The sequence below is a fragment of the Streptomyces rubiginosohelvolus genome (genome assembly GCF_014649875.1).
Taxonomy (GTDB): domain Bacteria; phylum Actinomycetota; class Actinomycetes; order Streptomycetales; family Streptomycetaceae; genus Streptomyces; species Streptomyces rubiginosohelvolus.
In genome coordinates, this window is record NZ_BMTW01000009.1 from 268,822 (window position 1) to 326,492 (window position 57,671).

47 protein-coding genes (1 of these 47 running past the window's edge) are annotated in these 57,671 nt (G+C 73.3%); 24 read left to right on the forward strand and 23 right to left on the reverse strand.

Annotation, left to right across the window (positions count from 1 at the left end; translation table 11 throughout):
- Window positions 1-1,042, reverse strand: a 1,042-nt coding sequence (locus tag IE134_RS21580; RefSeq protein ID WP_189431408.1) for a bile acid:sodium symporter family protein, incomplete at its 3' end; no start/stop codon positions are given.
- A 168-nt stretch (window positions 1,043-1,210) separates the two neighbouring features.
- Here IE134_RS21580 and IE134_RS21585 point away from each other — a divergent pair.
- The 4 genes from IE134_RS21585 to IE134_RS21600 all read left to right on the forward strand — a co-directional run bounded on the left by IE134_RS21585 (window position 1,211) and on the right by IE134_RS21600 (window position 5,759).
- Window positions 1,211-2,104, forward strand: a complete 894-nt coding sequence (locus IE134_RS21585) for a LysR family transcriptional regulator (RefSeq protein WP_189431452.1) — start codon at window positions 1,211-1,213, stop codon at window positions 2,102-2,104.
- Between the two features lie 362 nt (window positions 2,105-2,466).
- A complete protein-coding gene (locus IE134_RS21590) occupies window positions 2,467-4,266 on the forward strand; it encodes an AMP-dependent synthetase/ligase (protein WP_098019845.1) in 1,800 nt (599 codons plus the stop codon).
- 81 nt (window positions 4,267-4,347) lie between these two features.
- Window positions 4,348-5,184 carry an aldo/keto reductase gene (locus IE134_RS21595; protein WP_030711989.1) on the forward strand — a complete coding sequence of 279 codons (837 nt, stop codon included), beginning with the start codon at window positions 4,348-4,350 and terminating at the stop codon, window positions 5,182-5,184.
- Window positions 5,185-5,291: 107 nt separating this feature from the next.
- On the forward strand, window positions 5,292-5,759 hold the full coding sequence (locus IE134_RS21600) for an RICIN domain-containing protein (protein WP_098895784.1): 468 nt from the start codon (window positions 5,292-5,294) through the stop codon (window positions 5,757-5,759).
- Window positions 5,760-5,816: 57 nt separating this feature from the next.
- Here the strand turns inward: IE134_RS21600 and IE134_RS21605 are convergent, their stop codons facing one another.
- Window positions 5,817-6,701 (reverse strand): class I SAM-dependent methyltransferase, encoded by an 885-nt coding sequence (locus IE134_RS21605; protein WP_030711992.1) that lies wholly within the window; start codon window positions 6,699-6,701, stop codon window positions 5,817-5,819.
- Between the two features lie 66 nt (window positions 6,702-6,767).
- Window positions 6,768-7,748 carry an AraC family transcriptional regulator gene (locus IE134_RS21610; RefSeq protein WP_189431410.1) on the reverse strand — a complete coding sequence of 327 codons (981 nt, stop codon included), beginning with the start codon at window positions 7,746-7,748 and terminating at the stop codon, window positions 6,768-6,770.
- Between the two features lie 90 nt (window positions 7,749-7,838).
- Here IE134_RS21610 and IE134_RS21615 point away from each other — a divergent pair, with 90 nt between their 5' ends.
- Together IE134_RS21615 and IE134_RS21620 are read left to right on the forward strand one after the other, a co-directional pair.
- Window positions 7,839-8,747: a Rossmann-fold NAD(P)-binding domain-containing protein gene (locus IE134_RS21615; RefSeq protein ID WP_098895785.1), complete on the forward strand. Its 909-nt coding sequence runs from the start codon at window positions 7,839-7,841 to the stop codon at window positions 8,745-8,747.
- A 117-nt stretch (window positions 8,748-8,864) separates the two neighbouring features.
- On the forward strand, window positions 8,865-9,827 hold the full coding sequence (locus IE134_RS21620; RefSeq protein WP_030712000.1) for a LysR family transcriptional regulator: 963 nt from the start codon (window positions 8,865-8,867) through the stop codon (window positions 9,825-9,827).
- 103 nt (window positions 9,828-9,930) lie between these two features.
- Here the strand turns inward: IE134_RS21620 and IE134_RS21625 are convergent, their stop codons facing one another.
- Window positions 9,931-10,236: a 4a-hydroxytetrahydrobiopterin dehydratase gene (locus IE134_RS21625; RefSeq protein ID WP_030712003.1), complete on the reverse strand. Its 306-nt coding sequence runs from the start codon at window positions 10,234-10,236 to the stop codon at window positions 9,931-9,933.
- Between the two features lie 104 nt (window positions 10,237-10,340).
- Between IE134_RS21625 and IE134_RS21630 the strand changes: the two genes are divergently transcribed.
- On the forward strand, window positions 10,341-11,207 hold the full coding sequence (locus tag IE134_RS21630; protein WP_098019849.1) for a helix-turn-helix domain-containing protein: 867 nt from the start codon (window positions 10,341-10,343) through the stop codon (window positions 11,205-11,207).
- 19 nt (window positions 11,208-11,226) lie between these two features.
- Here the strand turns inward: IE134_RS21630 and secD are convergent, their stop codons facing one another.
- From secD to ligA, 4 genes are all read right to left on the reverse strand, one after another.
- Entirely contained in the window at window positions 11,227-13,599 is a 2,373-nt protein-coding gene (gene secD / locus IE134_RS21635) for a protein translocase subunit SecD (protein WP_189431412.1), read from the reverse strand.
- Between the two features lie 35 nt (window positions 13,600-13,634).
- A complete protein-coding gene (locus IE134_RS21640; protein ID WP_050513660.1) occupies window positions 13,635-14,252 on the reverse strand; it encodes a hypothetical protein in 618 nt (205 codons plus the stop codon).
- 32 nt (window positions 14,253-14,284) lie between these two features.
- On the reverse strand, window positions 14,285-15,001 hold the full coding sequence (locus tag IE134_RS21645) for a rod shape-determining protein (protein WP_098019852.1): 717 nt from the start codon (window positions 14,999-15,001) through the stop codon (window positions 14,285-14,287).
- 554 nt (window positions 15,002-15,555) lie between these two features.
- Entirely contained in the window at window positions 15,556-17,679 is a 2,124-nt protein-coding gene (ligA, locus tag IE134_RS21650; RefSeq protein WP_229823683.1) for an NAD-dependent DNA ligase LigA, read from the reverse strand.
- 225 nt (window positions 17,680-17,904) lie between these two features.
- Here ligA and IE134_RS21655 point away from each other — a divergent pair, with 225 nt between their 5' ends.
- The 3 genes from IE134_RS21655 to IE134_RS21665 all read left to right on the forward strand — a co-directional run bounded on the left by IE134_RS21655 (window position 17,905) and on the right by IE134_RS21665 (window position 20,637).
- On the forward strand, window positions 17,905-18,819 hold the full coding sequence (locus IE134_RS21655) for a DUF1996 domain-containing protein (protein WP_126932333.1): 915 nt from the start codon (window positions 17,905-17,907) through the stop codon (window positions 18,817-18,819).
- Between the two features lie 107 nt (window positions 18,820-18,926).
- Window positions 18,927-19,550: a DUF305 domain-containing protein gene (locus IE134_RS21660; protein ID WP_126932332.1), complete on the forward strand. Its 624-nt coding sequence runs from the start codon at window positions 18,927-18,929 to the stop codon at window positions 19,548-19,550.
- Between the two features lie 34 nt (window positions 19,551-19,584).
- Window positions 19,585-20,637: a LacI family DNA-binding transcriptional regulator gene (locus IE134_RS21665; protein ID WP_029182075.1), complete on the forward strand. Its 1,053-nt coding sequence runs from the start codon at window positions 19,585-19,587 to the stop codon at window positions 20,635-20,637.
- A 57-nt stretch (window positions 20,638-20,694) separates the two neighbouring features.
- Here the strand turns inward: IE134_RS21665 and IE134_RS21670 are convergent, their stop codons facing one another.
- The gene (locus tag IE134_RS21670; RefSeq protein ID WP_030712039.1) at window positions 20,695-22,941 is read right to left on the reverse strand and encodes a phage holin family protein; all 2,247 of its coding nucleotides are present in this window, start codon (window positions 22,939-22,941) and stop codon (window positions 20,695-20,697) included.
- A 281-nt stretch (window positions 22,942-23,222) separates the two neighbouring features.
- On the opposite strand from IE134_RS21670, the gene IE134_RS21675 reads away from it, so the two are divergent.
- Both IE134_RS21675 and IE134_RS21680 read left to right on the forward strand, forming a co-directional pair.
- A complete protein-coding gene (locus IE134_RS21675) occupies window positions 23,223-24,005 on the forward strand; it encodes an MBL fold metallo-hydrolase (RefSeq protein ID WP_030712042.1) in 783 nt (260 codons plus the stop codon).
- Complete coding sequence (locus IE134_RS21680) at window positions 24,002-24,640, forward strand: DedA family protein (protein ID WP_010058318.1); 639 nt, start codon at window positions 24,002-24,004, stop codon at window positions 24,638-24,640. Before IE134_RS21675 ends, IE134_RS21680 begins: the two co-directional genes overlap by 4 nt.
- 49 nt (window positions 24,641-24,689) lie before the next feature.
- Here IE134_RS21680 and IE134_RS21685 read toward each other — a convergent pair whose 3' ends face one another.
- Entirely contained in the window at window positions 24,690-26,081 is a 1,392-nt protein-coding gene (locus IE134_RS21685; protein ID WP_229823685.1) for an aminotransferase class I/II-fold pyridoxal phosphate-dependent enzyme, read from the reverse strand.
- Between the two features lie 252 nt (window positions 26,082-26,333).
- On the opposite strand from IE134_RS21685, the gene IE134_RS21690 reads away from it, so the two are divergent.
- From IE134_RS21690 to IE134_RS21700, 3 genes are all read left to right on the forward strand, one after another.
- The gene (locus IE134_RS21690) at window positions 26,334-27,848 is read left to right on the forward strand and encodes a bifunctional phosphatase PAP2/diacylglycerol kinase family protein (RefSeq protein WP_189431414.1); all 1,515 of its coding nucleotides are present in this window, start codon (window positions 26,334-26,336) and stop codon (window positions 27,846-27,848) included.
- Window positions 27,849-27,973: 125 nt separating this feature from the next.
- Window positions 27,974-28,783 carry a methyltransferase domain-containing protein gene (locus IE134_RS21695; protein ID WP_098020465.1) on the forward strand — a complete coding sequence of 270 codons (810 nt, stop codon included), beginning with the start codon at window positions 27,974-27,976 and terminating at the stop codon, window positions 28,781-28,783.
- 69 nt (window positions 28,784-28,852) lie between these two features.
- Window positions 28,853-29,206 (forward strand): VOC family protein, encoded by a 354-nt coding sequence (locus IE134_RS21700; protein ID WP_003965046.1) that lies wholly within the window; start codon window positions 28,853-28,855, stop codon window positions 29,204-29,206.
- 39 nt (window positions 29,207-29,245) lie between these two features.
- On the opposite strand, the gene IE134_RS21705 is transcribed toward IE134_RS21700, so the two are convergent.
- From IE134_RS21705 to IE134_RS21740, 8 genes are all read right to left on the reverse strand, one after another.
- Entirely contained in the window at window positions 29,246-31,231 is a 1,986-nt protein-coding gene (locus IE134_RS21705) for a DUF5107 domain-containing protein (protein ID WP_189431416.1), read from the reverse strand.
- A gap of 143 nt (window positions 31,232-31,374) precedes the next feature.
- Entirely contained in the window at window positions 31,375-32,271 is an 897-nt protein-coding gene (locus IE134_RS21710) for an arginase family protein (protein ID WP_098020467.1), read from the reverse strand.
- Window positions 32,272-32,357: 86 nt separating this feature from the next.
- Window positions 32,358-32,597, reverse strand: coding sequence for a LapA family protein (locus IE134_RS21715; RefSeq protein ID WP_010058330.1), 240 nt, complete (start codon window positions 32,595-32,597; stop codon window positions 32,358-32,360).
- A gap of 141 nt (window positions 32,598-32,738) precedes the next feature.
- Window positions 32,739-34,496: a CocE/NonD family hydrolase gene (locus tag IE134_RS21720; protein WP_126932408.1), complete on the reverse strand. Its 1,758-nt coding sequence runs from the start codon at window positions 34,494-34,496 to the stop codon at window positions 32,739-32,741.
- Window positions 34,497-34,715: 219 nt separating this feature from the next.
- Complete coding sequence (locus IE134_RS21725; RefSeq protein WP_098895885.1) at window positions 34,716-35,678, reverse strand: S66 peptidase family protein; 963 nt, start codon at window positions 35,676-35,678, stop codon at window positions 34,716-34,718.
- Window positions 35,675-37,696, reverse strand: coding sequence for a S9 family peptidase (locus IE134_RS21730; RefSeq protein ID WP_030712075.1), 2,022 nt, complete (start codon window positions 37,694-37,696; stop codon window positions 35,675-35,677). The genes IE134_RS21725 and IE134_RS21730 overlap by 4 nt, the downstream gene beginning before the upstream one ends.
- A 29-nt stretch (window positions 37,697-37,725) precedes the next feature.
- Window positions 37,726-39,069, reverse strand: coding sequence for a M20/M25/M40 family metallo-hydrolase (locus IE134_RS21735; RefSeq protein WP_030712077.1), 1,344 nt, complete (start codon window positions 39,067-39,069; stop codon window positions 37,726-37,728).
- Window positions 39,062-39,895, reverse strand: coding sequence for a M55 family metallopeptidase (locus IE134_RS21740; RefSeq protein WP_030712078.1), 834 nt, complete (start codon window positions 39,893-39,895; stop codon window positions 39,062-39,064). Before IE134_RS21740 ends, IE134_RS21735 begins: the two co-directional genes overlap by 8 nt.
- A gap of 161 nt (window positions 39,896-40,056) precedes the next feature.
- On the opposite strand from IE134_RS21740, the gene IE134_RS21745 reads away from it, so the two are divergent.
- From IE134_RS21745 to IE134_RS21755, 3 genes are all read left to right on the forward strand, one after another.
- Window positions 40,057-41,325 carry a pyroglutamyl-peptidase I gene (locus IE134_RS21745; protein ID WP_098020471.1) on the forward strand — a complete coding sequence of 423 codons (1,269 nt, stop codon included), beginning with the start codon at window positions 40,057-40,059 and terminating at the stop codon, window positions 41,323-41,325.
- A 286-nt stretch (window positions 41,326-41,611) separates the two neighbouring features.
- On the forward strand, window positions 41,612-43,099 hold the full coding sequence (locus tag IE134_RS21750; protein WP_189431418.1) for an alpha/beta hydrolase: 1,488 nt from the start codon (window positions 41,612-41,614) through the stop codon (window positions 43,097-43,099).
- Between the two features lie 118 nt (window positions 43,100-43,217).
- Window positions 43,218-44,903, forward strand: a complete 1,686-nt coding sequence (locus IE134_RS21755; protein ID WP_189431420.1) for a purine-cytosine permease family protein — start codon at window positions 43,218-43,220, stop codon at window positions 44,901-44,903.
- Between the two features lie 37 nt (window positions 44,904-44,940).
- Here IE134_RS21755 and IE134_RS21760 read toward each other — a convergent pair whose 3' ends face one another.
- Window positions 44,941-45,945, reverse strand: coding sequence for an aldo/keto reductase (locus IE134_RS21760; protein ID WP_098020415.1), 1,005 nt, complete (start codon window positions 45,943-45,945; stop codon window positions 44,941-44,943).
- A gap of 129 nt (window positions 45,946-46,074) precedes the next feature.
- On the opposite strand from IE134_RS21760, the gene IE134_RS21765 reads away from it, so the two are divergent.
- On the forward strand, window positions 46,075-47,007 hold the full coding sequence (locus IE134_RS21765; RefSeq protein WP_030712088.1) for a LysR family transcriptional regulator: 933 nt from the start codon (window positions 46,075-46,077) through the stop codon (window positions 47,005-47,007).
- A 53-nt stretch (window positions 47,008-47,060) separates the two neighbouring features.
- On the opposite strand, the gene IE134_RS21770 is transcribed toward IE134_RS21765, so the two are convergent.
- The 3 genes from IE134_RS21770 to IE134_RS21780 form a co-directional block, all read right to left on the reverse strand.
- Entirely contained in the window at window positions 47,061-49,511 is a 2,451-nt protein-coding gene (locus IE134_RS21770; RefSeq protein ID WP_189431422.1) for an MFS transporter, read from the reverse strand.
- 218 nt (window positions 49,512-49,729) lie between these two features.
- Window positions 49,730-50,173 (reverse strand): SRPBCC family protein, encoded by a 444-nt coding sequence (locus IE134_RS21775; protein WP_030582936.1) that lies wholly within the window; start codon window positions 50,171-50,173, stop codon window positions 49,730-49,732.
- An 87-nt stretch (window positions 50,174-50,260) separates the two neighbouring features.
- Entirely contained in the window at window positions 50,261-50,653 is a 393-nt protein-coding gene (locus tag IE134_RS21780; protein ID WP_098020417.1) for a VOC family protein, read from the reverse strand.
- 121 nt (window positions 50,654-50,774) lie between these two features.
- Between IE134_RS21780 and IE134_RS21785 the strand changes: the two genes are divergently transcribed.
- From IE134_RS21785 to IE134_RS21795, 3 genes are all read left to right on the forward strand, one after another.
- Window positions 50,775-51,818, forward strand: a complete 1,044-nt coding sequence (locus tag IE134_RS21785; protein ID WP_030712102.1) for an Rv2578c family radical SAM protein — start codon at window positions 50,775-50,777, stop codon at window positions 51,816-51,818.
- 173 nt (window positions 51,819-51,991) lie between these two features.
- Complete coding sequence (locus IE134_RS21790) at window positions 51,992-53,578, forward strand: alpha/beta hydrolase (RefSeq protein WP_189431424.1); 1,587 nt, start codon at window positions 51,992-51,994, stop codon at window positions 53,576-53,578.
- Between the two features lie 102 nt (window positions 53,579-53,680).
- On the forward strand, window positions 53,681-54,274 hold the full coding sequence (locus tag IE134_RS21795) for a GNAT family N-acetyltransferase (RefSeq protein ID WP_030712107.1): 594 nt from the start codon (window positions 53,681-53,683) through the stop codon (window positions 54,272-54,274).
- Here the strand turns inward: IE134_RS21795 and IE134_RS21800 are convergent.
- The gene (locus IE134_RS21800; protein WP_030712109.1) at window positions 54,252-54,836 is read right to left on the reverse strand and encodes an adenylosuccinate lyase; all 585 of its coding nucleotides are present in this window, start codon (window positions 54,834-54,836) and stop codon (window positions 54,252-54,254) included. The two genes, IE134_RS21795 and IE134_RS21800, sit on opposite strands and share 23 nt — an antisense overlap.
- Before the next feature lie 361 nt (window positions 54,837-55,197).
- Between IE134_RS21800 and IE134_RS21805 the strand changes: the two genes are divergently transcribed.
- Window positions 55,198-56,979, forward strand: a complete 1,782-nt coding sequence (locus tag IE134_RS21805) for a 3-hydroxyacyl-CoA dehydrogenase family protein (RefSeq protein WP_098020420.1) — start codon at window positions 55,198-55,200, stop codon at window positions 56,977-56,979.
- A 91-nt stretch (window positions 56,980-57,070) separates the two neighbouring features.
- On the forward strand, window positions 57,071-57,671 hold the 5' portion of the coding sequence (locus tag IE134_RS21810; protein WP_030801185.1) for a TetR family transcriptional regulator. Its footprint extends 215 nt past the window's final position; only the first 601 of its 816 coding nucleotides appear in the window; it begins with the start codon at window positions 57,071-57,073; its stop codon lies beyond the right edge, outside the window.

The following is a 57,671-nucleotide window of genomic DNA, read 5'->3' on the forward strand; positions in this document are numbered from 1 at the left end:
TAACGGCCGGGTCGGACAGGGGGCCGGAGGCGGCGGGTCCTGCCGGGTCGTCCCGGGGCGGCGGCTCCTCGGGGTCGCGCGCGCGGCGCTTGGCGATCACCGCGCAGACCATCAGCTGCATCTGGTGGAACAGCATCAGCGGCAGCACGGCCAGGCTCGCGTGCGCCCCGAAGATCACACTCGCCATCGGCAGCCCGGCCGCCAGGCTCTTCTTCGACCCGGCGAACTGGATGGCGATCCGGTCCGCCCGGCCGAACCCGAGCCTCCGTGCCCCGTACCAGCTCAGGGAGAGCATCAGCGCCAGCAGGACCGCCTCGGCGGCGAGCAGCGCGCCGAGCCGGGCGGGGGTGACCTGGTGCCAGACTCCGGCGACCATCCCCTCGCTGAACGCGGTGTAGACGACGAGCAGGATCGACCCCCGGTCGACCAGACCGAGCACCTTCTTGTGCCGGGTGAGGAAGCCGCCGACCCAGCGGCGCAGGAGCTGTCCGGCCAGGAACGGGACGAGCAGCTGGAACACGATCTTCAACAGGGAGTCCACGGAGAACCCGCCCCCGGTGGACCCGAGGAGCAGGGCGGCGAGCAGCGGGGTCACCAGGATCCCGGCGAGGCTGGAGAAGGAACCGGCGCAGATCGCGGCGGGCACGTTGCCCCGGGCGATCGAGGTGAAGGCGATGGAGGACTGGATCGTGGACGGGACCAGGCACAGGAAGAGGAAGCCCGCCTGGAGCTCGGGCGTCAGCACGTACGGCACCAGCCCGCCGCTCGCCAGCCCCAGCAGCGGGAAGACGACGAAGGTGCAGGCCAGGACGGTGAGGTGGAGGCGCCAGTGCCTGAGCCCGTCGAGCGCCTCGGCCGTGGAGAGCCGCGCCCCGTAGAGGAAGAACAGCAAGGCGACGGCACCGGTGGAGGCCCCGCCCGCCACATCGGCGGCGGTGCCGCGGGCGGGCAGCAGTGCCGCGAGGGCCACGGCGGCGGCCAGCGCCAGGAGGTAGGCGTCGAACGGCAGCCAGGGCGGCAGGCGCGGGATACGGCGGGACATGTGCGGGGGCGCTCCGGCGGTCGGGGATCCGTTTCGGCGTCCATCCTGCTCCCGTACGACGCCATCGGGAATCCCGTACACCGCTCTGACTGTCATCGCGGTTCCCGATAACGTGCAGCCATGAACAACGCGGACAGGGCGAGCGCGGACCGGATGAACGTGCACCGGATGGACACCACGTACGACCCCGCCCAGCTGCGGACCTTCCTCGCCGTCGCCCAGACGCTGAGCTTCACGCAGGCGGCGCGCAGGCTCGGGATCCGCCAGTCCACGGTCAGCCAGCACGTGCGGCGGCTGGAGGAGGCGGCCGGGCGGCAGCTGTTCGCCCGGGACACCCATCGCGTCGACCTCACGGACGACGGCGAGGCGATGCTCGGCTTCGCGGGGTCGATCCTGTCGGCCCACGAGCGGGCCGCGGCGTTCTTCGCGGGCACCCGGCTGCGCGGGCGGCTGCGGTTCGGGGCCTCCGAGGACTTCGTGCTGACCCGGCTCCCCGAGATCCTGGAGTCCTTCCGCCGCGACCATCCGGAGGTCGAGCTCCAGCTCACCGTGGAACTGTCCGGGACGCTGCACCGGCAGCTCGCGGCGGGCCGGCTGGACCTGGTGCTGGCCAAGCGGCGGATCGGGGACACCCACGGCGAACTGATGTGGCAGGACGCCCTGGACTGGATCGGCGCGCCGCAGCTGCGTCTCGATCCGGAGCGCCCCGTACCGCTGGTCGTCTTTCCGCCACCGGCCATCACCCGGGCCCGCGCCCTGGAGGTGCTGGAGGAGCACGGGCGGGCCTGGCGGATCGCCTGTACGAGTACGAGCCTGAGCGGCCTGGTCGCGGCGGCGCGGGCCGGGCTGGGGGTGATGGCGCACTCCCGGGGGATGATCCCGCCGGGTCTGGTGCCGGTTCCGGCCAGGGCGGGGCTGCCGGAGCTCGGCGGGGTCGACTTCGTCCTGCTGCACGGGAACCGGCGGGGCGCGGCCCAGGAGGCGGCGGACGCCCTGGCCTCCGCGATCCTGGCGGGCGGCGACCGGCTGCACCGCGGAACGGGCGGCACGGAGGGGCCGTAGCGGCACGGTGGGGCTGTAGCCGCTCCCCTGACCGATGGCGGCTGCCGCGGCGGGACCGGCGGTGGCACAGCCTGGCGCTGCCAGGCCCCCGGCCGTTCCCCGGACCGGCACCGGCCCCGGTGCTCGCGGCGGTCGGATTCGGTGGAGATTCCGGCGCGAGCCGCTTACCCCTCCGGCAGAACTGGGCCCCCGTGCGCCCGAGCCTTGCCCATCTGGCCGGATTTCGACGGTTGACCTGGGGGCTCGTCCTGGTGTGCGCAGGTTCCGGACCTCTCCCGCCGGGCCCCCGCTTGGGGTAGCGTCGCGGCGCTGTGCGGAGCGCCACGAGGAGCATGTCATTGCGCGAATTCACTGTCCCACCCATGGCGGCGCCGCCTCAGGTCGGCGGTCTGGCCGATGTGGTCTTCGACCACGCGGAGGATGATCCGCACCGCGTCGCGCTCGGCCGCAAGGACGCCGGGGGCCAGTGGCGCGATGTGACCTCCGGGGAATTCCGCGATGCCGTGCTGGCCCTGGCCAAGGGGCTGATCGCGCACGGCGTGCGGTTCGGCGACCGGGTCGCGCTGATGTCCCGTACGCGGTACGAGTGGACGCTCTTCGACTTCGCGCTCTGGACCGTCGGGGCCCAGTCGGTGCCGATCTACCCGACCTCCTCCGCCGAGCAGGTCCTGTGGATGCTGCACGACGCCGAGGTGGTGGCGGTGATGGTCGAGCACGAGGACCACGCGATGACGGTCGGCTCGGTGATCGACCGGCTGCCGCACCTGAAGCGGCTGTGGCAGCTGGACGCCGGGGCGGTGGACGAGCTGCTCGGGGCGGGCGTGGACATCGACGACGAGGTGGTGCAGCGGCACCGGCGCGCGGTGACGCCCGACTCCGTGGCGACCGTCATCTACACCTCGGGGACGACGGGCCGCCCCAAGGGGTGTGTGATCACCCACGCGAGCTTCATGTTCGAGAGCGACACGATGGTCGGCCGCTGGGAGCCGGTGTTCCACTCCAAGCCGGGCGACGAGGCGGCCACCCTCCTCTTCCTGCCGCTGGCCCATGTCTTCGGGCGGATGGTGGAGATCGCCGCGATCCGTGGCCGGGTCAAGCTCGGCCATCAGCCGGAGCTGTCCGCGAACGCGCTGATGCCGGACCTCATGTCGTTCCGGCCGACGTTCATCCTGGCGGTGCCGTACATCTTCGAGAAGGTGTTCAACGGGGCCCGGCGCAAGGCCGAGACGGAAGGGCGGGCCGGCCCGTTCGACAAGGCCGTCGACATCGCGGTGAAGTACGCCGAGGCCCTGGAGCTGAAGGCGTTCGGGGACGGTCCCGGCCCGTCGGCCGGGCTGCGGATGCAGCACCAGTTCTTCGACAAGGTCGTGTACAAGAAGGTCCGCGACGCGATGGGCGGCCGGGTGCGGCACGCGATGTCGGGCGGCTCCGGCATGGACCGCCGGCTCGGGCTGTTCTTCGCGGGCGCCGGGGTGACGGTCTTCGAGGGGTACGGGCTGACCGAGTCGACCGCCGCGGCGACGGCGAACCCCCCCGAGCGCACCCGGTACGGGACGGTCGGGCAGCCGATCCCGGGGACGTCGGTGCACATCGCGGAGGACGGCGAGGTGTGGGTGCACGGGCCGAACGTCTTCTCCGGCTATCTGGGCAACCCCGAGGCGACCCGGGCGGTGCTCCAGGACGGCTGGCTGGCGACCGGGGATCTCGGTTCGCTGGACGAGGACGGCTATCTGACGATCACCGGACGGAAGAAGGAGATCCTGGTGACGTCCGGCGGCAAGAGCGTCTCCCCGGCCGGTCTGGAGGAGCGCGTCCGGGCGCATCCGCTGGTGGCGCAGTGCATCGTCGTCGGCAACGACCGCCCGTACATCGCGGCGCTCGTCACCGTGGACCAGGAGTCCGTGGACCACTGGCTGTCGATGCAGGGCCGCTCCCCGCTCGGCCCGGCCGAGCTGGTGCGGGACCCGGACCTGGAGATGGAGGTCCGCCGGGCGGTGGTGGCCGCCAACACGGCCGTGTCCCAGGCCGAGTCCATCCGTACGTTCCGGATCCTGGCCCATCCCTTCACCGAGGACCTCGGGCTGCTGACGCCCTCGCTGAAGCTGAAGCGGAAGGCGATCGAGACGGCGTACGCGGTCGAGGTCGACGCGCTCTACCGCTGACCGGCGACAACGGGAATGCCTGGACCCGCCCGGTCGTTGTCGTGGGGAGTTACCAACCGACGACGTTAGGATCGACCGCTCGTGAGCAAGGTCCCCTCCCTCACCCTCAACAACGGCCTCGACATGCCGCAGCTCGGTTTCGGTGTCTGGCAGGTGCCGGACGACGAGGCGGAGAAGGCGGTGGCCACGGCCATCGAGACCGGGTACCGGAGCATCGACACCGCCGCGATCTACGAGAACGAGACGGGCACCGGCAAGGCCATCGCCGCCTCCGGCGTCGCGCGCGACGAGCTCTTCGTCACCACGAAGCTGTGGAACAGCGAGCAGGGCCACGACAGCACGCTGCGCGCCTTCGACGCCTCCCTCGACAAGCTCGGCCTGGACTACGTCGACCTGTACCTGATCCACTGGCCGGTCCCGGCGAAGGACGCGTACACCGACACGTACAAGGCGTTCGAGAAGATCCTCGCCGACGGCCGCGCGAAGGCCATCGGTGTGTCGAACTTCCACCCCGAGCACCTGAAGCGGCTGCTCGCCGAGACCTCGGTGGTCCCCGCCGTCAACCAGATCGAGCTGCACCCGCAGCTCCAGCAGGCCGAGGCCCGCGCCTTCCACGCCGACCACGGCATCGCCACCGAGGCCTGGTCGCCGCTGGGCCAGGGCAAGGGCCTGCTGGAGGTGCCGACGGTCGTCGCCGTCTCCCAGAAGCACGGCCGCACCCCTGCCCAGGTGGTGCTGCGCTGGCATCTGCAGACCGGCAACATCGTGATCCCGAAGTCCGTGACCCCGTCGCGGATCAAGGAGAACCTGGACGTGTTCGACTTCGAGCTGGACGCCGACGACCTCGCCGCCTTCGCGGCCCTGGACGAGGGCAAGCGCCTCGGCCCGGACCCGGCGGAGTTCAACGCCGGCGCCTGAACGCGCCCGGCCGACGACGGCGCCCCCACCGTGCTCTCGGTGGGGGCGCCGTCGTCGGCAGCCGGACGGACCGCCCACATCACGCATCCATCGGGGAGACTGGGAACATGAGCGGCGAACTCGCGCCTGTCGTCGAGGCGGGCCCGTACCGTCTGCGCAACGTCGGCAGCAAGCTGGTGCTGGAGGTGTACGGCGCGGCGAAGGGCAGCGGGGCCCGGGTCCAGCAGGGCGCGGACGACGGAACGGCCGCGCAGGTGTGGCGGCTGTTCCCGGTGCACGAGGGCGCGGCCCTCTTCCACCTGGTCAACGAGCACAGCGGGAAGCGGCTGGACGTGGCGAACGCCGACACGTCGAACGGCACCCGGATCCAGCAGTGGAAGGCCAACAACTTCGGCGCCCAGGAGTGGCTGATCGAACAGCATCCGGAGGCGCCCGGGACGGTGACGCTGGTGAGTTTCATCAGCGGGCTGGTCATGGAGGTCGCGGACGGTTCCACCGAGGCCGGGGGCACGGTCCAGCAGTGGGAGGACACCGACTCCCCCTTCCAGTGGTGGCAGTTGGAGCCGGTGACGTAGGTCGGCGGAAGCCGGTGACGTAAGCCCTGCTGAGCGGCCCGGGGCGGGGTCGCCCGCTCAGCCGCGGCGGCCCAGATGCACCGTGCGGGCGGCGAGCAGGTGGACGTCGGGGCGGTGGTGAAGCCCCTCGGGGTCCTCCGGGTCCAGCAGCCGGTCCAGTACGGCGCCGTCCTCGGCCGTCAGCAGGTCGCCGAGCACCTCGCGCTCCCGGGTGATGCTCGCGACGACGTGGTCGCGGACCGGGCGGGAGACGGGAGCGGGCAGGTCGAGGAGGAAGCTGCGGGTGCCCTGCGGGACGAGGCCGACCGCGGTGAAGAGCGCGGCCCAGTCCTCGGTCTCCCGCTTCGCGCCCGGGAGTTCGGACCGCATGTACTCGAATCGGGTGGCGGCGGCCGCACCCATACGGGCCTCCAGGCCGGGCTCTCCGATACCGATGTCGCGGGGCAACCGCCGGGTGGGCAGGCCGCCTTCGACGAGCGCGACCGTTCCGCCGGCCCGCAGGAGCCCGGCGAAGCCCGCCAGCGCGGCGCGCTGGTCGCCCAGGTGATGCAGGGAGTTGCCCGCCCAGATCAGATCAGCCTCGCCCAACCGGTCGAAGTCTGCGGGGAGTTCGGCCTCAAGGGTCCGGAAGCGGTCGATCACCCCGAGGCGGCGCGCACGGTTGCTCGCGCGTTCCAGGAGCGCGGGCGTGGCGTCGACGGCCACCACCTCGGCCTCCGGAAAGACCTCGGCCAGCAGGCAGGAGACGACGCCGGGGCCGCTGCCGATGTCGAGGATCCTGCGGACCTCGGGCGCGGTGGGCAGGGCGGCGATCCAGCGGGCCGCCTCCTCGTACTGCGTACCGTGGAGTTCGGCTTCCTGCTCCAACAGGGGACCCAGGACGTCCCAGTCGATGTCGGCGGTGTGCGTGTCGTGGTGGCCGTGACCGGCGTGGCTGCTCATGGGGCCAGCTTCCTCACGGGCCGGTCGCGCGGCAAGGTTCGTTGCCGATCCGGCAAATCGACGGTCCTACGGCGGACCGAGGGAGTCCCCCGGCGTGCCCAGCGGGTCCCCCGGCGTACCGGCGCGGTACTCCTGCGGGCTCACCCCCCTCACCCGCTTGAACGCGGCGCTGAAGGCGAAGGGAGCGCTGTAGCCGACCTTACGGGCCACGGCCTCCACCGTGGCGTCGCTCTCGCGCAGCAGGTCGGCCGCGACGGCGAGCCGCCAGCCGGTGAGGTACGCCATCGGCGGCTCCCCGACCAGTTCGGTGAACCGGCGGGCCAGGCCGGCCCGGGACACCCCGGCACGGGCGGCGAGCGAGGCGACGGTCCAGGGGTGCGCCGGGTCGTCCTGGAGCAGCCGCAGTGCCGTGCCCACGACCGGGTCGCCCATCGCGCGGTACCAGGCGGGCGCGTCGGCCCCGGGCCGGGCGAACCAGGCCCGGAGCACCGCGATGAGCAGCAGGTCCAGCAGCCGGTCCAGGACGACGCGCTGGCCCGGCTCGTCCTGGGCGATCTCCGCGTCGAGCAGGTCCAGCAGCGGCCGGGTCCGCGTGTCGGCGGGGACCGTGAGGAGCGGGGGCAGGGCGTCCAGCAGCCGGCTGCTGATCTCGCCGTCCAGGAGGTAGGTGCCGACGAGGACGGCCGTACCGCCGTCGGCAGCGTTTCCCCAGGTCCGTACGTTCAGCACCATGTCCTGGGCGAGCGGGCGGCCGCGCAGCGTGGTGCAGACGCCGCCGGGTACGACGAGCGCGTGGGGTGTCGTCCCCGGTGCGTCGGCGACGGTGTACGGGTCGGGGCCGCGGACCACCGCGATGTCCCCGGGGCCGAGCCGGACCGGTTCGCCTCCGTCGGACGGGACGATGCAGGCCGCGCCGCGCCGGACCGACATGAGGCAGATCGGCGCCCGGTCCTCGATCCGTACCGCCCAGGGCGGCTCCATCACCATGCGGAGCAGAAACGCGCCCCGGGCCCGTGGTCCGTCCAGAAGTCCGGCGAGAGCGTCCATGGCCCGTCAGCGTAGACGTGTGGACGCAGGAGTAGGTGCCTGAGCCTTTCGAGCATGTCCGGGCGGCCGCGGAGCCGGAAGTCTGGAGCCATGACGGAGAACGCGTACACACGACGGGACGACGACGCCGACTACGGGCGCGACGGACACGGCAGACAGGGCGTGGGACGGATGACGGGCACGGTTCTGGTGACGAGCGGCACGGGCAAGACAGGACGGCGGGTGGTGGAACGGCTGGCCGCCCTCGGTGTGCCGGTCCGCTCGGGTTCCCGCTCGGGCGGGGTGCCGTTCGACTGGCAGGACGACTCGGGGTGGGAAGCGGCGTTGCGCGGCGCGGAGGCCGCCTATGTGGCGTACTACCCGGACCTGGCGGTGCCCGGGGCGGCGGAGGCGATGGCCGCGTTCGGGCGGACCGCGGCGGCGTGCGGGGTGCGCAGGGTGGTGCTGCTGTCGGGGCGCGGCGAGCCGCAGGCGGTCGTCGCCGAGGAAGCGCTGCGCGGGGCCGCGGGGGCGGTGGAGGTCACGGTCGTCCGGTCGGCGTTCTTCGCGCAGAACTTCAGCGAGGGGGCGCTGCTGGACGGGGTGATCGGCGGCGAGCTGGTCTTCCCGGCGGGCACGACGGCGGAACCGTTCCTGGACCTCGACGACCTGGCCGACGTGGTGGTGGCCGCGCTGACCGGGGACGGGCACGCGGGGGCGGTGTACGAGCTGACGGGCCCCCGGTCCCTGACCTTCGAGCAGGCGGCCGAGGAGCTGGGCCGGGCGGCGGGCAGGCCGGTGCGGTACGTGCCGGTGACGGGGCCCGCGTACGCCTCGCTGCTGGAGGAGTTCGGGGTGTCCGAGGCGGAGGCCGGCTTCCTGGCCGAGCTGTTCGCCACGCTGCTGGACGGGCACAACGCGGCGACGACGGACGGGGTGAAGCGGGTGCTGGGGCGGGAGCCGAAGGACTTCGCCGGCTTCGCCCGCGAGGCCGCCCGGGACGGGGCCTGGCACGGCTGAAGCGGAACGTCGCGCCGGGCCGGTCGGAACCGGCGGCGTACGGGCCGTGTACACCGACCGAACGGTTGGCGGAGCACGTGTATTGCCGGGGTGCGCCGGGGGCCATAACTTGCCCTTATGGAGCTGGAGTTGCGCCATCTGCGAACGGTCCGTGCGATAGCCGACACGGGCAGCCTCACCAAGGCCGCCGCCACGCTGGGGCTCGCCCAGCCCGCTCTCAGCGCTCAGCTGCGGCGGATCGAGAAGGCCCTCGGCGGCGCTCTCTTCGACCGTGACCACACCGGAGCCCGTGCCACGCCGCTCGGCGAACTGGTGCTGGAGCGGGCCCGGGTGGTGCTGCCCGCGGTCAGTGAACTGCAGGCCGAGGCCGTGCGGTTCGCCAATGCCCGGGGGGCGCTGGACCGGTTCCGGCTGGGCGGCACGCACGGTCCGCTGCTCGGCGGTCTGGTGGACCGTATGGCGGCCGCGCACCCGTCGGCGGCGGTGTCGACGTACACCTCGTGGTCGGTCGACGAGATCGCCTCGCTGGTGATCGACGGGCGGCTCGACTTCGCGCTGATCGGGACGTGCGGGGAGAGCGCGCCGCCGCTGGCGGACCGGCTGGTCTGGGAGGTCGTCGGGGTGGATCCGGTCTTCGTGATGCTGCCGGAGAACCACCCTCTGGCCGCCGAAGCGGAATTGGATCTGGCCGCCCTCGCGGACGAGAGCTGGGCGGATGTGCCGGGCGACGGCTGCTTCGCGGACTGCTTCACCGCGGCCTGCGCGCGGTCGGGCTTCACCCCGGTGTCGGTGTTCGAGACGGACACCTCGTCCGTCGTCCACCTGGTGCAGGTGGGGCGGGCGATCGGGCTGTGCCGGGCGACGTTCCCGCCGACGCCTGGCGTGGTGACCCGACCGCTGGCGGGCGCCCCGCTCAGCTGGCGTCACCTGGTGGGCTGGCACCCGCACTCCCCCGCCGCCGACGCGGCGGCGGGGACGGTGGCGGGGGCGACCCGCGAGGCGTACGCGGAGGCGGTGTCGCGCAGCCCGAGCTACGCGCGGTGGCTCGGCGCGCACCCGCGGTTCGGCACGGTGGCCTGAGCGGGACGGGGCGGGTGGGCCGTTCCGCCGACCGGTGGCTGTTCGGCCGACCGGTGGCTGTTCGGCTGCGTGGGCCGGTGGCGTTCGGCTCCGTGGGCGGTGGCTATTCGGCTCCGTGGGCCGGGGCGGCGGCGGCCACCCGGGCGGCGAGCGCCAGGTCCTTCTCGGTGATGGCGCCGCCCGCGGAGTGGGTGTGGACGGCGAGGGCCACCGTGTTGTAGCCGAGCGTCAGATCGGAGTGGTGGTTCAGCTCGTCCTGGATCTGCGCGATGTGGACCGTCAGCGCGGCGGCGGCGAAGTGGGAGGGCAGCCGGAAGGTCCGGGTGATCCGGTCCCCTTCCAGCGCCCAGCCGGGCAGGCTCTCCAGCCGGATCTCGGTCTCGGACGGCGACAGCGGTTCGGCGCTCATGGGACGGCTCCCGTGGGTCTCGGTGGATCGGCGTAGGCGTCACGAAGGCCGGGCGGCCCGTACCTGCACCGTGACCGGCCCGCCGGTGACGTTACGGTCTGGGCATGACGACTGTCTTGCCCGACACGGAAGTGGGGCCGCTGCTGCGGGACTGGCGGGAACAGCGGCGCATCAGCCAGCTGGAACTGGCCCTGCGCGCGGAATCCTCGGCCCGCCACATCTCGTTCATCGAGACGGGCCGCTCCCGGCCCAGCGAGGACATGGTCCTGCGGCTGGCCGAACAGCTGGACATCCCGGTCCGGGAACGCAACGCCCTCCTCGTGATCGCCGGTTACGCGCCCCGCTACCCGCAGACATCCCTCGACGACCCCGCGATGGCCTCCCTGCGCGAGAGCCTGGAGCGCCTGCTCGCGGCGTACGACCCGTATCCGGCCCTCGTGGTGGACGGCACCTACGGGGTGGTGGCGGCCAACCGCGGGGTCGCGCTGCTGCTGGAAGGCGTACCGGAGAAGCTGCTGACGCCACCCCTGAACGCCATGCGGCTGACCCTCCACCCGGAGGGGCTCGCCCCGCGCATCGTGAACCTCCCCGAGTGGCGGGCGGACCTGCTGGCCCAGATGGACCGTCAGATCGCCCTCGTACGCTCACCGGCCCTGCGCGAGCTGTACGACGAGGTGGCCGCCTATCCGGCCCCCGCCCGGGCCGACGGCACGGACCGCACCGCCGAGGGAACGGGCGGTGCGGTCCCGGCCGCCGACCGGGCGGACGGGGCGGGGCGGGAGCGGGACCGGGCCGCCGCGTTCGCGCTGCCGATGCTGCTCGAACACGGGGGCCGGGTCCTGTCGTTCGTGTCGTCGATCGCGACGTTCAACACGCCGATGGACGTGACGGTGGCCGAGCTGGCCATCGAGACGTTCCTCCCGGCGGACCGGGAGACCGCCGCCTATCTGCACGCCCACGTCCCGTCCTGACCCGGCCCCTTCCCTCTCCCTAGACGCGGGCTCCGTTGTCGAGCGGGTCGCGGCGTGCCGCACGGGCCTTTCCGCGCGGTGTGCCCTTCCCCTTCCCCGGTGCGGGCGGCGGCGGGGCCTTGGCGCTGCGCTCCAGGGCGAGGGCCCCGGGTACGGCGGTGAACACCGAGGACCAGGTGCCGACGACGATGCCGATGAGCAGGGCGAGCGCGAAGTCGGCCAGCGAATCGCCGCCCAGCACCGCGAGGGCGGCCAGGATGAACAGGGCGCCCATCCCGGTGTTCACCGTACGGGGGACGGTCTGCAGGACGGCCCGGCGGGCGATGGTGTCCAGCGGGGTCCGCCGGTTCGCCCCCCACAGCTCCCGGACCCGGTCGAAGACCACCACCGAGTCGTTGACCGAATAGCCGATCACGGTGAGCAGGGCGGCCAGGAAGATGCCGTCCACCGGCCGGCCCAGCCAGGCGAAGGCCCCCACCACCAGGATCACGTCGTGCACCATCGCCACGACGGACGCCACCGCGAACGTCCAGCGGAACCGGACCGCCAGGTAGGCCAGCTGCACGGCCACCGCGACGCCGAGGGCGATCAGCGCGTTGCGGCGCAGTTCGTCGCCGAGGCTCGGGCCGATCAGCTCGTCCCGTACCTTCGTCGTCTCGCCGCCCTCCTCGGCGAGGGCGGCGCGCAGGGCGTGTTCGCCGTCGTTGTCGAGCTTCCCCGTGCGGACGGACAGGTCGCCGTCGCCCGCCGTGGTGACCTCGGCGTCCCCGAACCCGGCGGCGGCGATGCTGGCCCGGGCCGTCTCCACGTCGACCGGGCGGCTGGTGGAGTACTCGACCAGCCGGCCCCCGGTGAACTCGACGCCCAGATCGACCCCGCGCACCACGATCCCGGCCACCGCGACGACGACCAGCGCCGCCGAGACGACGAGCCACCGGGCCGATTTCCGGAAGAGCTTCGGGTTCTTGCGGACCAGCCACGTGCGTACGGCGCCGGGGCGCGCGATGCCGTTGACGCCCCGGTAGTCGCTGACGAAGCGGGAGTTCGCCGCGATCTCGGTGAGCGCGCGGGCGATGACCAGGGCGGAGAACATCGAGGCGACGACCCCGATGGCGAGCGTGACACCGAAGCCCTTGACCGGGCCCGAGCCCAGGAAGAAGAGCAGTCCGGCAGCGATCAGCGTGGTCGCGTTGGAGTCGGCGACCGCGCTCCACGCCTTCCGGAACCCGGTGGTCAGCGCGGAGCGCAGGGAGCGTGTCGGCCGGTCGGCGCACTCCTCCCTGGCCCGTTCGAAGACGAGGACGTTGGCGTCGACCGCCATCCCGATCGCGAGGACGAACCCGGCGAGCCCGGGAAGGGTCAGCGTGACGCCGAGGGCGAGGAGCGCGGCGTACGAGATCACCCCGTACGCGCCCAGCGCCACGGCGGCCAGCGCGCCGAAGAGGCGGTAGACGACGGTGATGAAGAGCGCGGTGGCGGCGGCCCCGATGAGGGCGGCCTGCGCGCTCGCGTCGATGGCCGCCGCGCCGAGCGTCGGGCCGACGGTCCGCTGCTCGACGATCTCGACGGGCACGGGCAGGGCCCCGCCCTTGATGAGCAGCGCCAGGTCTCGCGCCTCGTCCGCGCTGAACGATCCGGTGATCTGGGTGGCCCCGGACGGCAGTCCGGCCCGGCAGCCGACCGAGGGGTCGACCTGCGGCGAGGAGATGACCTTCTCGTCGAGGACGATGGCGACCCTCCGCCGGTCGTCGCCGGCGGGATGGCAGGCGGCCTCGCCGGTCAGCTTCTTCCAGTCCTGCCCGGCGCCCTTGCGGAACTCGAGCGACACGGTCCAGCCCGCTCCGCCCTGCGCGTCAAAGGCGGCGGTGGCGTCCTCGACGCCCGCGCCGGAGAGCCGGGGTTCGCCGAGGGCGAGGAGACGGCCCTGCTCGTCGGGGAGCGTCAGCCGGTCGGGGTCGGTGTCCGGGGCGGGGTCGGTGTCCGGGGCGGGGTCGGCGGTGGATTCGGGAGCCGGGGTCTCCTCCTCCGGTTGGTCCGTCCCCTCGCCCTCCACCGCGTGGAAGGTGAGTTGGGCGGTCCTGCCGATCACCTCGGCGGCCTGGCGCGGATCCTGTACGTCGGGCAGCTCGACGATGATCCGGTCCTCGCCGGAACGGGTCAGGGTCGGTTCGGAGACGCCCAGCGAGTCGATCCGCTGCCGCAGCACCTCCAGGGTGCGGTCGGTGGTCTCCCGGTCCGCCTCGACGGTGGCGGTGTCCCGGGCCTGGAGCACGATACGGGTGCCGCCCTGGAGATCGAGGCCGAGTCTGGGCGACATGGTCAGGGTGATGTAGACGGAGACGAGCAGCACGGCGACAGCCAGAACCGCTCGCACCGCGGTGGCGCGAGTCATGGAAATCCTCCGGTGGGGCGTCGAGCGCCCTCACCTCAGCGAGGACGCGACGCCGGAACGGCAGAACAGGACGGCGGATGGCCGGTCGTGGGACCAGTGGTCCTGCCCGGAGGTCCCCGGACGCCGGGAAGCGCGCCCCGGCGGATGCCCGGTGCGTCGGAGGAGTCCGCGGCGACGTACTGGACGCCGCCGCGCGGTTCGGCCGTCCCCGGCGGTACGGGGGTCAGCGCGTCGTGCGGCGGCGGTGGCGCGTGGAGGAGCAGGTACGCCCGGCCGGTGCCCGCCCGGGGAGCCTGCGCCGGATCGGCCGCCGCCGTGGGCTGCTCGTGCGTGGCCTGCGCCACGAGATGCCGGACGTCGTGCGCGGTGCCGTGACCGGCCTGATGCAGGACGTCGTGTGCGATGCCGTGCCCGGCCCGCTGCCGGGAGTCGAACGCGCGGTCGTGGCAGGTGCGGTGCCGGGGCGCCGGTGCGGTGTCATGCCCCGCGCGATGCACGGTGCGCTGGATCTGCGGCGCGGCGGGCGGCGGAGAGGTGGCGACCGTGGCGGCGGGCGCGAGGCTTCGGGTGGCCAGGGCGGCGGGCGCCGCCCCGTGCGCCGTGGCGGCGCCGCCGACCAGGGTGAGGACGGCGAGAAGCAGCGTGGCCAGCACACAGCGCACCTGGGGCCGTCCCCGGTACGCCGTCACCTCGGGTGGCCGGATCGCTCGGGCGGCGTCGGCCGGTGGCGGAGCACGGAGCTGAGGATCTGTCCGGCGCCGCGGACGACCGTGGTCGACGGGTCGTCGGCCAGGCGCACCCGGGTGCCGAGGCAGCGGGCGAGGTGATCGGTGACGTCGGACCGCAGCGCGCCGCCGCCCGCGAGCAGAGGGCCCTTGCGCAGGGCGCCCCGGATCGCGCCGTGCCGGTCGTGCCGCCACATGGACGTGATCATGTCGAGCACCGTGCGGCCGAGGACGGTGGGAAACGTCGCCGGATCGAGGCCGTCGAGGTCGTCGAGTCCGCTCTCGGCCTGCCGGGCATCGGCGACCAGACCGCCCACGAGGAGCGTGACCTCGGTCAGTTCGGCTCCCATGTCGACGACGAGAAGGGGACCCGTCTCCCTCGGTCCCGCGTACGCGGCGGCGGCCCGGGCGCTGCTGAGGACCAGGACGCGCGTCGTCCCGAGCCCGGCGAGCAGAGCGCGCGCGGCGGTGCGGTGTTCGGCGCCGGCGAGCACGGGGTGGCTGAGCACGATCACGCTGTCGCTGCGGTCGGGGCCCAGGGCCGCGTCGGCGATCCGGCCGAGCAGCCGGCCGCAGGACTCGGGGTCGACGATGCGCCCGCGCCGGACCGGTCGCTCGGCACCCCCGTGGGGGCCGGAGCCGGGGAAGGGGTCCAGGAGCAGCCCCCGGCCGGGCACCCAGGCCCGCGTGCGGGAGCTGCCGAGGTCCAGGGCCAGTCCCCGCGCGACCGGGGCGGCGCTCCCCGCACCGTACTGAGGCCGGCGCTCGTGCTGGTGACGCGTTCGGAGATCGCCTCGGGAATCCCCGGAACGTCCCGCCCCGAACGCCCCGGCACCGCTTCCGTCACGAAGCGGTCCGGGGCCCTTCCCCCATGGGCCCGCCCCCGGGCGGAACGGCCCTCGCCGCTCGCCGGTTGCGGAAGTGATCGGGACGGTCGGAGCAGGAGTCGGAGCAGGCTCACGATGGGGCGAGGAGGGGACAGCGGCATTCAGGGCCGGAACGTTCCGGGCGGGTCCGGACCACGGGGAGACGGCGCGGCCCCGTCGCTGTCCGTCGTGCACAGAACGCATCGTCCCTCACCCCCGGCCGGTCGTCTCCGCCGCCCACGCACCCGTCGGCCCACTGATAGTGAGGCACGACCGAGCCCTCACTATGCAATACGGGGTGGTGGAACGCCACTTCCTCGCTGATTCACAGGCGCGCCGACACGCCCTGCACGGCGGTCACCGGCTCAGGCGTCCTCCCCCGCCGCCAGGAACGCACCGACCAGCTCCGCGAACTCCTCCGGCGCCGCGATCCGGATCCCCAGGTCCTCCGCCTTGGTGCGCTTGGATCCGGCCTTGTCCCCGGCGACCAGCAGGCTCGTGCGCTGGGAGACGCTGGAGGACGACTTGCCGCCCGCCCGCTCGATCAGCTCGTTCATCTGGTTGCGCGACAGCTTCTCCAGCGCTCCGGACATCGCGCCCGTCACCACCACGGTCATCCCCGCCAGCGGCAGCGTGGAGCCGGTGCCGGCGTCACCGACGGCCTCCGCGCCCGCCCCCGCAGCCGCTTCCTCCTCCGTCCCGGGCTCCGGGGGCGGGGTGGCGCCCGGCTCGGTCATCGACACCCCGGCCGCGACGAGCTTGTCGATCAGCGGCGCCAGCTCCACCAGCTCGGCGACCACCGCCGCGGCCTTCTCCTTGCCGATGCCGTCCACCCGCTGGAGCGTCTCCACGTCGGCCGCGACGATCCGGTCCATCGTGGCGAAATACCGGGCGATCCGGCGTGACATGGAGCGCCCCGTGCCCCGTACGCCCAAGGCGCAGAAGACCCGGGAGAGCGGCCGGGTGCGGGCGGTCTCGATGGCCGCCAGGAGATTGTCCGTGGAGGTCTCGCCCATCCGGTCGAGGGCGAGCAACTGCTCGCGCTCCAGGGTGAAGAGATCGGCGAAGTCCGCGACGAGACCCGCGTCGACGAGCTGGACGACCCGGGTGGCGCCGAGGCCCTCGATGTCGAGCTGGTCGCGGCCCGCCGCATACGAGACGGAGGCGACGAGGCGGCAGTTGCGGCCGCGGGTGCAGCGCCAGCGCTGTTCGCTCGTGTCGATGTCGGAGCCGCACTGCGGGCAGTTCTCGGGGAAGTCGATGGGCGTCTCGTCGCCGGTGCGCAGGTGGACGACGGGGGCCTCGATGCGCGGGATGATGTCGCCGGCCTTGTAGACCATGACCTGGTCCCCCAGCCGCAGGTCGCGCCGGGTGATGTCGGCCGGGTTGTGCAGGGTGGCGTACCCGACGGTGGATCCGTCGATCACCACGGGCTCCAGGACGGCACGCGGCGCGATGATGCCCGTGCGCCCGACGTTCCACTCGACGGACAGCAGGCGGGTGATCTTCTCCACGGCGGGCAGTTTGTAGGCGATGGCCCAGCGGGGCGCGCGGGTGCCGGAGCCCGCCTCGCGCTGGTCGGCCGCCAGGTCGGCCTTGATCACGATCCCGTCGATACCGAACGGCAGCGCGGCGCGGAGGGAGCCTATGGCGTCCACCCGTGCCTGGACCTCCTCGACCGTGGCGGCCAGGACCGGCGCGACGTCGGTGCCCGCGGCCGTGTGCACGCCGAGGCCGGCGACGTACGACAGGACCTCGCTGTGGGGCAGTTCGGCGAGGGTCTCGCCCAGCTCCCCGGAATCGGGCAGCGGCAGCGCGCCGTAGGCGAAGAAGGTCGTCTCCACCCGGTAGGCGCGGTCCTTGGCGCGCAGGGTGCCGGCCGCCCCGTTGCGCGGGTTGGCGAAGGGGGCGCCGCCGTGTTCCGTACGGGTCGCGTTGCCCTGGTCGAACTGGTCGTTCGTCATGAGGATCTCGCCGCGCACCTCGATGGTGACCGGTTCGGCCAGCCGCTCCGGCAGTCCGACGACGGCGCCCGAAGCATGCGAGACGTCCTCGCCCGCCGTGCCGTCGCCCCGGGTGATGAGGCGCTCGAACCGGCCGTCGCGATAGCGCGCGGCGACCGCCAGGCCGTCGAGCTTCGGCTCGACGCTCCACGCGGTCACCGGTCTGCCGATGCGCCGCTCCAGCGAGGCGGTCCAGGTCGCGAACTGCTCGGCCGAGAACACGTTGTCCAGCGAGAGCATGGGAACCGTGTGCGGCACGTCGCCGACGGCGGCCCCGCCCGCGACCTTGCCGGTCGGCGAGGCCGCGAGCACCTCCTCCGGATGGTCCGCCTCGTACGCGGCTATGCCGCGCGCCAGCCGGTCGTAGGCGTCGTCGTCCAACGCGCTCTCGCCCGTGGCGTAGTACGCGGCGGCGGCGACGGAGGCCTGTTCCACGGCGGCGGCGTAGGCGGCGGCATCGGCGAGCACAGCGGCTGAGTTCGTCATGACCGCCATTCTTCCGCCCACCACTGACAACGGCCCCGATCGCCTTCCCACCCTCCTTTCAGGGAGAGCGCTCTCCTCAGCCGCGGAACGCAACTCGCCCTCCATCGTGCTGATTTACCGAGCCTGCGCGATCCCTTGACATGCACAGGAGGCACTTCTACGTTCCTTCGAGAGAGCGCTCTCTGAGTTACCCAGGAATCCCCCACTTCCCCGAACAGGAGTGCCGTGCTCTTCCGTCATCGACGCAACCCCGACCACAGCCGCCAACGATCCCTGCCGTCCTGGCGGTACAGAATCGCCGGGCTCGCCGCGGCCGCCCTCGCCCTCTCCTTCCTCCAGACCAACGTCGGCAACGCCGCGGGCGAGCGGGCCGCCGCGGATGTCGTGCGGGTGGCCGAGTTCCTCGCCGAGTGCCCGTACACCCACCGGCTCCCCGACGACCCGATCGTCTTCCCCGGGCTGCCGGGCGCCTCCCACATGCACAGCTTCTTCGGCAACGACACCACGCACGCCGGCTCCGACCTGGCCTCCCTGGAGAAGGGCCGTACGTCGTGCTCCCCCGACACCGACCTGTCGTCGTACTGGGTGCCCACCCTCTACGACGGCGACAAGGAGGTGGAGCCCACCGGGACCACCTTCTACTACTTGGGCGAAGGCGTGAGCGACGACGTCATCCGTCAGATCAAGCCCTTCCCCCGGGGCCTGCGCATCGTCGCGGGCAACGCGAAGGCGACCGGCCCGCAGGACAACACCATCGCCCGCTGGTCGTGCCTGCACGCCGGTGAGGTGAACCCCTCGCAGAACTTCGTGAACTGTCCGCCCGGCACGATGATGGAGTCCTACCTGGACTTCCCGCAGTGCTGGAACGGTACGGACCTCGACTCCCCCGACCACAAGAGCCACATGGCCTACCCGGTGAACGGCGGCTGCCCGTCCACCCATCCGGTTCCGGTGCCCAAGCTCCGGCAGGTGCTGCGCTACCCGGTGAACGGTGACCCGGCCCGCTTCCGGCTGGCGTCCGGGCCCGGCTACACCATGCACGGCGACTTCTTCAACGTATGGCCGGAGGAGGAGATGGCGCAGCGCGTCCGCGACTGCATCAACGCGATCATCAAGTGCGGCTTCGACGGCAAGCCCTGACCGGCCGTCACCACCGCGCTCGACCCACCCCCCACGCACCACCGTGTCCGCCCCGGGGCGCCGGCTCCGGGGCGGACACCCTCCCCCTCCCCGTACGAGGACACCCCATGAACCCGATCGACCTCCCACCGCTCCACCGGGCCGCCGTCCTCGTCCTGCTCGGCGCGCTGGCTCTCGGCGGCGCGGCCGGCTGTTCCCCGGCGGCGGAGTCCGCGCCCCGTTCGGCACAGGCGCGCGAGTCCCCACCGGCCGGCACGCGCACGGCCACCTCGACCGCCACCGATGTCGGCTGGGTCCAGCTGATGACCCCCATGAACCAGCAGGCCGTGAAGCTCCTGACCCTGGCCGCCGAGCGGGCGACCGAACCGCGGGTGCGTGACTTCGCGGTGCGGCTGCGCGCCGGGCAGGAGGCCGAACTCATCCGTCTACGAGCCCTGTTGACCCGCATGGGGCTGCCCGCGACCGATGTGCACTCGGGGCACGACATGCCCGGCATGGTGACGGTACGGGACCTGGAGGCGGCCCGCGCCGCCGAGGGGTCCGCGTTCGACCGGCTCGTCCTCGCGCAGATCCGGGACCATCTGCGGCAGTCCGCGCAGGTGTCGCGTTCCGAGATCACCTCGGGCGGCCGGGCGGACGCCCGCGAGCTGGCCGCCGCCCTGGTGACGGCGCGCGAGACGTCCCTCGCCGAGCTGGAACGGCTGCCGGGCGCGGTGCGGGCCCTCGGCTGAACAGGGCGGCCTGCCTGCGGGTATAAAGGGCTGCATGACAGCCGAAGTGCCGCAGCCCGTACGCCCCACGACCCTGGAGGACGTGGCGGCCGTGGCCGGTGTGTCACGGGCGACGGTGTCCCGGGTGATCAACGGGGCGACCACGGTGGACCCGGCGCTGCGCACCGTCGTCGAGCAGGCGGTGGCGACCACCGGCTATGTGCCCAACCGGGCCGCGCGCTCGCTGGTGACGCGGCGGACCGACTCGGTGGCCCTGGTGGTCTCCGAGCGGGAACGGCGGCCGATGTCCGAGCCGTTCGTCGGCCGGATGTTCTCCGACCCGTACTTCGGGCGGGTCGTCAGCGGGCTGCTGGAGGTGCTGCGCCCGGCGGGGATCCAGATGGTCGTGATGCTGGCCGACGACGAGGCGTCCCGCGGCCAGTTGCTCTCCTACCTGCGGCACGGCCATGTCGACGGGGTCGTGCTGATCACGACGCACGCCGACGACCCGCTGCCCGGGTTGCTCCAGGAGACCCGGATGCCCGCCGTCCTCGCGGGCCGTCCGCACAAGCCGTCGCCGCTGGCCTACGTGGAGGTGGACCAGCACGCCGGGGCGCGGCTGGCGGCCGATCACCTGGCCGCGCAGGGGCGGCGGCGGATCGGCACGATCACCGGACCGCAGGACATGCCTGCCGGGCAGGTCCGGCTGACCGGGTTCCTGGAGGCCTGCGCCGCCCATGGCATCGAGGACGTGGCCTGCGCCGAGGGGGACTTCACGCATCTGGGCGGGGCTGCGGCGATGCGCCGGCTGCTGGCGGACCGCCCGGATCTGGACGGGGTGTTCATCGCCTCCGACCTGATGGCGCTGGGGGCCCTGCCGGTGCTGCTCCGGGCTGGTCGCGACGTGCCGTCCGACGTCGCGGTGGTCGGCTTCGACGACAGCAGTGCCGCCGCCGCCTGCGACCCGCCGCTGACGACGGTCCGGCAGCCGGTGGAGGAGATGGCCGCGGAGATGGCCCGGCTGCTGCTGAAGCAGATCGGTGAGCCGGGCGGTCCGTCGCCCTCGGTGCTCTTCCCTGCGGCGCTGGTACGGCGGCAGTCGGCCTGAGCCGCGGGGCCTCCCGGAGGGGCGGGTGGTCGGCCTGGCGGAGGCGCGAGCGCTCGGTCAGGCCGTCGTGTCGGGCCTGTCCGGCACAGGAGTCTCCGTCCTCGCTGGAGTCTCCGTCCTCGCGGGAGTCTCCGTCGGCGTCGAGGTCTTCTCCAGGACCGGCGTGTCCGCCGGGAACGGCTCGTCCGCCAGGTCCGCCCCGGCGAAGCCCTCCTCGCGCACCGGGACCTGGGGGCCCGAGGACTCCTGGAGCCAGCGGGTGAGCACACGGTGGACCGTTTCGGCGCCCACCAGACCTCCGCCCGGCGGCGGGGGCGCGCCTTCCGCGGTCTCGGCGGCCACGATGTCGAGCGGGTCCGTGAGTCCGCGCGGCCAGAGCAGGAACGGCCGGGACTGTTCACCGCCGAGGCCGCCGTGCGAGCCGATCTGCTCCTCGAAGGCGTGCACGGTGCCGGTGCCGGGGTCGTACATGGAGTTGACCATGACGTCGGCGACGTGCGGGAAGGTGTCCGTACGGCGTACGGCGTCGGCCGCCCCGGTGTCGAAGCCCGCGAGCGGGCCCTCGCCGTCCGTCAGTTCGGCGACCGGGACCTCGGCGCCGCCGCGCCCGAGGACCACCGAGCCGTCCTCCCCGCCGACGAGGAGGAAGCCGATCCCCGGGTGGTTGGCGAGCGTGGAGAGCAGCGCCGGGTGGCGGCGCTCGATGTGTTCGCGGGAGGCGCGGCCCTCGATGTCGGGGAAGGAGATGAGCCCGAGGTTGCCGGAGGCCAGCACGACCGGGTCGGAGAGCTTGGCCGGGTGCTCGTCCTGCTGCCCCTCGACGGGTCGGTGCAGCGCGATGCGCACCGCGTCGCGGGCCTCGGAGGCGCTGCGGGTGCGCTGGGCCCGGCGGGGCACGGGCAGCCCGCAGCCCGCCCGGACGAGGTCCTTGAGCGTGAGCCCGTACTTCCCCGCGAAGGTTTCCCCGGGGCTCTGCCCGTGGTCGGAGAGGAGCACGACGCGGTAGGCGCGCGGGGTGTGGTCGGCGATCTTGGCGATCAGGGCGAGGGAGCGGTCGAGGCGTACGAGGACCTTCTCGGCGTCGCGGCTGCGGGGCCCCGAGTGGTGGGCGACCTCGTCGTAGGCGACGAGGTCGGCGTAGACGGCGGTGCGTCCGGCGAACATGTCGCCGAGGACGGCGGCGACGACCACGTCGCGCTCCACGACGGTGGCGAAGGCGCGGATGAAGGGGTAGAGCCCGCCGCGCTTGATCCGGGGGGTGACCTTCCGGGCGCGGGCCCGGGTCGACTGGCCGATCTCGCGGAGGACCTCGGCGACGAAGGAGAGGGCGGTGCGGGTGGCGTTGGCCGGGTCGGAGAAGTAGGCGAAGTATCCGGCGCGGGAGCGGCGGCCCTTGCCACGCCGGGCGGCCATGGAGAGCACCAGGGCGAGCTGGCCCGCGCCACCGCTGAAGAGGTTGCCGCGGCTCGCCCCGTCGACGGTGAGGAGGCCTCCGTCGTGCGTGCGCCGGATGGCCCGCCGTTGCATTTCGAGGGCGCTCGCGGGGCGGCTGGAGACCATGACGGTGCGGGTCTCCTTCTCGTACCAGCGGAACGCGGGCACGTCGTGGTTGCTGCCGTGCAGGATGGCGAGCTGGCTGGCGCCGGTCTGGCTGGACCAGTCGGTACGCCATGGGGTGAGGCGGTGTCCGGAGGAGTCGGCGAGCCATCCGGCGACGGTCGGCATGAGCCCGGCGGCCGCCGCTTTGACCAGGACGTCGTGGCCGACGCCGTCGAGTTGCAGGAAGACCGTGCCGGGCGGTCCCTCGCGGCCGGGTTCCGCCGGGTCCGGCGATCTGCCGCGTCTGCGTCGCCGGTCGGCGAGCCGGGACAGCCGGCGGCGGTAGGCCTCGTCGTCGCGGACGGCGAGGGCGGTGGAGGTGGCGGAGGCGACGGCGGACATCACGGCGGCGACGACGACCGCGGTCTCCGGCGCCGCGTCACCGCGCCCGTCCGGGATCAGACGCAGCGCTATGAGCAGCAGCGAACCGTTGAGGAAGAAGACCAGTGCGCCGAGGACCAGCGCGGGCACGATGAGCAGGGCCCGGACGAGGACGGGCCACACCAGGGCGGAGAGCAGGCCGAACGCGCCCGCGCCCCAGGCCGCGGTGAACGCCGTCCTGGTGATGGTGTCGCCGTCGTCGGACTGGAGCTGGAAGTCGGGCAGGGCGCCGGCCAGCACGAGCAGGGTGACGGTCGACACGGCCCAGACCGCGATCACGCGCATCAGGGTCCTGCCCGCCGTACGCCACTTCCCGTCACCCACGCCGGTCCACCTCACGCCCTCTCCGCCCCGGGCCCGGTGCGTCCGGGGCCCGCCCTTCAGCTTTTCACAGCGTCGCTCCCGGTCAGCGGCTTCGGCGACAGGCCCTAGGCCCGGCGCGACGGTACGGGGGGCGCATAGGCTCGTACCGGCAGCGCACCCGGTCACGGGCCACGCGGGCGGTGCACCGGGGCGCGGGGATCGGACGAGGACCGGACGGGGGCAGGATGAGGACCGACCGGAGCCGGGCAGGAACCGGACGGGGATCGAGCGAGGAGGCGGACATGCCGGTGGAGGTCACCTGGTGGGGTCATGCCACCTGCACGATCGAGGACTCGGGGGTGCGGGTGCTGACCGACCCCCTGTTCGTACGGCGCTTCGCGCATCTGCGCCGCCGCCGGGGCGAGGTGCCGCCGCCGGAGGCCGCGGTCGCGGAGGTGGTGCTGGTCTCCCATCTGCACTCGGATCATCTGCATCTGCCGTCGCTGGCCCGGCTGGCTCCCGGCAGCCGGCTGATCGTGCCGAGCGGCGCGGTGGCGGCCGTACCGGGGCTGCGGATGCTGCGGCGGGTGCGGCAGCTGCACATCACCGAGGTGCGGCCGGGTGACACGGTGCGGATCGGCGAGGTGCGGGTACGGGCGGTCCCCGCGCTGCACGACGGGCGGCGGCTGCCGGTCGGACCGCACCGGTCGCCCGCGCTCGGCTATGTCGTCGAGGGCGAGGCCCGGACGTACTTCGCCGGGGACACCGGGCTCTTCGACGCGATGGCCGAGGAGGTGGGGCCGGTGGACGTGGCGCTGCTGCCGGTCGGCGGGTGGGGGCCCTATCTGGGGCCCAGCCATCTGGACCCGGTCCGGGCCGCCGAGGCGCTGACCCGGCTCGCGCCCCGGTCGGCGGTGCCGGTGCACTACGGGACGTACTGGCCGATCGGCCTGGACGCGGTGCGGCCGCACGAGTTCCACGCACCGGGCGACGAGTTCGTCCGGCATGCGGCGAAGCAGGCTCCGGAGGTGGCGGTGCATCTGCTCGGGCACGGCGAGCGGGTCAGACCGGAGGCCGGCCGGTGATCCAGGAGATCCAGCAGGTGGTGCGGGAGCTGCCCACCGAGTCGACCCAGCAGGCGGTCGGCTATCCGACACTGTTCGCCCTGGTGTCGCTGGGGTCTCTGGTGCCCGTGGTGCCGACGGGGGCGCTGGTGAGTTCGGCGGCGGTGGTGGCCTTCCACCAGACGTCTCCGCTCGCCCTGCTCTTCGTGTTCCTGGTGGCGTCGTCCGCCGCGTTCCTCGGGGACATCTGCCTGTACTGGCTGGGGCAGCGCGGGGTGCGGTCGAATCACGGTTCGAAGTGGCTGGCGGCGATAACCCGCCGGGCCGCGCCGGAGCGGCTGGCCCAGGCCCAGGAGAAGCTGGCGGAGCACGGCGGGACGGTGCTGGTGCTGTCCCGGCTGGTGCCGGCCGGGCGGATCCCGGTGATGCTGGCGTGTCTGCTGGGCCGGATGCCGCTGCGGCAGTTCGCCCGGGGCGACGTTCCGGCGTGTCTGGCGTGGGCGGCGACGTACCAGCTGATCGGAATCCTGGGCGGTTCGCTGTTCCCGGAGCCGTGGCAGGGGGTGGTCGCGGCGGTCGCCCTGACGCTGCTGATCAGCGGGGCGCCGGCGGTGTGGCGAAGGCTGCGGGCGCGGTTCGGCCCCGCGTCTTCGTAGCCGTCCTCGGCGACCGTACACAGCGCGGCCGTACGGAACGCGGCCGTAGTCAGCGCAGTTCGGCGAAGACCGCCGCGAAGCCGTCCAGGGCCCGCGCCACATGCGGGAGCTCCAGAGGCTTGGCTGCGGCGAGGGACTCCGTCTGCTGCTGCGGCGTGGCCCCCAGCAGCGGCCCCGTGCCCAGGCGTACGCGCAGGGCACCCAGCTCGTCCCCGAAGCGGTGTCCGCCGGGGGCCGGTGCGCCGAGCCGGTCGGTGAGGTACTCCTCCAGCTCCATGGAGTCCGTGACGCCCAGGTCCGCCAGCCGGGAGCGGAGGGGGCCGAGGTCGGCGTAGAGGTGGCGGCCCGCCTGCGGGGGGCGGGCCAGCGCGCCGGAGCCGAGGACCGCGCGGTGGGCGGCTGCGGCGACCTCGGTCTGGAGCGCGGCGGCCCGCCGGATCCGGTCGCGTACGGAGTCGGGCTCGCCCAGCGCGTGGGCGGCGGCGTGGGCGACCGGGCCGGCGACGAGGGCGCCGAGCGCGGTGAGGATGTCCAGGGTGCGGGCGTGCCGGACGGCGGCCCGGGGGGTGTCCGGGAAGCGGGCGACGGCGACCGGCCAGGCGGCGGGTACGAGGGCCCCGGACAGGTCGGCGATCACCGTGACGTCGTCCGGGCACATCTCGGCCGGGCTGAGCAGGACGGTGTCGCGCGGGCGGTGCACGGTGTCGCGCCAGGTCTCGTCGCTGATGATGTGCAGCCTCTCGTCGACGGCCGCCTCGCAGGCCTCGCGGACCAGCTCGGGCGGGGCGACGGTGGCGGTGGGGTCGTCCACGACGGACAGCAGCAGCAGTTTCGGCCGCCCGCCCTCCGCACGGACCCGGCGGACGGTCTCCAGCAGGGCGTACGGGTCGGGGATGCCGCCGCATTCGGCCGGGGTGGGCACGTGGTAGGCGGGGCGGCCCAGCAGCCGGGCCTGCGGCATCCAGGCGGCGGGGCAGGGGCGCGGCATGAGGACGTCGCCGCCGTGTGCGCCGATGAGGGCCAGCAGGAGCGGCTGGGCCCCGGGGGCGGCGGCGATCCCGCCCGCCGCGCCGTGCAGCCCGCGCCGGTCCCAGTAACCGCGGGCCGCCTCACGCAGGACCGGCCCGCCGCCGGGAGGCTCGGGCCTGGTCCGGGCGGAGGCGGCGGCGAGCACGGCGGCCAACTCGGGAAGGACGGGCAGCCCGGGGTCGGGGGCGGGCGGCCCGTACCGGACGGGGCCGTGATCCTCGTGCGGGCGGGCGGCGGCCGGGTGACCGGGCCGGTGGGCCTCGTCGTCGGTGGTCCGGGCTGCGTCCTGCCCGCCGGCCGGATTCTCCCCACCGTTCCGCTCCCGGCCAGGCGCAACGCCCTCCGCCCCCCGAGCCCTGTCCGGCCCGTCGGCCGGCTCCCCCGCCGGGCCGGTGTCCTCGGTCCCCTGCATCCGGGCCTCCTTCGCCGCTCGCCGCTCGTCACTCCGCGCCTGTGCGTCTCGCCCCGTGCCCGGGGTCCGGGTGCCCGGGCAGATGGCCTCTGGCTTCTTTATACGGAGGTTCCGGACAGCCCGCCCGCCCAATCGCGCGCCCGCGCCGGGGGCGTCACCGCGTCGGCCGTTCCGCCGGTCGGTGGTGGCGCGTGGCCGGAGTCTCAGCGCGCCTGCTGGTTCAGCGTGGCCCCGGCGGGTATTCGCTGACCCATGGCCACACCGAGAACCTCACCCACCGCCTCCTCCGCCCCCGCCGTCGCCCGGATGCGCGGCTGGCTGCAGGGGCGCGACCTGGCTGTCTTCCGCAGCGTCGCGGACCGGCACTGGCCGGGGGCCGATCCGTTGCTGCCCCGGTTGAGCCGGAGCGCCAACCACGGGTTGCTCTGGTTCGGGGCGGCGGCCGGGATCGCGGCCCTCGGCAGCAGCGCGCGGTCGCGCCGGGCGGCGCTGCGCGGGGTGGCGTCCCTCGCCGTGGCCTCGGCGGCGATCAACACGGTCGGCAAGGGCGCGGTACGCCGTGACCGGCCGATCCTGGACGCGGTGCCGGTGATGCGGCAGCTCAAGCGGCAGCCGGTCACCACCTCCTTCCCCTCCGGCCACGCGGCGTCGGCGGCCGCCTTCGCCACCGGGGTGGCCCTGGAGTCCAAGGGCTGGGGCGCCGTCGTGGCCCCGGTCGCGGTGGCCGTGGCGGCCTCCCGCGTCTACACCGGGGTCCACTACCCGAGCGATGTGCTCGCGGGCGCGGCGCTGGGCATAGGAGCCGCGTTCGCCCTGCGCGGGGTCGTCCCCACCCGGGGCCAGCTGCCCGCTCCCGGCCGCCCGCCCGGCGAAGCCCCGGCGCTGCCCGCGGGCAAGGACCTCGTCGTGGTGGTGAACCGGGAGTCCGGTACGGCCACCGCGACCGCGTCGTTGGTGCGCGAGGTGCTGCCCATGGCGACCGTCATGGAGGTCGCGCCCGCCGATCTCCCGGCCGCCTTCGCCGACGCGGCGGACCGGGGCCGGGCCCTGGGCGTCTGCGGCGGCGACGGCACGGTGAACCTGGCGGCCTCCGTGGCCGCGACGCACGGGATGCCCCTGGCGGTCTTCCCCGGTGGCACGCTCAACCACTTCGCCTACGACCTGGGCATCGAGACCGTCCACGACACCGCCACCGCGCTCACGGCGGGCGATGCCATCCGGGTGGACCTCGGCCGCTTCCGGCCGGGACCCAAGGGCGCGGACGGAGCCGACGGCTACTTCCTCAACGCCTTCTCGCTGGGGGTCTACCCGGAACTGGTGAACACCCGGGAACACTGGTCGCCGCGGATCGGCGGCTGGCCCGCGGGCGTGCTCGCCGCGTTCCACGTGCTGCGCGGCCAGCGCCCGCTGGAGGCCGAGTTCCAGGGCCGCAGGCGTCCGTTGTGGCTGGTCTTCGTCGGCAACGGGCTCTTCCGGCGCGTGGGTCCCAACCCGGGCCGTCGCCACAACCTGGCCGACGGGCTGCTGGACGTCCGGGTCATCCACGGCGGCCGAGGGCCCGCGCTGCGCCTGCTGGCGGCGGCGGTGGCGGGTCCGCTGACCCGCTCCCCCGTCCACGCCGCGGTGCGGCGGCGCCGGGTCCGGATCGGTGGACTGGCGCCGGGGACTCCGTACGCGTACGACGGCGAAGTGGCCCACTCCGGAACGGAGCTGATGGTCGACAAGCTGCCGGAGGCGTTGACGGTCTACTGCCCGATGCCGGTCTGACACCCCAAGGAGACCCGTCCGTATAGCAAGACGCCTATCTCACGATCCGACATCGCGGCGTACGGTGGTTCCGTCGCCGCGCTCCTCGGCGCGGGGTTTCCGGGAAAGGGAGAGGGCGTCACGCCATGCCGAAGGACACCGCCGTGTACACGCACGGCCACCACGAGTCCGTCCTGCGCTCGCACCGCTGGCGGACCGCCGCCAACTCGGCCGCCTACCTCCTCGGCGAACTCCGCCCCGGCCTGGCCGTGCTGGACGTCGGCTGCGGCCCGGGGACCATCACCGCCGATCTGGCCGCGCTGGTGGCGCCGGGCCGGGTCACCGCGGTGGACGCCGCCACCGACATCCTGGGCCAGGCCGCCGCGGTGGCGGGCGAAAGGGGCCTGGAGAACGTCGAGTTCGCCGTTGCCGACGTGCACGCCCTGGAGTTCCCCGACGACTCCTTCGACGTGGTCCACGCCCACCAGGTGCTCCAGCACGTGGGCGACCCGGTCCAGGCGCTGCGCGAGATGCGGCGGGTCTGCCGGCCCGGCGGTGTGGTCGCGGCCCGGGACAGCGACTACGCGGCGATGACCTGGTATCCGGAGACCCCCGGCCTCGGCACCTGGCTGGACGTGTACGGACGGGTGGCCCGCGGCAACGGCGGCGAGCCCGACGCCGGCCGCCGGCTCCTCTCCTGGGCGCGGCAGGCCGGGTTCACCGACATCACCCCGACCGCGGCCGCCTGGTGTTTCGCCACCCCGGAGAGCCGCGCCTGGTGGAGCGGCCTGTGGGCGGACCGTACGACGGACTCCGTCTACGCCGAGCTGGCGGTGGCGGGCGGCCATGCGAGCGCCGGGCAGCTCGCGGAGATCGCCGGGGCGTGGCGCTCCTGGGGCGGGGAGGGCGACGGCTGGTTCATGGTCCCGCACGGTGAGGTGCTGTGCCGGGTGTGAGGTGAAGCGGGGCTCCGGCCCGCCCGGAATCGATCACACCGGTCGCGGCGGCCAACTACCCTCGTAAGCATGGAGATCCTCGGAACCACGCTGCGTATCTGCGTCGACGACCTGGAGGCCGCGGTGGCCTTCTACGAGGGGCTGACCGGCACGTCGGCCCTGCGCTTCGAGCGCGGTGGGGTGTCGGTGGCCGCGATCGGCTGCTTCCTGCTGATGAGCGGGCCGGAGTCGGAGCTGGAGGTGTTGCGGAAGGTGGGGGCGACCATCGCCGTCAAGGACGTCGACGAGGCGAACGAGGCGCTGACCCGGGCGGGCGCGCGGGTCATCGCGGGGCCGGTGCCGACCCCGGCGGGCCGCAACCTCATCGCGCTGCACCCGGACGGCTCGGTCTTCGAGTACGTGGACCGCAACGTCACCGTCTGAACCACCGGAACCGTCCGACCGCCCCCCCGGGCGCGTTGTTCACGCCCCCGGCGGGCTCATGCGGAAGTCGTAGGCGTCCGGCAGCGGTTCGTCGCTGACCAACGCCCACAACTCGCCGAGGATGCCGGCTCCTTCGCGCAGGTCGGCGACCTCGAATCCGGCGTCGAAGACCGCGCGGGCCGCCCCGGTGTCACCCTCGGCGACCAGTGCCTGAGCCAGGAGCAGCCGGAAGCGTCCGCGCTCCCGGACCGTCTCCGGCAGCCCGTCGAGCAGCGCCCGGGCCTCCCCGGGGCGGCCTGCGGACAGGTGTGCCTCGACGGTCTCGCGGGCCAGGGCGACGAGGAGCGCCCCGCCCGTCTCCGACGCGGCGAGGTCCGTCGTACCCGGGGCACCGAGGTCCGCGAAGGCCTCGGCGTACAGCTCGGCGGCGTGGTCCGGCCTGCCGCTCTCCTCGGCGGCGACGGCGAGGCAGCGCAGCAGGGGCCAGCGCGGTACGGGCCCCTTCTCCAGCCCGCGTTCCCAGCTGCGGACCGCCTGGGCCCGGTCGTCGGCGTGCCACTGCGCGATGCCGAGGTGGTACTCCGTGTGCGGGTCGGCGTCGGCGGTCTCCAGCATGTCGCGCCAGGGCGGTGACACCAGGGTCGGGCAGGGCGGTTGCTCCGGGTCCGGCTTCGGCAGGGTGCCGTGCTCCAGCAACTCCCGCCAGGGCTTCTGCTGTTCGCCGAGGGTGGCGGTGGGGAACGGGGTTCCGGGCAGCCGGAGTCCGCCCCGCAGCACCTCCAGCGCGCCCCAGCCGGAGCCGGTGGCGAGCACCTCTCCCGGTTCGGTGTCGGCGTACGGCAGCCAGGCCGCATACGCCTCCTCCACCGCCGCGCGCGGCAGGGCCTCCTCCAGCCGTGCGGCGGCCTCCCCCGTGGCGGCCGCCCAGTCGCCGCCGTGCACGGCGGCCGGGTCGGCGGAGAGCGGGCCGTAGGACTCCATCCAGCTGAACGCGGCGCCCGGTTCGAGGGGGACGTGTTCCAGTTGGGTGCGGGCGAGACCGGCCTGGATCTCCGCGTAGCCGCCGCCCCCGGGCCCGTTCAGCCACTCCTGCCAGCGGCGGCCGCCCTTCCCGTGGCCCCAGCGGAACAGCTTGCGGCCGCGCAGCAGGTCCGTGGAGGTCTGGACGAGCCCGTGGCCGTCCGCGTCCAGCGCGGCGATCCAGCGCCGGGCGCCGTCGGGCAACTCGTAGAAGTGGTCGGCGGGGTACTCGGAGCGCAGCGGATAGGTGTGGTCGAGGCCATCCGTCTCCGGGACGGCGACCCGGGTGAGGGTGTGGTCGTAGCCGAAGTGCCAGGCCTCGTCGGCCGGGACCAGGACCCGGGTGTCCGGGGTCTCGGGGACAGCGATGTTGGACCACCAGTAGACGGGCGCGCTCTGTTCGTGCGGGTTGCGTATCCGTACGCCGACGTGCAGGAAGTCGGAGTCGTCGGGGAGCCAGAGGTCCACCTGGAAGGGCAGGTCGCGCAGCCGCTCCCACTCCCAGAGCCGCACCATCGTCCCGCCGTCGGGGGCGGGCACCAGCGCGGCGTGCAAGGGTGCGCAGGTCAGGGTGGTGTGGCCGGTGGCGCCGATGTTCCACTCGATCCCGCCGGAGAACCAGGCCCCGTTGAGGGCGAAGGCGGCGGGCTGGAGGACCGGGTTGCGGTGGAGCAGTTCGCGGCCGGTGGGCTTGTGGTGCAGGGAGTGGATCCGGCCGCCGAGTCCGGGGAGCACGGTGACGCGCAGCCGGTCGTTCTCGATGACGACGGCGTCGAGATCGGCGGGGGTGCGCTCGCGCCCGTAGCCGTCGAGCAGCCGGGTGGGCAGGAGGGTGCGCAGCGGCCGGTGGCCCAGTTGCCGGGCCATGTCGCAGGGCAGGCCCTCGCGTTCACGGGGGTCGAGCACGGGTGGCGGGGCGGGCGTCCGCAGGGGCGGGAGCGGGTTCTCCGGCCCGAGCGGCGCTGCGGGCAGGTTCAGTACGGTACGTCGTACGGTCGTGGCCAAGGCACCCTCGTTCCCTCGCGGCGGGCCGCCGCAGGTCCGGGCGCCCCGGTGACCATGGAACACGCAGGTGGCCGGGTGGACCAGAGTCCCGTCGGTCAGACTTGCGCACACCCGGAGGCTGCCCGCATCCGGTGACCGGCTCCTCACGCCTCCTTCAGCGCGCCGACGACGAGGTCGGCGAGCAGCGCGCCCGCCGTGCCGTCCGGGTCGAGATCGGGGTCGTAGATGGTGACGTTGAGGCCGACGCAGCGCGGGGAGGAGACCAGAGTCCGCAGCAGCGGGGCGAGTTCGTCCGGGAGGAGGCCGCCGTCGTCCGGGCTGTCGACGGCGGGCATGACGCTCGGGTCCAGGACATCGGCGTCCAGGTGGACCCAGTAGCCGTCGAGGGCAGGCGTCTCCAGGCTCTCCACGGTGGCCCGTGCGAGATCGGCCGCTCCCCACTCGCGGATCTGGCCGACGGTGGCGTTGGGGATCTTCAGTGCGGCCAGTTCGGCCTGGTCCTCGTCCTCGTCACGCATGCCGAAGAGGCGGACGTCCTCGTCCTTGAGGTAGGGGCCGAGCCCCTCGATGTCGCTGAGGTCCGCCTGTCCCCGGCCGGTGGCGATGGCCAACTCCTCGCCGCCCGCCGCGCCGATCCGGTCGCTGTTGCCGGTGTGCCGGAAGTCGGCGGATCCGTCGACGGCGGCGAGACCGTACCGGCCGATGCGGCGCAGGGCGAGGGCCGCGCCGAGCTGGATGGAGCAGTCGCCGCCGAGGACGAGGGCGAACTCACCGGCCCGTACGTGCCCTTCGATGCGGTCGGCGAGGGTGCGGGTGTAGCGGGCGATGGCGGCGGCGTTGAACACCCCGTCGCCTTCCTGCCAGTGGCCGAGGTCGTAGCGCGGCGGCACCACGACGCCGCCTTCGAGTGCGCCGAGGCGGGCCACGATCCGTTGCTCGCGCAGCGCGCCGGCCAGCTTGTAGCAGCCCGGTACGGTCCCGGGAGCCGGAGGCCGCAGGCCGAGGTTGGACGGGGCGTCGAGGACCACGATCGTACGCATGCGGATCATCCTCGCCGCGGTGGCGCACACCCCTCAAGCGGTTTCGCCGACAGCGTGCGGAGGCTGGAGCGGTCGTGAGCCCGCCGTCACTTCCCCCGGCGGCGGAAGAGGTAGCCGCCGCAGCCGAGCCCGATCAGGAACATGGCGGCCAGGGCGGACCACAGGGGCATCGTCACCTCGGGGATCAGCACCCGGATGGTGACGTCGTCGGTGTTCACGCAGATGAACACGATGACGAGCACGACCACCACACCGACCGCGATGCGCCCCGGAGTGAGCCACCCCTGGGCGCGCCCGCTGTCGCTCGATACGTCCTTGGGGCTCATGGTCCGGCCCTTCCGCTCGTTGCTCACCCGTCCGGCCCGTCGTCGTGCACGCGGCCGCCCCCCGGGGTCCCAGCATGAGCGGTTGCCGGGCCCGGGGGGCGGTACTGCTGCGCCGTTCGGGTGAACGGGCGGGTGGGGGCGTCAGCCCGCCGGGACCACCGGGAGCTCCAGTACGCCGGTGTCCTCGGGGGCGTGGAGGACGGTGACGGGCTTGATGCCCCGGTTGCCGAAGTACGCGGTGTCGCTGGCGGCGATCACGAACTCCAGGCGGTGCCCCTTCTCGTACCGGTGGACGATGCCGGGCAGCTCGACCGTGAAGGGCCGGGTGACGTCGGGGACCCGGACCGGGGAGACGAGCCGGTTCACCAGCTTCCGGCTGCCGTCGGGGGCCACGTCGTAGACCTTGGCGAACAGGACGAGCTTGTCGGAGGCGTCGCCGCTGTTCTGGACCCGCTCCGCCTTCGGCGAGACGACCTTGAGGGTGGCCTTGGGCGCGCCGACGACGTCGAGGGGTGCGGTAAGGGGGTCGCTGCGCCAGCCGAGGTAGGTGCCCTTCGTGTCGTACGGCTTCGGGTCGGGCAGTCCGATCAGCGGGGCGATGGAGCTCTCGGAGTGGCTGGTGGGCACGAGCCAGTTGGTGTACTGGCGGCTGCCGCGCGCGACCTTGGAGCGGTTGTCGACGAGTTTGCCGTCGCCGGAGAGGTAGAGGGACTGCGAGAGGGCGGGGACGTCGGCGGCGGTTCCGTAGCCGCTCTGCCAGTCGCGGTAGTAGGAGAAGGCGGGTCCGGTGTCGACGCCTGTGTTCTTGTGGAGGTAGCGGTCGAACCAGGCCAGCACCCGCTGCCCCACGTGGCTGGTCTCCAGGTTGCCCTGACTCAGGTCGAGTTCGCCGGGGACCTGGCCGCCGCTGTGGCCCCAGGACTGCCAGATCATCTTGGTCTCGGTGCCCTGCGCCTTGAGCGTCCGGTAGGTGGCGGTGGCCTCGTTGAGGTTGAAGAGGCTGTCGGCCTGGCCCTGGACGATGAGGGTGGGAGCCTTGACCCGGTCGAGGTAGGAGACGGGCGAGACGCTGCGCGCGTACGCGAGCATCTCCTCCGCCTTGTCGGCCGGGTAGCGGCCGGAGTTGAGCAGCCGGATCGTCTCGCAGGCGCGGGTGGCGAAGTGCAGGCAGTCGAGACGGTTGATCCGGGAGGGGTCCAGGCTCGGATTGAGGAGCGGCTGCCCTTCGCCGATCAGGTAGAAGCCGTTGGCCCACTGCCACTTGAAGACACCGGGGGTGTCGGAGGTGACGCCGGTGCGCGCCCCGGTGTTGTTGGGCGCGAGTGCGTAGCCGAGGTCGTTCCAGGTGATCAGCGGGACGAGCGCGTCGACGCGGGGGTCGACGGCGGCGGTCGCCAGCTGGATCGCACCGCCGTAGGAGCCGCCGATCATCCCCACGCGCGGGTCGCCGTCGGCGTCCTGGGTGACGTAGTCGGCCTTCGTCCCGTCGTCGGCCGCGCGAACTCCCCCGAGGAAGTCGAGGAGTTCGCTCGCCGCCTGTCCGTCGACGGCGGGGTCGTCGAGGCTGATCAGGCAGCCGGACTTGCCGAAGCCGAGGCCGGAGTAGACGAGCCCGACATAGCCGCGCTGGGCGAAGGCCTTGCCGATGGCGTCGGTGGAGCCGTCGGACTTGCTGCCGCCGAAGCCGTTGGTGGCGAGGACGGCGGGGGCCGGGTTGTCGGCGTCGGCCCCGGCGGGCCGGTAGAGATCGGCGTCCACCGTGCAGGTGCGGTCGCCCGCCTCGACGGTGAACGTCAGCGGGGTGACGGTGTACGGGGCGGCGTCGGCCCGGGCCGGGCCGGCGAGGACGAGGGGGGCGACGAGGGCCGCCCCGGCGACCGCGACGAGCGGGCCGCGCACTCTGGAAACAGCACCTGACACGAAGACCTCCACACCGAGGACACCTTACCGACCGGTAAGTATTGGTCGCGCTCATGCTGTGACACAGCTCATAGCCGTGTCAACGCATCGGACAGCGGTTCTTGACGGATGTTCACGTTCCCCGCGCGAAAGCACACACGTCCGCGCCCGCACGGAAGGCGGTGCGGGCGCGGACCGGGGAGGAGAGGCCGAGGAGGCTCAGATGAGGGCGGGCACCTGGACGGTGAGCGTGCAACGCCCGCCGTCCGCCGGTGCGTCGAGCACCGCGGGCAGACCCAGGGGAATCGTCAGCGCGGTCGCCCCGTGGCCGAACCCCAGCTCCTCGACCACGGGTATGCCCAGCGGGCCGAGCCGGTCGGCGAGCACGGCGCGGATCTTCTCGTACGGGCCGCACTCCTGCCAGGAGCCGCAGGCCACTCCGGCGACCCCGGTCAGGGCACCGGAGCGCAGGAGCCGGGTGAGGATGCCGTCGAGCCGGTAGGGCTCCTCCCCGGTGTCCTCGATCACCAGCAGGTTGCCCCGGGCGTGGGACCGGCCGCCCGGGGTGCCGGTGTCGGCGGCCAGGAGGCTGACGCATCCGCCGTACAGGACACCTTCGGCCCGGCCGGGGACCAGGGCACCGGCCGATGCGAGGCCGAGGGTGCGTACGGTCTCCGGCTCGAAGAGGGTGGCGCGCAGGTGCTCGCGGGTCGGCGCGTCCTTGAGGAACGTCTCGGTGGCGACCATCGGTCCGTGCAGGGTGGCGAACCCGGCCCGCAGGGCGAACGCCTCGTGCAGCACGGTGATGTCGCTGTAGCCGACGAACGCCTTGGGCCCGGCGACCCGGATCGCCGCCCAGTCGACCAGGTCGACCATCCGGTGTGCGCCGAAGCCGCCCCGGGCGCAGAGCACGGCCTCCACGGACGGGTCGCACCACGCGGCCTGAAGGTCCGCCGCCCGGTCCGCGTCCGTCCCCGCGAGATAGTCCAACTCCGGGTGCGTGGAGCGGACATGGGGCCCGACGACGGGTTCGAGGCCCCAGTGGCGCAGGACGGCGAGGCCCTCCTCCAGCCGGTCGACGGGGACCGGTCCGCTGGGCGCGACGACGGCGACCCGGGAGCCGGGGCGCAGCCGGGCCGGCCGGGCGAGTGGGGTGGCCGGGCCGGGGTTCTGGCGGGTCACGTGGTCAGCTCCAGGGGCGGCACGTCGGGCCGGTCGATTCCGAACGTCTGTGCGTAGAGGGAGAGTTCGGCCTCCAGGGAGCGGACCAGCGTCTCCACGCGCCGGAATCCGTGGCTCTCCCCGGCGAAGGCGATGTAGGCGTGGGCGATGCCCCGGCCGGACACGGCGGCGAGGAACCGCTCGCTCTGGGCGGGCGGGCAGATCACGTCGTCGAGGCCCTGGAGCAGCAGGAAAGGGGTGTTCAGCCGGTCGGTGCGGTTCATCGGGGAGCGTTCCCGGTAGCGCTCGGGCACCTCGGCGAACGGGCCGACGAGCGACTCCAGATACCGCGATTCAAAGTCGTGGGTCTCGTCGGTGGCCCACCCTTCGAGGTCCAGAATCGGGTAGAGGATCGTCCCGCAGGCGTAGAGGTCAGTGCTGGTCAGCGAGGCGGCGGTGGTCCAGCCGCCCGCGCTGCCGCCCCGGATCGCGAGCCGGTCCGGGTCGGCGGCGCCCTCCTCGACCAGGGCCGAGGCGACGGCCGCGCAGTCCGCCACGTCGACCAAACCCCATGCGCCGCGCAGCCGTTCGCGGTAGGCGCGTCCGTAGCCGGTGGAGCCGCCGTAGTTCACCTCGGCGACGCCGATGCCGCGCGAGGTGAAGTAGGCGATCTCCAGGTCGAGGACGAGCGGGGAGTGGCCGGTGGGGCCGCCGTGCGCCCAGACGACGTACGGGGGCTTCTCGCCTTCGGGGCCGGTGTGTTCGGGGTGGTGCGGCGGGTGGATATGGGCGTGGATCTCGCGGCCGTCGGGACCGGTGAAGGTCCGCTGCTCGGACGCCGGGTAGTACGCGGGGTCCACGGCGTCCCGGTGGGGTGCGCCGATGGTGCGGGTGCGTCCGGTCGTGGTGTCCAGCTCGACGACCTCGGGCGCGCCGCGGGTGCTCGCCGCGACGCCGACGACCCGGCTGCCGTGCACGGCGAGCGTGTCGGACCAGGAGGTCCAGGGGCCCGGGGCGTCGGCGAGTTCGCCGGTCTCCGGGTCGAGGATGCCGAGGCGGTGGTCGCCCTTGCCGTGCAGGACGGCGATCAGCCCGTTGTCCAGCGGGTGGAACCAGCGCAGCCCGATCTTCCATAGCGGTCCGCCGAACTCCTCGCCCCGGGGCGGCAGGAGGCGGCTGCTGGGGACCGCACCGCCCGCGACGGCGTCGGGGCGGATGCGCTGGAGCTCCCACCAGCCGGAGAGGTCGGAGACGAACAGGAGGCTGCCGTCGCGGTCCCACTCCACCTGGCAGACCGATTCGTCGAGGTCCCCGACGAGCGGCCGGACCCCGGTGAATTCGCCCGCTTCGGTGATGTCGGCCAGCATGACCACCGTGCCGTCCCAGGGCATCGCCGGGTGGTCCCAGGCGATCCAGGCGGCCCGCCGCCCGTCGTGGGAGACCTTGGGTCCGGTGACGAACCGGTGCCGGTCGTCGGAGAGTTCACGGATCGCCGTCCGGTCGTCGGCCGCCGAGCCGTCCAGCGGTACGGCGGCGACCACCCGTCGTACGTCGGTGGGGGCGGGTCCGGTGAACTCCTCCAGCACACACCAGACTTCGCCCGCAGCCCCCTGCTCCGGGCGCACCTGCGGGTCCACCCAGCGCAGCCCGCCGCCGACCTCGGAGAGGGGAGTGAGCGGCCAGGGCTCCTCCGGCCCGTCGGGGGCGTAGGCGTACAGCCGCTGGTCGGTGAAGTGGACGAACACCACGAGGAGTTCGCCGTCCGCGCGGACCGTGCCGGCCCAGGGCTGTCCGCCGTACTCGATCACCCGGCTGCGGGCGTTCCAGGGGGCGGACAGCGCGGGTGCGGTGGTGCCGTCCGCGCGGCGGCGGATCAGCGCGCGGCGGCCGCCCTCTGCGGGGCGCGGCTCGGTCCACCAGACCTCGTCGCCGACGGTGCCGAGGTGGTCGGGCCGGCCGTCGTGCGAGGCGGCGAGGGCCGCGTCGATCGGCGACGGCCAGGTGCCGTACGGCGCTGCTGCTGCGGGCACGGTGTTCACGTAGGTCGTTCCCCCCGGGGACAGGTCGGTCAGGCCGTGCGCAGGTAGTGGTCGAGGACGCGGACGCCGAAGTGGAGGGCGTCGACGGGGACGCGCTCGTCGACGCCGTGGAAGAGCCGCTGGTAGTCGAAGCCGACGGGCAGCTTCAGCGGGGTGAAGCCGTAGCCGGTGATGCCGAGCCGGGAGAACTGCTTGGCGTCGGTGCCGCCCGACATGCAGTACGGGACGGTGTGCGCGCCCGGGTCGAACCGCTCGACGGCGGCCCGCAGCTTGGCGTACGTCGGTGAGTCGACCGGGGCCGTCAGAGCCTTCTCGCGGTGGTAGAACTCCCAGTCGACGAGCGGGCCGGTGAGCCGGTCCAGGGTGGCGTGGAACTCCTCGTCGCCGCCGGGGACCGTCCGGCCGTCGACGAAGGCGGAGGCGTGGCCGGGGATGACGTTGACCTTGTAACCGGCGTCCAGCATCGTCGGGTTGCTGCTGTTGCGGACGGTGTTCTCGACGAGGGAGGCGGCCGGGCCGAGCTTGCCGAGGAGCTGGGCGACGTCGAAGCCGGGGTCGTCCAGGTCGGCGGTGATGCCGTGCAGGGCGGCGATCTCGGTGATCGCGGCCCGGACGGTCGGGGTGAGGCGGATGGGCCACTCGTGCTCGCCGATCCGGGCGACGGCTGCGGCCAGCGCGCTCACCGCGTTCTCCCGGTTGACCTTGGAGCCGTGGCCGGCCCGGCCCTCGGCGGTCAGCTTCAGCCAGCCGGTGCCGCGCTCGCCCGCCGCGATCGGGTACAGCGAGAGGCCGTCGCCCGCGTGGAAGGTGAAGGCCCCGGACTCGCTGATCCCCTCCGTACAGCCCTCGAACAGGTCGGCGTGCTGCTCGGCGAGGAAGCCGGAGCCGTCGGCGGCGCTGTCCTCCTCGTCGGCGGTGTAGGCGATGACGATGTCGCGCGCCGGGCGGAAGCCCTCGCGGGCCCAGCCCCGGACGACGGAGAGGACCATCGCGTCCATGTTCTTCATGTCGACGGCGCCCCTCCCCCAGACGACCCCGTCGCGCACCTCGCCGGAGAACGGGTGCACGGTCCAGTCGGCGGGTTCGGCGGGCACCACGTCGAGGTGGCCGTGGACGAGCAGCGCGTCGGCCGAGGGGTCGGTGCCGGGGATCCGGGCGACCACGTTGGTCCGACCGGGGGTGCGCTCCAGCAGCGTCGGCTCGATCCCGGCGTCGGCGAGCCGCTCGGCGACGTACTCGGCGGCCGGGCGCTCCCGGCAGTCGCCGCCGCCCCGGTTGGTGGTGTCGATCCGGATCAGCCCGGAGGTGAACTCCACCACTTCGTCGAGAGCCTGCCGGTCCACGGGTCCGAGCAGGTCGGGGGCCTCAGCCATACTGTTCCTCCACAGCGGCCGACACGATCGTCGTCACCGCCTTGAACGTGCGAATTCCTTCGTACATCGTCGCGCTGGTGTACGCGACGCGCCTCTCGCCGCTCGGCGCCACGCCGGGGACGACGGTCGCCGCCGCCGCCAGATGCTCGGCGTCGAACTCCAGCTCGACGGTGAACGTCTTCCCGGCGACGGGATCCCGACGCCCCGCGAGCGCGGTGGCCGCTTTCGCCGCCCCCCTGATGTCGGCGGCGGTACGGGCCGGCGTCCGGCAGACCGCCGCGTACCGGGAGACGTAGTCCTTCACGGCGACCTTCCGGGCGTCAGGGGCGTACCCCTCGGCGTCCACGCAGGTCAGGTCGTCGCCGGTGACGAGGACGACGGGCACCCCGTATTCGGCGGCGACGTGCGCGTTGAGCAGGCCCTCGCTGGCCCGGACGCCGTCGAGCCAGACGCCGGTGATGGAGTTGGCGAGGTAGGTGTGGGCGAGGACACCCTCCGTACCGGCCCCCGTGTGGTAGCCGACGAAGGCCACCGCGTCCACGTCGCCGTGCTGGATGCCCTCCACCATGGACAGCGACTTGTGCTTGCCGGTCAGCATCTGGACCCGTTCGTCCATGTGCTCCAGCAGCAGATTGCGCATCGACCAGTGGGCCTCGTTCACCAGGACCTCGTCGGCGCCGCCGTCGTAGAAGCCGAGCGCGGCGGCGTTCACGTCCGAGGTGAACATCGACCGGCAGCGCTCCCACTGCGGGGTCCCCGGCAGCACGTCGGCCGGCCAGGTGACTCCGGTGGCGCCTTCCATGTCGGCGCTGATGAGGATCTTCATGCAGCCACACCGTACGCCCCGTGAGCGGCGCGGGCCAGGGAGGCCCTGGGGTCCAGTCCGGTGACGCCTTACGAGCCCCTGCGCCGCAGTGCCCTATGGCATCGCCAGCGGTCGTGCCGCGATACTGCGGGGCCCCACCCGGTGAAACGAAAGGGACCCGTGTGACCCACCAACTCCCCGCAACGGCCCGGACCGGTCTCGGCGGTATGGCGCTCCTGCTCGTTCTCGCGGGCTCCGCCCTGCCCGCCGCCGCCTCCCCCGCGGACACCTCCCGCGCCCCCGCGGAGGCGACCGTCGAGGAGCAGCGCCTCGACCGGGCCGCCCCGCAGGAGATCCTGCGGCGCAGCGGATTCGACGCCTTCGCCCCGCGCTTCGAGCGAGCCCTGGAGCGCTCGAAGAGCTACATGCAGGCCGAGCGCACCGTGACCCGCCACGCCTCCGCGCTGTGGCAGCGCGCCGTGGACCGGGCCCAGGGGCGAGGACCCGCCACGGGCGACCTGAGCCGGGGCGACGACCGCCCGCTGTACTGGGCCCGGCTCGCGCTCAGCCGCGAACTGCGCGCCTGGACGCCCCGGTTCGACCTCGACGACCGGCGGCGCGCAGCCCTGCACTCCGCCCTGGAGACCGCGTCGCGCGGCCAGAGCGACATCCACTACCCGGGCCACCGGACGAAGCGGGTCCTGGTCACCGGATTCGACCCGTTCACGCTGGACCGCGACGTCCGGATCGGCAATCCCTCGGGCGCGAGCGCGCTCGCCCTGGACGGCACCCTGGTGCAGACGCCGGACGGGCCGGCCCGGATCGAGACGGTCGTCTTCCCGGTGCGCTGGGCGGACTTCGCCGACGGCGTCGTCGAGCGGGCCCTCGCCCGGCAGCTGCCGCATCTGGACCTGTTCACCACGGTCAGCCAGGGCCGCCAGGGCCGCTTCGACGTGGAACGCACCAACGGCGCCTGGCGCGGCGGTTTCGCCGACAACGAGAACGCCTCCAGCACCGGGCTCGTCCCCGTCGCCGACCCGGCCACGCAGCCGCAGTGGACGTCCACGACCCTCCCGTACCGGCAGCTCACCGAGGCGGACACGGGCCGCTTCCCGGTGTACGACAACACCGAGGTCACCGAGATCCCGGCGGGCGGCACCCAGCCCGTGACCCGGCCCGACGGCCCCACCCCGGGCTCGGCGGCACGGGCCGGGGGCGGCGGCGACTACCTCTCCAACGAGATCGCCTACCGGGTCACCCTGCTGCGCGACCGGCTCCGCCTGCCCGACCTGCCGGGCGGCCATCTGCACACCCCGGTCCTCCAGTTCGGCGCGGCGAACACGAACCCGCAGACGGGCACGGTCACCGACCCGGACTTCGAGCGCAACCGCGCGGACATCGTGGGCCAGGTGAGGGAACTGGTGAGGACGGCGGTGACGGCCGCAGGCTGAGCAGCGCCGGCTGAGCGAGGCTGCGAGCCGCGCTTCGGCATCCCACCTCGGGATCCTGAGGCGCGGCGGCCTGGAGGCGCGCAACGCGGCGGCTCGCGGGCGTGTGCTGCGGCCCGCCGGGGCGAACACTATGAACGCAATGCGCGCGGGGCTTCTCCCCCGGGTGCGGCGCTTCCTAGCATCCCGGCATCCCGGCGCACCCCGTGCCGGGGCAGCCGCACAGACCGTTCCGGCGGCAGCGCTCGCGGGCGCTGCCGCCTGCACAGAACCGCCAGGAGCCGCCCCCGTGAACTCCCCCCATACCCCCGTCCGCGCCCTGCCGCTGCACCGCCGCCACCGGCTGCGCTCCGCCGCGCTGGCCGCCACGGTCGCGGCCCTGCTCCTCGGGTCGGCGGGCCGGGCCCCGGCGGCGCCCGCCCCGGCCGGGAGCCCGAGCGGAACCCCGGCGGCCGCCCCGGTCGCCGCCGACTGCCCGAAGGCGCTGGCCGGAAAGGCGCGGTGTTACACGGGCCAGGACGGGAACAGGGCGCACTACGCGCTCGCCGTCCCGATCCGCTGGAACGGCTCCCTGGTGGTGCACGCGCACGGCGGGCCCGACCTGGGCGACGCGTCGGACCCGGCCCGCTCGACCGAGGACCTGGAGCGCTGGGCCGTCATGGTCGAGGAGGGGTACGCCTGGGCGGGCTCCTCGTACCGGCGCGGCGGCTACGGGACGCGGATGGCGGCGGCCGACACCGAGAGCGTGCGCCGGGTCTTCACCGACCGGTTCGGCAAGCCGGGGCGGACCTATCTGCACGGCCAGTCCTGGGGCGGGAACGTCGCCGCCAAGGTCGCGGAGACGTACGGCACGAAGCCCGGGGCCTACGACGGGGTGCTGCTGACCAACGGCGTCCTGGGCGGCGGTTCGCGCGGCTACGACTACCGGGTGGACCTGCGCGTGGTCTACCAGTACTACTGCGGCAACCACCCGCGCCCCACCGAGCCGCAGTACCCGCTGTGGCAGGGGCTGCGCCCGGACTCCACGATGACGTCCGCCGGGCTGAGCGCCCGGCTGCGGGAGTGCACGGGGTTCGACGCCGAACCGGCCGCCCGGACCGCGCTCCAGCAGCGGAACCTCAACGACATCCTGGCCGTCACCGGGATCCCGGAGCGGTCCCTGGAGTCGCATCTGCGGTTCGCGACGTTCACCTTCCGCGACATCGTCTCGACCCGGCTGGAGGGACGTAACCCCTTCTCCAACCGGGGCGTGCGGTATACCGGCTCGCACGACGACCGGGCGCTGAACGCGGGCGTGGAGCGGTTCTCGGCGGATCCGGCCGCGCGCCGGGACCTCTCGTGGGACAGCGACCTGACCGGGCGGGTGTCCCTGCCCGTCCTGACCCTGCACGCGATCGACGACCCCACGGCGTTCGTGGAGCACGAGGCCGCCTACCGGGCGACGCTGCGGGGCGCGGGCCGGGAGCACCGGCTCGTACAGTCCTTCACCCGGGAGAGCGAGCACAGCGGGCTGAGCAGCGCGGCGTACGCCAACTCCATTGCCGCTCTTGACCGTTGGGCCCGCAGCGGCCGCAAGCCCACCGCGCGCTCGCTGGCCGACTCGTGTGCCGCCTTCGACCGGACGTACGGCACGGGCTGCTTCTACGATCCGGCGTTCCGGCCCTCGTCGTACGCCTCCCGGGTGCTGCCCCGGCCGGGCGGGCTCGGCTGGCCCGCCATGACCGCGGGTCAGGAGCGGGCCTGGAGCCGGATCGACGGGGTGGGCATCGCTCCCTGAGGCGCGGGCAGGAAACCGGGGCCTTCCCGCATCCCCTGACGCCCTGTTGGTATACCGTAACGCCGCCTTCACACCGGCCGTACGCGAGGGAAACGGCGGCTGCCTAGCGTCCCCCGCCATGGATACCCGCACGCAACTCGCCGAACCGTCCCCGCCGGACCCCGCACCGCCCGCCGTCCCCGACGAACCCCAGGCGGTGCGGGAGACGCTGGAGGACTACACCCTCCGCTTCGCGCCCCGCAGTTACCGCCGCTGGACCCCGATGGTCGTCGCGACCACCGCGCTCGGCGGCATCGCCTACATGGCCGACTTCTCCATCGGCGCCGGGATCGCCATGGCCCACGGCACCGGCAACGCCCTGGTCGCGATCACCGTCGCGGCGGCCCTCATCTTCATCACCGGTTTCCCGCTCGCCTACTACGCGGCCCGCTACAACATCGACCTGGACCTGATCACCCGGGGCTCCGGCTTCGGCTACTACGGATCGGTCCTCACCGGCGTCATCTTCGCCAGCTTCACCGTCATCTTCTTCGCCCTCGAAGGCGCGATCATGGCCCAGGGCCTCAAGCTCGGCTTCGGGCTGCCGCTGTGGCTCGGCTACGCCGTCTCCACCCTCATGGTCATCCCCCTCGTCATCTACGGGATGAAGGCGCTCAGCACGCTCCAGGTGTGGACCACCCCCATCTGGCTGCTGCTGATGGTCGGCCCGCTGGTCTATCTGGTCGCCACCGACCCCGGCACCGTCGACAGCTTCCTCGCCTACGCGGGCACCGACGGCGAGGGCAGCCTCGACACGGCCTCCGTGCTGCTCGGCGCGGGGGTCTGCCTCTCGCTCATCGCGCAGATCGGTGAGCAGATCGACTATCTGCGCTTCATGCCGCCGAAGACCGAGGCGAACCGGCGCAGTTGGTGGACGGCGATGGTCATGGCAGGGCCCGGCTGGGTGGTGCTCGGCGCGATCAAGCAGGCCATCGGGGTCTTCCTCGCCGTCTACATCCTCTCCGAGGTGGGACCGGCCGCCGCGACCGAGCCGATCCAGCAGTTCCGCGGGGCGTTCGACGCGATGATGCCGTCCTGGCTGGTGGTGCCGCTGGCCGTGGTGCTGGTCGTGATCAGCCAGATCAAGATCAATGTGACGAACGCCTACTCCGGCTCGCTGGCGTGGACGAACTCCTTCACCCGGGTCACCAAGCACTACCCCGGCCGCATGATCTTCGTCCTGGTCAACCTGGCCTTCGCGCTGATCCTGATGGAGGCCGACATGTTCAGCTTCCTCAACAGCATCCTGGGCTTCTACTCCAACTGCGCCATCGCCTGGGTGGTCACCGTCGCCACCGACATCGGGGTCAACAAGTACCTGCTGAAGCTCTCCCCGCACGCGCCGGAATTCCGCCGGGGCATGCTCTACGCGGTCAACCCGGTCGGCGTGACCGCGTTCACCGCCGCCTCCGGGCTGTCCATCGCGATGTACTTCCACGCCTTCGGCGACACGGTCCAGCCCTACTCCCCCGTGGCCGCCGTGGTGATCGCGTTCGTCCTCACCCCGGTCATGGCGGTCGTCACCCGGGGCCGGTACTACCTGCGGCGCACCGACGACGGCATCCCGGTGCCGCTGCTGGACGCCGAGGGCAACCCGAGCGCGGTCACGTACGACTGCCACGTCTGCCGGCAGACCTTCGAGCGCCCGGACCTGGCCGCCTGCCCGGCCCATGACGCCATGGTGTGCTCGCTGTGCCTGAGCACGGACAAGGCGGGCGACCATGTGCTGCCGGCCGCACCGCCCGTCCCGCTCTCCGGCACCTGACCTGCTGTCCGTACCTGCTGTCCGTACGTGACCGGCGTCAGCCCGCCTTCGCGTCCCGCAGCAGCTCCTCGATCCGGGACAGTTCGTCCTCGGTGAAGTCCAGGTTCCGGGCGGCCTCAACGCTGTTCTCCAGTTGCGCGACGCTGCTGGCGCCGACGACGGCGGAGGTGAGCCGGCCGCCGCGCAGCACCCATGCCAGGGCCAGCTGCGCGAGCGACTGGCCCCGCTCCTTCGCCAGCGCGTCCAGCGCGCGCAGCCGCTCCACCAGCTGCGGGGTGACGGCGTCGGCGGACAGGAAGGGGCTGTCCCCGGCCGCCCGGGACCCGGCCGGGATGCCGTTCAGATAGCGGTCGGTGAGGATGCCCTGCTCAAGCGGGGAGTAGGCGATGGACCCGGCACCCAGCTCGTCCAGGACGTCCGGCAGCCCGTCGTCCTCGATGCGGCGGTCGAGCATCGAGTAGCGGGGCTGGTGGATGAGGAGCGGGGTGCCGAGGTCCTTCAGGATCGCGGCGGCCTCACGGGTCTGCGCGGCGGAGTAGTTGGAGAGGCCGACGTAGAGGGCCTTGCCCTGCCGGACGGCGGAGTCGAGCGCGCCCATCGTCTCTTCGAGCGGGGTGTCCGGGTCGGGGCGGTGGGAGTAGAAGATGTCGACGTACTCGACACCGAGGCGCTTGAGGCTCTGGTCGAGCGAGGAGCGCAGGTACTTCCGCGAGCCCCACTCCCCGTACGGCCCCTCCCACATGTGGTAGCCGGCCTTGGTGGAGATGACGAGTTCGTCGCGCAGCCGGGCGAAGTCGGTCGCCAGGGCCCGGCCCAGGGTCTCTTCGGCGGAGCCGGGCGGCGGGCCGTAGTTGTTGGCCAGGTCGAAGTGGGTGATGCCGAGGTCGAAGGCGCGGCGCAGGATGGCGCCCTGCGTCTCGGGCGTCCTGTCTCCCCCGAAGTTGTGCCAGAGGCCGAGGGAGAGCGCGGGCAGCAGCAGACCGCTGCGGCCGGTGCGCCGGTAGGGCATGGCGGTGTAGCGGTCGGGGGACGGCAGGTACATGGGCAGGCTCCGCTGGAGAGTTTCGGGGCGTACAAGGCACCCCCTGAGGGGCGGTTCCAGGCTTCCGCAGATCGATCCAGCAGTCCAACAGGAGATTCCGCTCGGATTCATCGCCTAAATTGCTCAATCATGGAATTGCGTCAGCTGGAGCACTTCGTCGCCGTGGCGGAGGAGCAGCACTTCACCCGCGCCGCCGAGCGCCTCGCCGTCTCGCAGTCCGGGCTCTCCGCCTCCGTACGGGCCCTGGAGCAGGAGCTGCGGACCCCGTTGTTCAGCCGCACAACGCGCACGGTCCGGCTCACCGAGGCGGGGCGGGCGCTGCTGGTGGAGGCGGAGCGCACGCTGGCGGGGGCGAGGGCGGCGCGGGACGCGGTCGACGCCGTACGAGGGCTGCTGCGCGGGACGCTGACGGTGGGGGTCGAGCAGTGCGTGGCGGGGGTGAGCCCGGCACGGCTGCTGGCGGCGTTCCACCGGGAGCATCCGCAGATGGAGCTGAGGCTGCGGCAGGAGGGCACCAGCAGCCTGCTGGACGGGGTGGCGGGCGGGCGGCTCGACCTGGCGTTCGCGGCGACGGTCAGCCCGGCGGAGTGGCGCGGGGAGCTGGTGCCGCTGGCCCGGGAGCCGATGGTGCTGCTGTGTGCGGCGGGGCACCCGTTCGCCGGGCGGGCCGAGGTGGCGTGGGAGGAGCTGCCGGGGGCCTCGTTCATCGACTTCCACCCGGACTGGGGGCCGCGCCGGGCCGCCGACGAGGCGTTCGCGGCGGCGGGGGTGCGGCGGACGGTGGGCCTGGAGGTCAACGATGTGCACAGCCTGCTGGAGCTGGTGCAGGAGGGGCTGGGGATCGCGGTGGTGCCGCACCACTTCTCGCGTAAGCCGGAGGCGGCGCGGCTGGTCGCGGTGGAGCTGGCGGGCGCGCACCGGCCGGTGTACGAGAGCGTGGTGGTGCTGCCGGGGGCGCGGAGCCTGAGCCCGGGGGCGCGGTCGCTGATGCGGCTGGTGCGGGAGGACCCGGTACGGGAGCCGGACGGGGTCGACGCGGGGCGGGCGTGGCTCCGGGGCTGAGGCCTGAAGCCCCGCGGACCCCTGAAGCCCCGCCGGCCCCCGTCGCGTACGGCTCAGTCCTCGTGGCCCAGCTGGAGGTCGCGTTCGGTGCGGCCGCCGCCCGCGACCTGGAGGACGGTGGCGACCGGCGGGTACCCGGCGGCGATCACGGTGTACTCGCCGGACGACAGGTCGACGAACCGGAACGACCCGTCGGACCCGGTCGTGAGGGTGTCCACCACATTGCCCGCCGCGTCGAGCAGGGTGACCCGGGCGTCCTCGACGGGCCGTCCGCCGGTGGCCCGGACCACGCCGCGCAGGACGGCCCCGCCCGCCAGCTCGATGTCCTGCCGGGTCTCGCGGGCGGCCTGCACGCTGACCGGGAGGGCGGCGGGGCGGAAGGCGGGGGCGCTGGCGGCGAGGGTGTACTCGCCCGCGATCAGCTCGCCGATGACATAGCCGCCCTCGCGGCCGGTACGGGTCGAGGCGACGACCTCGCCCCGTACGTCGGTGAGGGTGACGGCCGCGTCGCGTACGGGAGCCCCGTCGGGAGTGAGGACGGATCCGGCGAGGCGTCCGGCGCCGCCGAGCACCACGTCCAGCTCGACGGGGCGTTCGCCCACGGTGACGCTGACGGCCTGCGGCTGGTGGCCGCCCGCCGCGGCGATCAGGACGTAGGAGCCGGCGCCGGGGACGCTGAGCGCGTACCGCCCGTCCTCGCCGCTGGCCCCGCGCCCGATCTGCTGCCCCTGGACATCGATGAGGGTGAGGGCGGCCCGGGGGACGGTCGTGCCGTCGGGGTGCTGGACGCTGCCGTGCACCGGCACCCCGGCGAGGTGGCCGGAGTCGGCGCGGGCGGCGGGGATCTGCGTGGTCGTCGTCTCGGCGGCTTCGGGGCTGTGGTGGGACACCAGCGGTTTCTCCTTGAGGAAGAAGGCGAGGATCAGGCCGAGCACGAGGACCGGCACGAGGTAGAGGAAGATGCGCGGCATCGCGTCGACGTACGCCTGGATGTAGGCGTCGCGCAACGCGGGTTCCATCGCGTGGACGATCTGCGGGGTGATCGACTCGGGGTCGGGCAGCTCCGCGCCGGTGGGCAGCCGGACGCCGAGCGCGTCGGAGAGCCGTCCGGCGAGCAGCGTGCCGAAGATCGCCGCGCCGACGCTGCCGCCGATCTGCCGGAAGTAGTTGTTGGCGCTGGTGGCGGTGCCGAGGTCCGAGGGGCGTACGGAGTTCTGCGCGGCGAGCACGAGGACGGACATGACCAGTCCGATGCCGAGGCCGAGGACCGCTTGGTAGAGGCTGTACACCAGCGGGGAGGTGTCCGCCTCCAGCAGGGACAGCAGGCCCATGCCGACCACCGAGACGGCGCTGCCGACGATCGGGTAGATCCGGTAGCGGCCGGTGCGGGTGACGAGCTGGCCCGAGACGATGGAGCCGCCGACGATGCCCATCATCATCGGGAGCATCAGCAGCCCGGATTCGGTGGCGCTGACCCCGTCGACCATCTGGAGATAGGTCGGGAGGTAGCTGGCGGCCCCGAAGAGCGCGATGCCGACGACCGCGCCGACCAGGCCGGTGACGTTGAAGACGGAGTCACGGAAGAGCCGTAGCGGAATGATCGGTTCTGCGGCTCGGTGTTCCACGGCGACGAAGAGCACCGTCGTGACGACCGCGCCCGCCGTCAGGCCCAGGATGGTCCGCGAGCCCCAGGCGTACTCGGTGCCGCCCCAACTGGTCACCAGCACCAGGCAGGTGGAGGCGGCGGCGAGGAGCGCGGCGCCCAGGACGTCGAGCCGGGGGCGTACGGCGGGCCGGGGCAGCTTGAGGACGACCGCGATGACGGCCAGGGTGACCAGGCCGAAGGGGACGTTGATGTAGAAGCACCAGCGCCAGGAGGCGTGGTCGGTGAAGAAGCCGCCGAGCAGGGGCCCGGCGACCGAGGCGAGGCCGAAGACCGCGCCGATGAGGCCCATGTAGCGGCCGCGCTCCCGGGCGGGGACGATGTCCGCGATGATCGCCTGGACGCCGATCATGAGACCGCCGCCGCCGATGCCCTGGAGGGCGCGGAAGGCGATCAGTTCGTCCATGGTGCGCGACCAGCCCGCGAGGGCGGAGCCGATGATGAAGACGACGATGGCGAACTGGAAGACGCCTTTGCGGCCGAAGAGGTCGCCGAGCTTGCCGTAGAGCGGCAGGACGATGGTGGAGGCGAGGAGATAGGCGGTGACCGCCCAGGACATCTTCTCCAGGCCGTGCAGCTCACCGACGATCCTGGGCAGCGCGGTGGCGACGATCATCTGGTCGAGCGCCGCGAGCAGCAGGGTGAGCATCAGCCCGAGGAAGACCATGCGGACCTTGCGGGGGCTGATCTCCACGGCCGCCTGCCCGGTGCCGGGTCCGGCCGGAGGTGGCGGCAGGGGCGGTGCGGCGGTTTCGACGGTCGCCGCCGCGCCGTCCGGATCCGGGCCGTCCGGTCCGGTGCCGTTCGGCTCGTCCTTCACCAGCGTGATTCCGCCCACCACGTATCGCTCCCCTCGTCGCACCTGCGCCGCCCATTTGTCGCATCGCGCGGCAAGGCGGGGCAAACGTGACGAGGGGCGTACGCGGCGCGCACGGAGGGCTTATGCGCCGGTGGGAGCCACTACGGCGCACAACCGGTCGCCCGGGAAAACCACCCGTTCCGGTGAGGCCGGTCGTCGTGCGGGGGCCGGACGGGCCGGCCTCCGATCGCCGGTCGGCCCTACTTCTCGACCTCGGTGGCGAGGTTCTGGAGCAGCTCGTCGTAGATACGGGCGAGGCCCTTGGGGGCGAAGGTCCGCTCGAAGAACCCGCCGATGCCGCCCGCGCCGTCCCAGACCGTGACCACGACGGCCTTGGACTTCCCCTCACCGGCCGGGGTGACGGTCCAGGTGGTGACCATGGAGGAGTTGCGGTCCTTCTCGACGAGCTGCCCGTCGGTCGGCTCGCTGACCTCCAGCAGGCAGTCGCGGACACGCTTGCTGGTCGCCTGGAGCTTCCAGTGCACGAGGGTGCCCTCGCCGTCGCCGCCCTCCCGGACCTCGTACTCGCTGAAGTGCCCGGTCAGCACCTTGCCGCGGACGTCCTTGTAGTCGGCCAGGGCGTCGAACACCGTGTCCGCGTCCGCCGCGATGATCCGCTCCGTCGTCGCCTCGACCTGCGCCATGGCTGTTCCTCCAGCAATCCGTGGTTCGGGGGGTGTGCTGAGCCAACCACCTCGGGTACGGCCGCTCAAAATCGGGGCCGGACGGAGTCAGGGACAGCGGGTCGCGAGGACGCAGAACTCGTTGCCCTCCGGGTCGCTGAGGACGACCCAACTCGCCCCGCCCTGTCCGACGTCGGCGCGCCGGGCACCGAGCGCGAGCAGCCGCTCGACCTCCTCGTCCTGCTCCCGGTCGGTGGGGTTGACGTCGATGTGGAGCCGGTTCTTGAGGGTCTTGCCCTCGGGGACGCGCGCGAAGGTCAGCGCCGGCGGTACCGGGCCGGGCCGGTTCTTCCCCTCGGGCACCGAGGGCGGGCCGATGGTGACGACCTCCTCCCCCTCCTCCACGCCCTGTACCTCGTAGTCGAGGACCGAGCACCAGAAGCGGGCCAGGGCCACGGGGTCGGCGCAGTCGATCGCGAGCTCGGTGAACTTGCCGGCCACGGTCGGGACCTCCCGGTCCGGTAGGGGTTCGTCGGTGCGCCACAGGCTAGCCCTGGGCTGCCTCGCACGATCAAGGGAACAAGTGTTCTATTCTGCGAGGAGTGCTACCGAGGAGGCGTCCATGCGCTGGGACAATTTGGTCGAGAACGGCTCGACGACCGGGAACAGCGCGCTCTTCGCCGCGGACGCGGTGACCACGCGCACGTTCGACACCCCGGAGTTCCGGGGCATCACCTTCCACGAGATCCGGGCCCGTTCGATCCTGAACCGGGTGCCCGGGGCCTCGCGGATGCCGTTCGAATGGACGGTGAACCCGTACCGGGGCTGCTCGCACGCCTGTGTGTACTGCTTCGCCCGCAAGACCCACAGCTACCTGGACCTGGACACCGGCATCGGCTTCGACTCCCAGATCGTCGTCAAGGTCAACGCCGCCGAGCTGCTCCAGCGGGAGCTGGCCTCCCGGCACTGGCGGGGCGAGCACATCGCCATGGGCACGAACGTGGACTGCTACCAGCGGGCGGAGGGCCGGTACCGGCTCATGCCCGGCATCATCACCGCCCTGCGCGACCGGGCCAACCCGTTCTCCATCCTGACCAAGGGCACGCTCATCCTGCGGGACCTGGAGCTGCTGCGGCAGGCCGCCGAGGTCACCGAGATCGGCGTCTCGGTCTCCGTGGGCTTCACCGACCGGGAGCTGTGGCGGACGGTCGAGCCGGGCACCCCCTCCCCCGGCCGCCGCCTCGACGCCGTCCACACGCTGACGCAGGCCGGGATCGGCTGCTCGGTCCTGATGGCGCCCGTCATCCCCTTCCTCGGCGACAGCCCGGAGCAGCTGCGCGCCACGGTCTCCGCGATCGCGGCGGCCGGGGCCGTCTCGGTGACCCCGCTCGTCCTGCATCTGCGCCCCGGCGCCCGCGAGTGGTATCTGCGCTGGCTGGGCCTGCACCACCCGCACCTGGTGGAGCGGTACGAGCGGATGTACGGGGACGGGGCGTACGCCCCCACCTGGTACCAGCGCCGGATCACACGTCAGGTGCACGAGCTGGCCGACGAGTTCGGGATCGGCCCGGCGCACCGGGGCGAGGCCCGCCGGATCGCCCCGGCGGCCCCACCCGCCCCGGCCGCCGCACCGGAGCCCGGACCGACCCAGCTGACCCTGCTCTGAAGGCCACTGGTGGGGCCGGCGAGGCCTGAAGGTCACCGGTGGGGCCCGTGGGGCCGATGGCGTGACCGTACGGGTCGACTCCGCGCGGAACGGGCCCTTCCGCGGGGGAATTCGGGGAGCATGCGGCGGGGACCGGTGATCCGGCGCCGCGTCCCGCCACTCCGGGAGGCCCCATGACGAAACGTGCAGGAATTCTGGTCGCCGTCGGCGCGACCGTCGCCGGTCTGCTGACCGCCGCGCCCGGTCCGGCCGCCGCCACCTCGGCGAGCACGCCGCCCGCCCCGAAGCTGAAGTGGACCGACTGTCCGACCGAGAGCTACCCGACGCTCCAGTGCGCGAAGGTCCGCGCCCCGCTGGACCACCGCCGCCCGTCGGGCCGTCAGGTCACGCTCGCCCTGTCCCGCGTCCCGCACACCGCGAAGACCTTCCAGGGCCCGCTGCTGGTCAACCCGGGCGGGCCGGGCGGCAGCGGTCTGTCGATGGCCGGGTTCGTGGCGTCCTCGCTGCCGAAGAAGGTGGCCGCGCAGTACGACGTGATCGGCTTCGACCCGCGCGGCGTCGGCAGGAGCACGCCCGCCCTGAACTGCCTGCCCGGACACTTCGATCCGGTGCGCCCGGACTCGGTGCCCACGTCCTACCGGGCGGAGCGGGTCAACCGCGACCGCGCCGAGTCCTTCGCCCGGGCCTGCGGCGAGAAGCACGGCGACGTGCTGCCGTACATGGACACGGTCAGCGCGGCCGAGGACCTCGATGTGATCCGCCGGGCGCTGGGCTCGCGGCAGCTCAACTACTTCGGCTACTCCTACGGCACCTACCTCGGCGCGGTCTACGCCAAGCTGTACCCGGAGCGGGTGCGCCGACTGGTGCTGGACTCGGTCGTCGACCCGGACGACGTCTGGTACGAGGGCAACCTCGGCCAGGACTACGCGTTCGACGACCGGCACAAGGCCTTCGCCGCCTGGGTCGCGAAGAACGACGCCGCGTACGGCCTGGGCACCGACCCCGCACGGGTCGAGGCCGCCTGGTACCGGATGCGGGCGGACGTGGCGCGCAAGCCCGCGGGCGGCACGGTCGGCGCGAGCGAGCTGGAGGACACCTTCCTGCCCGGCGGGTATTACAACGGCTACTGGCCCTACCTCGCCGAGGCGTTCGCCGCGTATGTGAAGAACCGGGACGCCGAGGCGCTGGTCGAGGTGTACGAGAACTTCGGCGCGGTCGACGCGAGCGGCGACAACGGCTACTCGGTCTACACGGCCGTCCAGTGCCGTGACGCCGGCTGGCCCGAGCACTGGAGCACCTGGCGCAACGACAGCCGGCGCATTCACAAGAAGGCGCCGTTCATGACCTGGAACAACACCTGGTACAACGCGCCGTGCGCGAACTGGCCGGTGCCTCCGCTGCGGCCGGTCCCGGTGAACAACCGTCAGCTGCCCCCGGCGCTGATCCTCCAGGCCACCGACGACGCGGCGACCCCGTACGGCGGCGCGGTCAGCATGCACCGCAAGCTCAAGGGCTCCAGCCTCGTCGTGGAGGAGGGCGGCGGCAACCACGGCATCACGCTGAGCGGCAACGACTGCCTGGACAAGCATCTGACGGCCTATCTGACCGACGGCACAGTGCCGCGCGGCCGGGGCGAGGCGGACGCGGTCTGCGCCGCCCTGCCGGAGCCGAAGCCGCTGCCCGCCGAGAAGGCGGCGGCCCAGTCGGTGGACAACAGCAAGGGCAGCCGCCTGCACGGCCTGCTGGGCTTCCGCCGCTGAGCCGGACGGGCCGCCCGCGCACTCCGCGACACGGGGTGCGCGGGCGGCCCGGCGAAAAATAGGGGCGCGCGGTGCGGGGGACGCACGCGAGGATCGATGGACATGAGGCACTCCACGACTCCCCCGCCCCCGTCCTCGCCCGGCACCACGATCCGCGACATGCGGATCGACGACTGCCAGGCGGTCGCCACGATCCGGGTGCGCGGCTGGCAGCACGCCTACCGGGGCCTGCTGCCGCAGCCGTATCTGGACCGGATGGACATCGCCGAGGAGACCGGGCAGCGGCGCCGGTACTTCGAGGAACGCGGCGAGGCCGTGAACGTGGTCGCCGAACGGCCCGACGGGACCGTCACCGGCTGGGCCTGCGTCGGCCCGCACCGCGCCGAGGACCACGGGCTCCCCGGCTGCGAGCTGTACGCGATCTACGTCCTGCCCGAGCAGATCGGGACCGGGACCGGGCGCGCCCTGCTGGCCGAGCTGACGGACCGGGCCACCGACGCGGGTCACGCGGACATGGCGCTGTGGGTGCTCCGGGACAACGGCCCGGCGCGCCGGTTCTACGAGCGGGCCGGGTTCCGGCCGGACGGGGGCGAGGACACGTTCCTGGCGGGCGGGGCCCTGGTGACCGAGGTGCGCTACGTCCGCCCGCTCACTCCCCCGGACGTCCGCCCGCTTACTCCCCCGGCAGCCGGCTGAGCGCCGCGGCGGCGGCCGCGGCCAGTCGCGGGTGCGGCAGGGCCGCCGTGAGGACCGGGCGGGCCTGTTCGTCGGCGAGGCGGCCGAGGCCCTCGACGCAGGCCAGGGCGACGCGCCAGTGGGGTTCGCCCGGGGCCAGCAGGCGTTGCAGGGTGGTGACCAGGGCGGGCACCGACTCGGGGGCCCGCAGGTCGGTCAGCAGGCGCACCGGGTGCAGGGCGTAGGCGGTGCGCAGGGCGTTGGTGGCGAGCGCGGCGGCGGCCCGGGGCGTTCGGGGGTCGTTCAGACGGGCCAGGGCGTGCGCGGCGGAGACGCAGCGCTCGGGGTCGCGGTGGTTGAGCAGGAGCACCAGCGCCTCGAAGGCCCGCCGGTCGCCCGCGCAGCCGAGCCGGAAGGCGGCCAGCTCCCGGGCCCACAACGGCTGGTGCGGCTCCACCAGGACCCGGGCCAGCTCCTCGCGGTCCTCGGCGGCGACGAGCCGGGCGTACCGCGGCGATCCGGCCGCCTCGGGCTCCAGCCGGTCCATGAGCGAACGGAACTCCTCGTCCATGACGTCATCCATGACGCTCAGCGTATCGACGGGCACGCTCCGTACGGGGCGGGACGGCCGAGCCCGTGTGGCCCAGGGCACATGAACCCAGGGGTGGCGCGCTCGTTACTCGCCGGTTAATCTCATCTGAGCGGGGCACACTCCCCGCAGGCTCCGGTGGCCTGGTGACGCAGCCACCCGGAGTGCATGTCGGTTCGGCAGTTCTCAGTGCGACGCGACTCCGGGACAGAGTCCGTCACCTTCCGACCAGGCGCGCTCAAGCGGCCCTGCGTCGAGTACCACGACACTCAGCCTCCGCACGCCTCGCGCCGCCTTCCCTCACCGGTCGCGCGCGCTGTGCTCCCACAGTCGTCACTCACCCTGGAGTCCCGTGATGGACACCCCTCTCTCCACCATCGCCGTCGTCGGCCTCGGCACCATGGGCACCGGCATCGCCGAGGTCCTGGCCCTGGCGGGCCGTGAGGTCATCGGCATCGACATCAGCGAGGCGGCCGCCCTCGGGGCCGTCGCCTCCTTCGAAGCGTCCACCGCACGGGCCGTGGGGCGCGGGCGGATCACCGAGGAGGAGCGGGCCGCCGCGCTCGCCCGGTTCCGTACCGCGGACACGCTCCAGGCCGCCGCCGATGCCGAGCTGGTCATCGAGGTGGTGCCGGAGTCGTACGAGATCAAGCAGCAGGTGTTCCGGGAGCTGGACGCGGTCGTCCCGCCCACCACGATCCTGGCCACCGGCACCAACGCCCTGTCGGTGACCCGGCTGGCCGCCGAGTCGCAGCACCCCGAGCGCGTGCTCGGCCTGCACTTCTTCAACCCGGCGCCCGCGATGAAGCTGGTCGAGGTGGTCTCCTCGGTGCTGACCGCGCCGCCCGCCGTCGAGGCCGTCACCGCGCTGGCCCGGGAGCTGGGCAAGGAGCCCGTCGCGGTCGGCGACCGGCCGGGGTTCGTGGCGGACGGGCTGCTCTTCGGCTACCTCAACCAGGCCGCCGCGATGTACGAGGCGAACTACGCGTCCCGCGAGGACATCGACGCCGCGATGAAGCTGGGCTGCGGACTGCCGATGGGCCCGCTCGCCCTGCTGGACCTGATCGGCATCGACACCGCGCGTACGGTCCTGGAGGCCATGTACGCCGAGTCCCACGACCGGCTGCACGCCCCGGCCCCGATCCTCGGGCAGCTCAGCAGCGCGGGCCTGACCGGCCGGAAGGCCGGGCGCGGCTTCTACACGTACGACGCCCCGGGCGGCCAGGACGTGGTGCCCGACGCGCTGACCCCGGCGGCCGGCGCCGAGGCGGGCGCGGGGCGCGCCGTGGCGTCGGTGGGCGTCGCGGGCTCCGGCACCATGGCGTCCGGGATCGCCGAGGTCTTCGCGAAGGCCGGTTACGGCGTGGTGCTGGCGGCCAGGACCCAGGAGAAGGCTGACCTCGCCAAGGGGCGGATCGCGAAGTCCCTGGAACGCTCGGTGTCCAAGGGACGGCTGAGCGCCGAGGCCCGGGACGAGACGCTGGCGCGGATCACGGCGGCCGGTTCGCTGGACGCGTTCGCCGAGGTCGACCTCGCGGTGGAGGCGGTCGCCGAGGACCTGGAGATCAAGCAGCAGCTGTTCGCCGCCCTGGACAAGGTCTGCCGTCCCGGCGCGGTGCTCGCCACCACCACCTCCTCGCTGCCGGTCGTCGCTATCGCCCGGGCGACCGCGCGCCCCGAGGACGTCATCGGGATGCACTTCTTCAACCCGGCGCCCGCGATGAAGCTGGTCGAGGTGGTCCGTACGGTCCTGACCGCCGACGAGGTGCACGCCACGGTCCGAGCGGTCTGCGCGAAGATCCGCAAGCACCCGGTGGACTGCGGGGACCGGGCCGGGTTCATCGTGAACGCGCTGCTGTTCCCGTACCTCAACAACGCGATCAAGATGGTCGAGCAGCACTACGCATCGCTGGACGACATCGACGCGGCGATGAAGCTGGGCGGCGGCTACCCGATGGGCCCGTTCGAACTGCTCGACGTGGTCGGTCTGGACGTCTCGCTGGCCATCGAGAAGGTGCTGCACAAGGAGTTCCGCGACCCGGGCCTGGCGCCCGCGCCGCTGCTGGAGCACCTGGTCGCCGCGGGCTGCCTCGGCCGCAAGACGGGGCGCGGCTTCCGCGAATATGCCCGTCGCTGACCCGGGAGCCGGGTGGGGCGGGCTGCTGGGACCCTCCGGCGGCCCGCCCCCGCAGGCGCGGTCTCCTGCACCGATGCGTTACGTTCATGCCATGTCCCAGCCCGCCAAGTCACCCCGTGCCACCGCCGCGACCGACGCCCCGGAGACCACCGCGGGAACGCGCGCGGCCGCCCAACGGCTCAAGATGCGCCGCGAACTGGCCGCCGCCGCGATGGAACTCTTCGCCACGAAGGGCTACGAGGCGACGACCGTCGACGAGATCGCGGGCGCTGCGGGCGTGGCCCGCCGGACCTTCTTCCGCCACTTCCGCTCCAAGGAAGAGGCCATCTTCCCGGACCACGACGACACCCTCGTCAGGGCCGAGGCCGTCCTGAACGCCGCTCCCGCGCACGAGCACCCGCTCGACACCGTCTGCCGCGGCATCAAGGAAGTCATGAAGATGTACGCGGCCAAGCCCGCCGTCTCCGTGGCCCGTTACAAGCTCACCCGCGAAGTGCCGACCCTCCGGGAGGCCGAGATCGCGTCGGTGGCCCGCTACGAGCGGCTGTTCACCCGCTATCTCCTGGGCCACTTCGACGAGCGCGACCACCATGTGGGCAACGACGACCCGCTGCTCGCGGAGGTCGCCGCGTCCGCCGTCGTCACCGCGCACAACCATGTGCTGCGCCGCTGGCTGCGGGCGGGCGGCCAGG

What these genes read in the sequence shown, in the direction of transcription:
- IE134_RS21805 (WP_098020420.1), top strand. Translation starts at nt 55,198, where the DNA reads ATGGACACCCCTCTCTCCACCATCGCCGTCGTCGGCCTCGGCACCATG.
- IE134_RS21740 (WP_030712078.1), bottom strand. Translation starts at nt 39,895, where the DNA reads ATGAAGATCCTCATCAGCGCCGACATGGAAGGCGCCACCGGAGTCACC.
- IE134_RS21585 (WP_189431452.1), top strand. Translation starts at nt 1,211, where the DNA reads ATGGACACCACGTACGACCCCGCCCAGCTGCGGACCTTCCTCGCCGTC.
- IE134_RS21695 (WP_098020465.1), top strand. Translation starts at nt 27,974, where the DNA reads ATGCCGAAGGACACCGCCGTGTACACGCACGGCCACCACGAGTCCGTC.
- IE134_RS21800 (WP_030712109.1), bottom strand. Translation starts at nt 54,836, where the DNA reads ATGGATGACGTCATGGACGAGGAGTTCCGTTCGCTCATGGACCGGCTG.
- secD (WP_189431412.1), bottom strand. Translation starts at nt 13,599, where the DNA reads ATGACTCGCGCCACCGCGGTGCGAGCGGTTCTGGCTGTCGCCGTGCTG.
- IE134_RS21630 (WP_098019849.1), top strand. Translation starts at nt 10,341, where the DNA reads ATGACGACTGTCTTGCCCGACACGGAAGTGGGGCCGCTGCTGCGGGAC.
- IE134_RS21755 (WP_189431420.1), top strand. Translation starts at nt 43,218, where the DNA reads ATGGATACCCGCACGCAACTCGCCGAACCGTCCCCGCCGGACCCCGCA.
- IE134_RS21775 (WP_030582936.1), bottom strand. Translation starts at nt 50,173, where the DNA reads ATGGCGCAGGTCGAGGCGACGACGGAGCGGATCATCGCGGCGGACGCG.
- IE134_RS21625 (WP_030712003.1), bottom strand. Translation starts at nt 10,236, where the DNA reads ATGAGCGCCGAACCGCTGTCGCCGTCCGAGACCGAGATCCGGCTGGAG.
- IE134_RS21660 (WP_126932332.1), top strand. Translation starts at nt 18,927, where the DNA reads ATGAACCCGATCGACCTCCCACCGCTCCACCGGGCCGCCGTCCTCGTC.
- IE134_RS21735 (WP_030712077.1), bottom strand. Translation starts at nt 39,069, where the DNA reads ATGGCTGAGGCCCCCGACCTGCTCGGACCCGTGGACCGGCAGGCTCTC.
- IE134_RS21715 (WP_010058330.1), bottom strand. Translation starts at nt 32,597, where the DNA reads ATGAGCCCCAAGGACGTATCGAGCGACAGCGGGCGCGCCCAGGGGTGG.
- IE134_RS21675 (WP_030712042.1), top strand. Translation starts at nt 23,223, where the DNA reads ATGCCGGTGGAGGTCACCTGGTGGGGTCATGCCACCTGCACGATCGAG.
- IE134_RS21620 (WP_030712000.1), top strand. Translation starts at nt 8,865, where the DNA reads ATGGAGCTGGAGTTGCGCCATCTGCGAACGGTCCGTGCGATAGCCGAC.
- ligA (WP_229823683.1), bottom strand. Translation starts at nt 17,679, where the DNA reads ATGACGAACTCAGCCGCTGTGCTCGCCGATGCCGCCGCCTACGCCGCC.
- IE134_RS21600 (WP_098895784.1), top strand. Translation starts at nt 5,292, where the DNA reads ATGAGCGGCGAACTCGCGCCTGTCGTCGAGGCGGGCCCGTACCGTCTG.
- IE134_RS21785 (WP_030712102.1), top strand. Translation starts at nt 50,775, where the DNA reads ATGCGCTGGGACAATTTGGTCGAGAACGGCTCGACGACCGGGAACAGC.
- IE134_RS21615 (WP_098895785.1), top strand. Translation starts at nt 7,839, where the DNA reads ATGACGGAGAACGCGTACACACGACGGGACGACGACGCCGACTACGGG.
- IE134_RS21765 (WP_030712088.1), top strand. Translation starts at nt 46,075, where the DNA reads ATGGAATTGCGTCAGCTGGAGCACTTCGTCGCCGTGGCGGAGGAGCAG.
- IE134_RS21710 (WP_098020467.1), bottom strand. Translation starts at nt 32,271, where the DNA reads ATGCGTACGATCGTGGTCCTCGACGCCCCGTCCAACCTCGGCCTGCGG.
- IE134_RS21605 (WP_030711992.1), bottom strand. Translation starts at nt 6,701, where the DNA reads ATGAGCAGCCACGCCGGTCACGGCCACCACGACACGCACACCGCCGAC.
- IE134_RS21685 (WP_229823685.1), bottom strand. Translation starts at nt 26,081, where the DNA reads ATGCAGGGGACCGAGGACACCGGCCCGGCGGGGGAGCCGGCCGACGGG.
- IE134_RS21665 (WP_029182075.1), top strand. Translation starts at nt 19,585, where the DNA reads ATGACAGCCGAAGTGCCGCAGCCCGTACGCCCCACGACCCTGGAGGAC.
- IE134_RS21610 (WP_189431410.1), bottom strand. Translation starts at nt 7,748, where the DNA reads ATGGACGCTCTCGCCGGACTTCTGGACGGACCACGGGCCCGGGGCGCG.
- IE134_RS21700 (WP_003965046.1), top strand. Translation starts at nt 28,853, where the DNA reads ATGGAGATCCTCGGAACCACGCTGCGTATCTGCGTCGACGACCTGGAG.
- IE134_RS21790 (WP_189431424.1), top strand. Translation starts at nt 51,992, where the DNA reads ATGACGAAACGTGCAGGAATTCTGGTCGCCGTCGGCGCGACCGTCGCC.
- IE134_RS21590 (WP_098019845.1), top strand. Translation starts at nt 2,467, where the DNA reads ATGGCGGCGCCGCCTCAGGTCGGCGGTCTGGCCGATGTGGTCTTCGAC.
- IE134_RS21795 (WP_030712107.1), top strand. Translation starts at nt 53,681, where the DNA reads ATGAGGCACTCCACGACTCCCCCGCCCCCGTCCTCGCCCGGCACCACG.
- IE134_RS21690 (WP_189431414.1), top strand. Translation starts at nt 26,334, where the DNA reads ATGGCCACACCGAGAACCTCACCCACCGCCTCCTCCGCCCCCGCCGTC.
- IE134_RS21760 (WP_098020415.1), bottom strand. Translation starts at nt 45,945, where the DNA reads ATGTACCTGCCGTCCCCCGACCGCTACACCGCCATGCCCTACCGGCGC.